Annotated in this window: 50 protein-coding genes (1 of these 50 running past the window's edge); 25 read left to right on the top strand and 25 right to left on the bottom strand. The window is 35.8% G+C overall.

The annotated features are described in order from the left end of the window. The 3 genes from fusA to rpsL all read right to left on the bottom strand — a co-directional run. Nucleotides 1–2,065 carry the 5' portion of an elongation factor G gene (gene fusA, locus ACZ1AQ_RS11405; RefSeq protein ID WP_489633028.1) on the bottom strand. 92 nt of this gene lie to the left of the window's left edge, so 2,065 of the gene's 2,157 nt are visible here — the first part of the coding sequence; its start codon is at nt 2,063–2,065; the stop codon falls past the left edge of the window. Nucleotides 2,066–2,076: 11 nt separating this feature from the next. Further along, nucleotides 2,077–2,553: a 30S ribosomal protein S7 gene (gene rpsG / locus ACZ1AQ_RS11400; protein ID WP_298294574.1), complete on the bottom strand. Its 477-nt coding sequence runs from the start codon at nt 2,551–2,553 to the stop codon at nt 2,077–2,079. Nucleotides 2,554–2,640: 87 nt separating this feature from the next. Then, entirely contained in the window at nt 2,641–3,024 is a 384-nt protein-coding gene (gene rpsL, locus ACZ1AQ_RS11395) for a 30S ribosomal protein S12 (protein ID WP_007136570.1), read from the bottom strand. A gap of 179 nt (nt 3,025–3,203) precedes the next feature. On the opposite strand from rpsL, the gene ACZ1AQ_RS11390 reads away from it, so the two are divergent. The 4 genes from ACZ1AQ_RS11390 to ACZ1AQ_RS11375 all read left to right on the top strand — a co-directional run bounded on the left by ACZ1AQ_RS11390 (nt 3,204) and on the right by ACZ1AQ_RS11375 (nt 10,817). Further along, nucleotides 3,204–4,910, top strand: coding sequence for a BamA/TamA family outer membrane protein (locus ACZ1AQ_RS11390; RefSeq protein WP_489633027.1), 1,707 nt, complete (start codon nt 3,204–3,206; stop codon nt 4,908–4,910). An 86-nt stretch (nt 4,911–4,996) separates the two neighbouring features. Further along, complete coding sequence (locus ACZ1AQ_RS11385; RefSeq protein ID WP_489633026.1) at nt 4,997–8,188, top strand: SusC/RagA family TonB-linked outer membrane protein; 3,192 nt, start codon at nt 4,997–4,999, stop codon at nt 8,186–8,188. 13 nt (nt 8,189–8,201) lie between these two features. Beyond that, entirely contained in the window at nt 8,202–9,851 is a 1,650-nt protein-coding gene (locus ACZ1AQ_RS11380; protein WP_489633025.1) for a SusD/RagB family nutrient-binding outer membrane lipoprotein, read from the top strand. Between the two features lie 12 nt (nt 9,852–9,863). Continuing rightward, nucleotides 9,864–10,817, top strand: a complete 954-nt coding sequence (locus ACZ1AQ_RS11375) for a hypothetical protein (RefSeq protein ID WP_489633024.1) — start codon at nt 9,864–9,866, stop codon at nt 10,815–10,817. 76 nt (nt 10,818–10,893) lie between these two features. Here ACZ1AQ_RS11375 and ACZ1AQ_RS11370 read toward each other — a convergent pair whose 3' ends face one another. After that, entirely contained in the window at nt 10,894–12,333 is a 1,440-nt protein-coding gene (locus ACZ1AQ_RS11370; protein ID WP_489633023.1) for a SusD/RagB family nutrient-binding outer membrane lipoprotein, read from the bottom strand. Between the two features lie 17 nt (nt 12,334–12,350). Beyond that, nucleotides 12,351–15,524 (bottom strand): SusC/RagA family TonB-linked outer membrane protein, encoded by a 3,174-nt coding sequence (locus tag ACZ1AQ_RS11365; RefSeq protein ID WP_489633022.1) that lies wholly within the window; start codon nt 15,522–15,524, stop codon nt 12,351–12,353. Between the two features lie 515 nt (nt 15,525–16,039). On the opposite strand from ACZ1AQ_RS11365, the gene rlmB reads away from it, so the two are divergent. Further along, a complete protein-coding gene (gene rlmB, locus ACZ1AQ_RS11360) occupies nt 16,040–16,774 on the top strand; it encodes a 23S rRNA (guanosine(2251)-2'-O)-methyltransferase RlmB (protein WP_489633021.1) in 735 nt (244 codons plus the stop codon). Between the two features lie 35 nt (nt 16,775–16,809). Here the strand turns inward: rlmB and ACZ1AQ_RS11355 are convergent, their stop codons facing one another. Next, complete coding sequence (locus ACZ1AQ_RS11355; RefSeq protein WP_489633020.1) at nt 16,810–17,607, bottom strand: rhomboid family intramembrane serine protease; 798 nt, start codon at nt 17,605–17,607, stop codon at nt 16,810–16,812. A gap of 263 nt (nt 17,608–17,870) precedes the next feature. Here ACZ1AQ_RS11355 and ACZ1AQ_RS11350 point away from each other — a divergent pair, with 263 nt between their 5' ends. Continuing rightward, nucleotides 17,871–19,148, top strand: a complete 1,278-nt coding sequence (locus ACZ1AQ_RS11350) for a replication-associated recombination protein A (protein ID WP_489633019.1) — start codon at nt 17,871–17,873, stop codon at nt 19,146–19,148. A 138-nt stretch (nt 19,149–19,286) separates the two neighbouring features. Here ACZ1AQ_RS11350 and ACZ1AQ_RS11345 read toward each other — a convergent pair whose 3' ends face one another. Genes ACZ1AQ_RS11345 through radC form a run of 5 tightly spaced genes read right to left on the bottom strand, consistent with a single transcriptional unit; the run spans nt 19,287 to nt 22,513 of the window. Beyond that, entirely contained in the window at nt 19,287–20,051 is a 765-nt protein-coding gene (locus ACZ1AQ_RS11345; protein WP_489633018.1) for a hypothetical protein, read from the bottom strand. 59 nt (nt 20,052–20,110) lie between these two features. Beyond that, nucleotides 20,111–20,800 (bottom strand): YjjG family noncanonical pyrimidine nucleotidase, encoded by a 690-nt coding sequence (locus ACZ1AQ_RS11340; protein ID WP_489633017.1) that lies wholly within the window; start codon nt 20,798–20,800, stop codon nt 20,111–20,113. Nucleotides 20,801–20,804: 4 nt separating this feature from the next. Continuing rightward, on the bottom strand, nt 20,805–21,263 hold the full coding sequence (locus ACZ1AQ_RS11335; protein ID WP_489633016.1) for an RES family NAD+ phosphorylase: 459 nt from the start codon (nt 21,261–21,263) through the stop codon (nt 20,805–20,807). Next, entirely contained in the window at nt 21,263–21,766 is a 504-nt protein-coding gene (locus ACZ1AQ_RS11330) for an Xre family toxin-antitoxin system antitoxin (protein ID WP_438066466.1), read from the bottom strand. The genes ACZ1AQ_RS11335 and ACZ1AQ_RS11330 overlap by 1 nt, the downstream gene beginning before the upstream one ends. Nucleotides 21,767–21,820: 54 nt before the next feature. Continuing rightward, on the bottom strand, nt 21,821–22,513 hold the full coding sequence (gene radC, locus ACZ1AQ_RS11325; protein ID WP_489633015.1) for a RadC family protein: 693 nt from the start codon (nt 22,511–22,513) through the stop codon (nt 21,821–21,823). A 70-nt stretch (nt 22,514–22,583) separates the two neighbouring features. On the opposite strand from radC, the gene ACZ1AQ_RS11320 reads away from it, so the two are divergent. Further along, entirely contained in the window at nt 22,584–23,189 is a 606-nt protein-coding gene (locus ACZ1AQ_RS11320) for a DUF1287 domain-containing protein (protein WP_489633014.1), read from the top strand. Between the two features lie 49 nt (nt 23,190–23,238). Here ACZ1AQ_RS11320 and ACZ1AQ_RS11315 read toward each other — a convergent pair whose 3' ends face one another. Both ACZ1AQ_RS11315 and ACZ1AQ_RS11310 read right to left on the bottom strand, forming a co-directional pair. Then, nucleotides 23,239–24,594 carry a UDP-N-acetylmuramate--L-alanine ligase gene (locus ACZ1AQ_RS11315; RefSeq protein ID WP_489633013.1) on the bottom strand — a complete coding sequence of 452 codons (1,356 nt, stop codon included), beginning with the start codon at nt 24,592–24,594 and terminating at the stop codon, nt 23,239–23,241. A gap of 45 nt (nt 24,595–24,639) precedes the next feature. After that, a complete protein-coding gene (locus ACZ1AQ_RS11310) occupies nt 24,640–25,329 on the bottom strand; it encodes a tetratricopeptide repeat protein (RefSeq protein WP_489633012.1) in 690 nt (229 codons plus the stop codon). A 235-nt stretch (nt 25,330–25,564) separates the two neighbouring features. On the opposite strand from ACZ1AQ_RS11310, the gene ACZ1AQ_RS11305 reads away from it, so the two are divergent. Continuing rightward, on the top strand, nt 25,565–26,380 hold the full coding sequence (locus ACZ1AQ_RS11305) for a UDP-2,3-diacylglucosamine diphosphatase (protein WP_489633011.1): 816 nt from the start codon (nt 25,565–25,567) through the stop codon (nt 26,378–26,380). An 8-nt stretch (nt 26,381–26,388) separates the two neighbouring features. Next, complete coding sequence (locus ACZ1AQ_RS11300; RefSeq protein WP_489633010.1) at nt 26,389–27,420, top strand: glycosyltransferase family protein; 1,032 nt, start codon at nt 26,389–26,391, stop codon at nt 27,418–27,420. Nucleotides 27,421–27,573: 153 nt separating this feature from the next. Here the strand turns inward: ACZ1AQ_RS11300 and ACZ1AQ_RS11295 are convergent, their stop codons facing one another. From ACZ1AQ_RS11295 to hpt, 5 genes are all read right to left on the bottom strand, one after another. After that, nucleotides 27,574–29,718 (bottom strand): S46 family peptidase, encoded by a 2,145-nt coding sequence (locus ACZ1AQ_RS11295; protein ID WP_489633009.1) that lies wholly within the window; start codon nt 29,716–29,718, stop codon nt 27,574–27,576. Between the two features lie 177 nt (nt 29,719–29,895). After that, nucleotides 29,896–30,897, bottom strand: coding sequence for a GTPase ObgE (gene obgE / locus ACZ1AQ_RS11290; protein ID WP_489633008.1), 1,002 nt, complete (start codon nt 30,895–30,897; stop codon nt 29,896–29,898). 171 nt (nt 30,898–31,068) lie between these two features. Beyond that, entirely contained in the window at nt 31,069–32,343 is a 1,275-nt protein-coding gene (locus ACZ1AQ_RS11285; RefSeq protein WP_489633007.1) for a hemolysin family protein, read from the bottom strand. A gap of 169 nt (nt 32,344–32,512) precedes the next feature. Then, the gene (locus ACZ1AQ_RS11280) at nt 32,513–33,085 is read right to left on the bottom strand and encodes an adenylate kinase (protein WP_489633006.1); all 573 of its coding nucleotides are present in this window, start codon (nt 33,083–33,085) and stop codon (nt 32,513–32,515) included. 69 nt (nt 33,086–33,154) lie between these two features. Further along, entirely contained in the window at nt 33,155–33,685 is a 531-nt protein-coding gene (hpt, locus tag ACZ1AQ_RS11275; protein WP_489633005.1) for a hypoxanthine phosphoribosyltransferase, read from the bottom strand. Between the two features lie 98 nt (nt 33,686–33,783). Between hpt and ACZ1AQ_RS11270 the strand changes: the two genes are divergently transcribed. The 8 genes from ACZ1AQ_RS11270 to ACZ1AQ_RS11235 all read left to right on the top strand — a co-directional run bounded on the left by ACZ1AQ_RS11270 (nt 33,784) and on the right by ACZ1AQ_RS11235 (nt 40,866). Further along, nucleotides 33,784–34,329, top strand: coding sequence for a hypothetical protein (locus ACZ1AQ_RS11270; protein ID WP_489633004.1), 546 nt, complete (start codon nt 33,784–33,786; stop codon nt 34,327–34,329). A 66-nt stretch (nt 34,330–34,395) separates the two neighbouring features. Further along, a complete protein-coding gene (locus tag ACZ1AQ_RS11265; RefSeq protein WP_489633003.1) occupies nt 34,396–34,659 on the top strand; it encodes a DUF6364 family protein in 264 nt (87 codons plus the stop codon). Then, a complete protein-coding gene (locus tag ACZ1AQ_RS11260; protein WP_489633002.1) occupies nt 34,656–35,069 on the top strand; it encodes a type II toxin-antitoxin system VapC family toxin in 414 nt (137 codons plus the stop codon). Before ACZ1AQ_RS11265 ends, ACZ1AQ_RS11260 begins: the two co-directional genes overlap by 4 nt. 5 nt (nt 35,070–35,074) lie before the next feature. After that, complete coding sequence (locus ACZ1AQ_RS11255; protein ID WP_489633001.1) at nt 35,075–36,229, top strand: 5-(carboxyamino)imidazole ribonucleotide synthase; 1,155 nt, start codon at nt 35,075–35,077, stop codon at nt 36,227–36,229. A 90-nt stretch (nt 36,230–36,319) separates the two neighbouring features. After that, entirely contained in the window at nt 36,320–37,615 is a 1,296-nt protein-coding gene (locus tag ACZ1AQ_RS11250) for an AAA family ATPase (protein WP_489633000.1), read from the top strand. 3 nt (nt 37,616–37,618) lie between these two features. Next, on the top strand, nt 37,619–38,194 hold the full coding sequence (locus ACZ1AQ_RS11245) for a hypothetical protein (protein ID WP_489632999.1): 576 nt from the start codon (nt 37,619–37,621) through the stop codon (nt 38,192–38,194). A 68-nt stretch (nt 38,195–38,262) separates the two neighbouring features. Further along, nucleotides 38,263–38,763 carry a 5-(carboxyamino)imidazole ribonucleotide mutase gene (gene purE / locus ACZ1AQ_RS11240; RefSeq protein WP_489632998.1) on the top strand — a complete coding sequence of 167 codons (501 nt, stop codon included), beginning with the start codon at nt 38,263–38,265 and terminating at the stop codon, nt 38,761–38,763. Nucleotides 38,764–38,838: 75 nt separating this feature from the next. Beyond that, nucleotides 38,839–40,866 carry a M3 family metallopeptidase gene (locus ACZ1AQ_RS11235; protein ID WP_489632997.1) on the top strand — a complete coding sequence of 676 codons (2,028 nt, stop codon included), beginning with the start codon at nt 38,839–38,841 and terminating at the stop codon, nt 40,864–40,866. Nucleotides 40,867–40,917: 51 nt separating this feature from the next. Here the strand turns inward: ACZ1AQ_RS11235 and ACZ1AQ_RS11230 are convergent, their stop codons facing one another. Next, a complete protein-coding gene (locus ACZ1AQ_RS11230) occupies nt 40,918–41,721 on the bottom strand; it encodes a UbiA prenyltransferase family protein (protein ID WP_489632996.1) in 804 nt (267 codons plus the stop codon). Nucleotides 41,722–41,956: 235 nt separating this feature from the next. Between ACZ1AQ_RS11230 and gcvP the strand changes: the two genes are divergently transcribed. The 6 genes from gcvP (at nt 41,957) to ACZ1AQ_RS11200 (ending at nt 49,624) form a co-directional block, all read left to right on the top strand. Then, nucleotides 41,957–44,806 carry an aminomethyl-transferring glycine dehydrogenase gene (gene gcvP / locus ACZ1AQ_RS11225; RefSeq protein WP_489632995.1) on the top strand — a complete coding sequence of 950 codons (2,850 nt, stop codon included), beginning with the start codon at nt 41,957–41,959 and terminating at the stop codon, nt 44,804–44,806. Nucleotides 44,807–45,079: 273 nt separating this feature from the next. Continuing rightward, a complete protein-coding gene (locus ACZ1AQ_RS11220) occupies nt 45,080–46,138 on the top strand; it encodes a 3-oxoacyl-ACP synthase III family protein (RefSeq protein WP_489632994.1) in 1,059 nt (352 codons plus the stop codon). Between the two features lie 474 nt (nt 46,139–46,612). Continuing rightward, on the top strand, nt 46,613–47,134 hold the full coding sequence (locus ACZ1AQ_RS11215) for a methyltransferase (protein ID WP_489632993.1): 522 nt from the start codon (nt 46,613–46,615) through the stop codon (nt 47,132–47,134). Nucleotides 47,135–47,220: 86 nt separating this feature from the next. Continuing rightward, on the top strand, nt 47,221–48,069 hold the full coding sequence (locus ACZ1AQ_RS11210; RefSeq protein WP_489632992.1) for a glycosyltransferase family 2 protein: 849 nt from the start codon (nt 47,221–47,223) through the stop codon (nt 48,067–48,069). Between the two features lie 47 nt (nt 48,070–48,116). Further along, nucleotides 48,117–48,866: an MlaE family ABC transporter permease gene (locus ACZ1AQ_RS11205; protein WP_489632991.1), complete on the top strand. Its 750-nt coding sequence runs from the start codon at nt 48,117–48,119 to the stop codon at nt 48,864–48,866. Then, complete coding sequence (locus ACZ1AQ_RS11200) at nt 48,863–49,624, top strand: ABC transporter ATP-binding protein (protein ID WP_489632990.1); 762 nt, start codon at nt 48,863–48,865, stop codon at nt 49,622–49,624. The genes ACZ1AQ_RS11205 and ACZ1AQ_RS11200 overlap by 4 nt, the downstream gene beginning before the upstream one ends. Nucleotides 49,625–49,700: 76 nt before the next feature. Here the strand turns inward: ACZ1AQ_RS11200 and ACZ1AQ_RS11195 are convergent, their stop codons facing one another. From ACZ1AQ_RS11195 to ACZ1AQ_RS11180, 4 genes are all read right to left on the bottom strand, one after another. Continuing rightward, nucleotides 49,701–50,759, bottom strand: coding sequence for a mannose-1-phosphate guanylyltransferase (locus ACZ1AQ_RS11195; RefSeq protein ID WP_489632989.1), 1,059 nt, complete (start codon nt 50,757–50,759; stop codon nt 49,701–49,703). A 47-nt stretch (nt 50,760–50,806) separates the two neighbouring features. Further along, nucleotides 50,807–51,406 (bottom strand): SprT-like domain-containing protein, encoded by a 600-nt coding sequence (locus ACZ1AQ_RS11190; RefSeq protein ID WP_489632988.1) that lies wholly within the window; start codon nt 51,404–51,406, stop codon nt 50,807–50,809. A 28-nt stretch (nt 51,407–51,434) separates the two neighbouring features. After that, complete coding sequence (locus ACZ1AQ_RS11185) at nt 51,435–52,112, bottom strand: SDR family NAD(P)-dependent oxidoreductase (RefSeq protein WP_489632987.1); 678 nt, start codon at nt 52,110–52,112, stop codon at nt 51,435–51,437. Nucleotides 52,113–52,276: 164 nt separating this feature from the next. Next, a complete protein-coding gene (locus ACZ1AQ_RS11180; protein ID WP_489632986.1) occupies nt 52,277–53,416 on the bottom strand; it encodes an acyl-CoA dehydrogenase family protein in 1,140 nt (379 codons plus the stop codon). A 484-nt stretch (nt 53,417–53,900) separates the two neighbouring features. Here ACZ1AQ_RS11180 and ACZ1AQ_RS11175 point away from each other — a divergent pair, with 484 nt between their 5' ends. Then, nucleotides 53,901–54,491 carry a chalcone isomerase family protein gene (locus ACZ1AQ_RS11175; RefSeq protein WP_489632985.1) on the top strand — a complete coding sequence of 197 codons (591 nt, stop codon included), beginning with the start codon at nt 53,901–53,903 and terminating at the stop codon, nt 54,489–54,491. Between the two features lie 89 nt (nt 54,492–54,580). Here the strand turns inward: ACZ1AQ_RS11175 and ACZ1AQ_RS11170 are convergent, their stop codons facing one another. Together ACZ1AQ_RS11170 and ACZ1AQ_RS11165 are read right to left on the bottom strand one after the other, a co-directional pair. Beyond that, the gene (locus tag ACZ1AQ_RS11170; RefSeq protein ID WP_489632984.1) at nt 54,581–55,414 is read right to left on the bottom strand and encodes an alpha/beta hydrolase; all 834 of its coding nucleotides are present in this window, start codon (nt 55,412–55,414) and stop codon (nt 54,581–54,583) included. A 50-nt stretch (nt 55,415–55,464) separates the two neighbouring features. After that, entirely contained in the window at nt 55,465–56,058 is a 594-nt protein-coding gene (locus ACZ1AQ_RS11165; protein WP_489632983.1) for a TetR/AcrR family transcriptional regulator, read from the bottom strand. A gap of 104 nt (nt 56,059–56,162) precedes the next feature. On the opposite strand from ACZ1AQ_RS11165, the gene ACZ1AQ_RS11160 reads away from it, so the two are divergent. Further along, nucleotides 56,163–57,389: a Glu/Leu/Phe/Val dehydrogenase dimerization domain-containing protein gene (locus tag ACZ1AQ_RS11160; protein ID WP_489632982.1), complete on the top strand. Its 1,227-nt coding sequence runs from the start codon at nt 56,163–56,165 to the stop codon at nt 57,387–57,389. The last annotated feature ends 282 nt before the right edge of the window (nt 57,390–57,671 follow it).

Below are 57,671 nucleotides of genomic sequence, written 5' to 3'. Positions count from 1 at the left end.
GACCAGAAGATAAAGTTCTTAAAGTTGTAACATACCCAAACATTTCTGACAATGGCACATCAGCCTTAATAGTTTTAGCACCATTTCTATCACCCATGTCATTTACCTGACCTCTACGACGGTTAATATCTCCTACGATATCTCCCATGTTTTCTTCTGGTGTAATAACCTCCATTTTCATGATTGGCTCAAGAATAATAGCTCCAGCTGCTTTCGCAACTTCTTTATACCCCATTCTAGCTGCTAATTCAAAAGAAAGCGCATCAGAATCCACTGGATGGAAAGATCCATCTAACAATGTAACTTTTAAACTATCAACCTGATAACCAGCTAACGGACCAGTTTTCATAGCTTCACGGAAACCTTTTTCAACAGCAGGAATGTATTCTTTAGGTACGTTTCCTCCTTTTACTTCATTCACAAATTGCAATCCTACAGGTACTTTACCATCCACTTCATCAGCAGGCTCAACTCTAAATACGATATCACCGAATTTACCACGACCTCCAGATTGTTTCTTGTAAACCTCTCTATGTTGAGCAGTTTTTGTAAATGCTTCTTTGTATTCCACTTGTGGCTCACCTTGATTTACCTCTACTTTGAACTCACGTTTCATACGATCAACCAAGATATCCAAGTGCAACTCACCCATACCAGAGATAATAGTTTGCCCTGAAGCCTCATCCGTCCTAACAGTAAATGTTGGATCTTCTTCAGCTAATTTCGCCAAAGCCATACCCATTTTATCTACGTCAGCCTTAGTTTTAGGCTCAATAGCAATACCAATTACTGGCGCAGGGAATTTCATTGATTCAAGAATAATTGGATGCTTCTCATCACACAATGTATCTCCAGTTTTGATATCTTTAAATCCAACAGCTGCTCCAATATCACCAGCCTCGATATATTCGATTGGGTTTTGTTTGTTGGCATGCATCTGGTAGATACGAGAAATTCTTTCTTTATTTCCAGAACGCGTATTCAACACATAAGAACCAGCATCTAATCTTCCTGAATAAGCACGGAAGAAAGCCAAACGACCTACGAATGGGTCAGTTGCAATTTTAAACGCTAAAGCAGCAAATGGCTCTTTCACATCTGGCTTACGCAAGATTTGAGTTTGATCTTCTTCTAACAATTCCGCATCATCAGGGTGAATACCTTTAATTCCCTCTTTATCCAATGGAGAAGGCAAGTATTTACATACCGCATCAAGCATAAATTGAACACCTTTGTTTTTGAAAGAAGAACCTGCAATCATTGGGATAATTGCCATATCCATAGTTGCAGCTCTTAAAGCTGTATTGATTTCCTCTTCAGTAATAGAGTTCTCATCCTCCATATACTTATCCAAAAGATTTTCATCATAAGTAGCAATTTCCTCGATTAGAATTGAACGATAGTGTTTCACTTCGTCAATCATATCTGCAGGAATATCAACAATATCAAAAGTCGCTCCTTGTGTAGCATCATGCCAAACAATAGCTTGATTTTTAACCAAGTCAACCACTCCTTTAAAATCATTTTCTTCACCAATTGGTAAAGTGATAGCCACCGCGTTTGATTTCAACATATCCTTTACTTGTTGACAAACTGCTAAGAAATTAGACCCTTGACGGTCCATTTTATTAACAAACCCCATACGAGGCACACGGTATTGATCAGCTAATCTCCAGTTAGTTTCAGATTGAGGCTCAACACCATCAACCGCACTAAATAAGAAAACCAATCCATCTAATACACGTAACGAACGATTTACCTCTACTGTAAAGTCAACGTGCCCAGGAGTATCGATAATATTGAAGTGATACGGTTTAGATTCTGGTAAAATTTTACCTTGTTCAGTTGGAAAATTCCATTCACAAGTTGTAGCCGCAGAAGTAATAGTAATACCTCTTTCTTGCTCTTGTGCCATCCAGTCCATTGTTGCAGCACCATCGTGCACTTCACCAATTTTGTGTGATTTTCCAGTATAGAATAATATACGCTCAGTTGTTGTTGTTTTACCAGCATCAATGTGAGCAGCAATTCCAATATTTCTTGTATATTTTAGATCTCTTGCCATTTCTCTATGAATTAAAATCTAAAGTGAGAGAAAGCTTTGTTAGCTTCTGCCATTTTGTGAGTATCCATTCTTTTCTTAACAGCCGCACCTTCTTCTTTAGCCGCAGCCAAACATTCAGAAGCTAACCTTTGAGCCATTGATTTTTCGTTTCTTCTTCTAGAATAAAGTATCAACCATTTCATAGCCATAGAAATTTTTCTATCAGGTCTAATTTGCATTGGAATTTGAAATGTAGCTCCACCTACTCTACGACTACGCACTTCTACGTGAGGCATAACGTTAGTTAAAGCATCTTTCCAAATTTCTAAAGCTGATTTTTCATCATTTTGCTTTTTAGTTTCAATGATATCAATTGCATCATAAAAAACTTTAAAAGCTGTTGATTTCTTACCATCCCACATTAAGTTGTTCACAAAACGCGTTACCAATTGATCGTTAAATCTTGGATCCGGTAAAAGTGGTCTTTTCTTTGCCGCTCTTTTTCTCATGTCTTTTTTTTAATTTTTTGTCATTAGCATAACTTTATTAACAGAATTAAAATTCCATTACAAAAATCACACATTTAACTTTTTAAATTACTTTTTTGCTTCTTTTGGGCGTTTAGCACCGTACTTAGATCTTCTTTGCGTTCTTCCAGCAACACCTGATGTATCAAGTGCACCACGAACGATGTGATATCTAACTCCTGGTAAATCTTTTACCCTTCCACCCCTAACTAATACTATCGAGTGCTCTTGTAAATTGTGTCCTTCACCTGGGATATAAGCATTCACTTCATTACCATTTGTCAAACGCACACGCGCAACTTTACGCATTGCAGAGTTTGGTTTTTTTGGTGTAGTAGTGTAAACACGCGTACAAACCCCTCTTCTTTGAGGACAAGAATCTAAAGCAACCGATTTACTCTTCTTAGTTATCTGAGTCCTTCCTGTTCTTACTAATTGTTGAATTGTTGGCATAATTAATACTAAAAATTTCTTATTATATTAAATTCCCGCTTTTTACGGGGTTGCAAATGTATAAAATATTTTTCACTATACAAACCTTAATTCATTAATTTTCAATATCCTTATTTTAGATTATGAATTCCATAAGATTACACAGATATTTGCGTTAGATTTATTTGAAACCAAACAACTTGAAACATATTCTAAACATACTCATAATTTTATCCACTTGCCAAATAAGCTTTGGACAAAAAATATTTTTAAAAATAAAAGGCTCAACAGAAGCCGAAAATAAAATTATTGACTCTTTACAATACCATCAAATCCACACAAACTTATCATCAATTGAAAAAGAAATCCTTTTAACTTCAAAAAAACTTGAAAAATTGGGTTATTTAGAAAACAGCTTAACTGAATTAGTAAAAAAAAACGATAGTACCTACAATGCATATTACGAATTAAAAAAACAAACAAAATACATTCATATATATATAGGTAAAAATTCACCCATAAAACAATTCACAGAAAAAACCGCTAACCAAGACACATTAATTTTAAAATACCCAGAAACCATAGACTTTTTAAACGCTACAACAATTAAACTTGAAAAACTAGGCTATCCAAAAGTCAGTGTTTATTTGGAGAACATAAAAGCACAAAACAACATACTTTTTGCAGATCTAAAAACAAAACTTGGTCTTCAAAGAAAAATTAACCAAATAATCATAAAACACAAAGAAGAGGAACAACAACAAAAAATATTCCCATCAAATCACTTAGCTCAAATCAATAAAAAATTCAGAAACAAAGTTTTCAACCAAAACTCTATTCATGAAATAAAATCCGAATTCGACAAATATTCATTTATCAAACAAACAAAGCAACCGGAATTATTATTAAGCAAAGATTCTACAATAATTTATGTATATCTTGAAAAAAGAAAATCCAACTCTTTCGATGGATACATTGGAATCAGCAACAATGACGAAAAAAAAACCATATTAAATGGATACTTAGACATTCAATTTCAAAATATTCTAAAAAAGGGAGAGGATTTTTTTATCTATTGGAAAAGCGACGGAAATGATCAAAAAACATTTCGCACCGGAATAACCTTAGACTATTTATTAAAAACACCAATAGGCATAAACGCACAACTCAACATATTCAAACAAGACAGCACTTTTCAAAACTCAAAAACACTTATCGACATTAATTACTTAATAGCACACAAAACAAAGATTCACTTCGGTATTGAGTCAACCATCTCCAGCGATATACAAAATAGCAACAACAACATCAGTGACTATAAAAATCGATTCATAACCGCAGGTCTTGTACATCAAAAAAAAGAGACAGAAAACCTATTATTTGAAGAAAAAACTAAATTAGACTTCCGAATAGGCATCGGAAACAGAAACACCTCAAACCTTACCAATATCACAAAACAAAAACAACAGTTTGTAAATCTAAACATTACACACAACATCATTATCAATCCCAAAAACAGCATCAATATTAGAAATCAAAATTTTTTCTTAAACAGCAACAACTACTTAACAAATGAATTGTATCGATTTGGAGGACTATATTCAATAAGAGGATTTGCAGAAAATAGTTTACAAGGAAATTACATGAGCGCAATACTAACTGAATATAGACTCCTTCTCAACGAATCATTATACATCCACTCAATACTTGATTATGCGATATTTAAGGACAAAAGCATTTTAAAAAGTAAAAATAATTTTAACAAAATAAATGGCTTAGGACTTGGCATAACAATACAAACAAAAAACGGACTTATTAAATTTTCCATAACAAATGGCATAAATAACTATAACGATATAAAATTATTTAACAGTATAGCAAACATATGTTATAATGTTAAATTTTAATGTTAGAGTTAAAAAAAACAAAAAAATATTAGGAATGTTAACAAATTATTATGAGTTTTGACGCACTAATTCAAAACAATTAAATAATGAAACTAAAGTTCAATGGACTCTTAGTACTTCTAATGGTACTAGTGACGCAATTAACATTTGCGCAAGAAAGATCTGTTTCAGGTATTGTTTCAGATAACGCAGGATTACCGATACCCGGTGTGAGTGTGCTAATCAAAGGATCAAAAACTGGAACCCAAACTGATTTTGATGGTAAATTTACCATTAAAGCAACCCCTAGCCAAATACTAATATTTAGTTATGTAGGGATGAAAAACGAAGAAGTAGTAGCCAAAACAACTACTTTAAACGTTAAAATGCAAAGCATTACTACAGAATTAGAGAGCGTTGTAGTAACTGCTCAAGGTATCAAAAGAGAAAAGAAAGCCCTAGGTTATGCAGTCAGCGAAATCAAATCAGCTGATATTGAACAAAGAGCTGAAGGAGATGTCGCTAGGGTTTTGAATGGAAAAGCTTCAGGAGTTGTAATTAACCAAACTAGTGGTATCTCTGGTTCTGGTACAAACATCAACATCCGTGGTTTAAACTCGATTTCTGGTAACACTCAGCCATTATTTATCGTAGACGGAGTTCCATTTGCAAGTGACACAAACGCTAACGGAAATTTCCAAGATGGAAACTCTGGTTCAAGCCGTTTCTTGGATTTAGATCCAAACAATATTGCCAACGTAAACATCCTTAAAGGATATGCTGCAACCACCCTATACGGTACAGCAGGTCGTAATGGAGTTATCCTTATCACAACAAAAGGTGGAGCAAACAGTAAAGGTTCGAAAAAGAATGAAATTACCGTGAATCAATCTTTATTTATGAATCAAATCGCTTCATTACCAGATTACCAAAACAAATTTGGTAATGGTTTTGACCAAGCTTACGGAAACTTCTTCTCTAACTGGGGTCCGGGATTTTACAAGGATGGTTTAGGCGGATATGGCGCTGCAGGATCAGGAATTCAAGCTGATGGCACTGTTGCACATCCCTACAACAGAGCAAATTTAGCTGCTGCGTTTCCAGAATATCAAGGAGTATTTATTCCTTATGCACCTGTAAAGAATAACGTAAAGGATTTCTTTAGAATTGGCGCTGTTGTTAACACAAGTATTAACATTGCAGGGCAATCAGAAGATGGAAATACATCTTATAATTTCAACTTCGGTAATTTGAGTGATGAAGGATTTACTCCAGGTAACGAATTAAAAAGAACATCTTTTAGTGTTGGAGGAAGATCTAAATTGAGTAACAAATTCACTATTAGTGGAACTATGAACTATTCTAGAACAGACTTCTTGACACCACCTGTAGCAAGAAGTAATGGATCTGGAGTGCAAGGAACAGGATTATCTATCTTCGCGGATATTTTCTACACTCCACGTAACGTAGATTTGCAAAATTGGCCTTATCAAAATCCTATCACAGGAGCCAACGTTAGTTACCGTCTTTCAAGTGATATCTTGAACCCATATTGGACCCTAAACAACTCATTTGTTAGACAAATGACAAACAGAACTTTTGGTACAACCTCCTTAAATTATGATTTAAATGATAACATCAAATTAAACTATAGAGTTGGTTTTGACTTTTACAACGAGCGTAATGAAAACGGAACTAATGTTGGAGCACCAAGAGGACCTGTACAAGGAAATTACAGAACATTTGACAACAACAATATGATTTGGGATCACAACTTCTTAGTAAGTGGTAGCTATCAATTAACTGACAAATTAGGACTAAACTTCCAAACGGGTGCAACTTCTAGAAGTGTAACTTATGATAGACAAGGAGTTAACAGTGTTGGACAACAAGTATTTAATGTTTTCAGACACTTCAATTTTGGCACTCAAAGCCCAATTCAATATACAGAAAAACAAAACATTGTAGGTCTTTATGGCCAAGCCGATTTAGAGTATGATAAGTATTTATATCTACAACTTTCTGCTAGAAAAGACTGGGTATCAAATACATTTGAAAACTCAATAACCTACCCTGCAGCTTCTCTGTCGTTCATACCAACTGAAGCATTTGAAGGACTTAAGAGCACCAATGGCCTTAATTACTTAAAATTGAGAGCAGGTTACGGTACTTCTGCTGGATTTGCATCTTCATATCCAGTTTCTAACAACATAGACGGTTCTGCAAGAGATTTCTCGGACATCTCGGGTGTAATTAATCCAGCACAACAAACGGCTTCAAGATTAGGAAACCCAAATTTAAAGCCTGAGCTACTTAGCGAATATGAATTTGGATTTGATTCTAAATTTTTAGACAATAGAGTGTCACTTAATGCTTCTTATTTCAGAAGACAAACTAAAAACTTAATCACTGAAACTCCTATAGACCCGAGCACAGGTTACCTATCAACATTTACTAACATTGGTAGATTAGAAGGTAACGGTATCGAAATTGATTTAGATGTTGATGTTATCCGTAACGATGGTAATGGTTTCAATTGGAATATCGGTGCCAATTTCTTCAAAGGAGAAATGATTGTTAAAGATTTGGGAGATCTAGAAAGAGTAACTATCGCTGGTTTCACTAACTTAGGTAACCAAGCCATTGAAGGAGAACAAATCGGTGTAATGGTTGGTTCAAGAGTAAAAAGAGATGCTAATGGCAATTTCGTAGTTAACAATGTTGGTGATTATGCAACTGAAGCTGGTCCATTTATAATTGGTAATCCAAACCCAGATTTCACATTAAACACCACTAATACAATAAGCTATAAAAACTTCAACCTAAACTTCTTGATTAGTTATGTAAGTGGTGGAGACATTTATTCTCAAACAACAGCTGCTTTGCTAGGTAGAGGTTTAACAACAGATACAGAAGATCGTTTACAAACGTTTATTTTACCTGGAGTAAAAGAAGACGGCACACCAAATGATATCCAAATTAATAACTCAACCTACTACTTTAACAACGTAGCCTTTGGCCCAGACGAATTAAGTGTTTATGACGGTTCAGTTATTCGTTTAAATGAAATATCTTTGGGGTATAACTTACCAAAGAAAGTTTTAGAAAAAACCCCTTTTGGAAGTATAAGCTTTACACTTTCAGGCTACAATTTATACTACAATGCATTTAATACTCCAGACGGTGTAAACTTTGATCCAAACGTATTGGGTACTGGTGTTGGGAATGGTAGAGGTTTTGACTTCTTGAACGGACCTAGTGGAAAAAGATATGGTTTTAGCATAAAAGCTACATTCTAAAAATTAAAAAAATATGAAAAAAATATTAAAATCAACAGGATTAATTATCGCAATGGTAAGTATGGTCACCTTCTCCTCTTGCGAGACTACAGACCTTGACCTTAGAGAAGATCCAAATGCTTTATCTGTAAACGCAGCAAACCCTGACTTACTATTAAACAAAATACAAACTCAGTTTGCTAGTACAATGCAAGGTTTTGGAACAGTAGGATCTGAAGTAAGCCGCTTAAAGTGGATGTTTGGTCGTAATTACCAAGATGATGCTTACAGCGCAAGTACCTTTAATGGTGATTGGGAAGATTCCTATCAAGTAATTTTGAAGAATATCCAAGTAATGACTCCACTTGCTGAAGCTAAAGGATTAAAAAAACACATCGGTATAGCTCAAGTAATAGAGGCATACACTATTGTTACATTAGTAGATTATTTTGGAGACATTCCTTATAGTGAAGCATTAAGCAGTACCAATTTAACTCCAAAATTGGATTCAGGTAAAGATGTTTATGCTTCAGCTTTAGTATTACTAGATAAGGCTATTGTAAACTTTAAAGCTACTGCTCCAGCAAGTCCAAAAGATTTTTATTACAATGGAAACTGGACTAAATGGGAAAAATTAGCAAACACTATAAAATTAAAAATTTACTTACAAACTAGATTAGTAGATGCAACGGCTATCAGTAAATTTAATGCAATAATTGCTTCTAACAATTTCATCGGAACTGGTGAAGATTTTGAATTTCAATGGGGTACAAGTAACGCAAATCCAGACTCAAGACACCCAGAATATGTAAACAATTACACCCCTTCAGGAGTAGAAGCTGGTTACCAAGCCAACTGGTTAATGCAAGAAATGAAAAATGGAAAGTCAGTTCGTGACCCACGTTTACGCTACTATTTCTATAGACAAGTTAGTACAGTTCCAGTAAGTGAACAAGATTTAAGATGTACTGTGGAACCAGCACCTAACCACTATGTTGCAGGGAATTATGTATACTGTAGAATTGATAATGATCAAGGTTATTGGGGAAGAGATCATGGAAATGATGAAGGAATCCCAAATGATAGAACAAAAAGAACAGCCTCTGGTTTATATCCAGCAGGTGGTCGTTTCGATGACAATACTTTTAGACCAATCAATAGTATAAGCCTTGGAGCTTTAGGAGGTGGTATTACACCAATCATTTTGGCTTCAACCGTTGATTTTTGGAGAGCTGAAGCTGCTTTATCACCTGGTGGTACAGGAGATGCAAAAGCGTTAATGTTGGCGGGTGTTACAAAATCTATTGCTAAAGTACAAAGCTTTATATCAAAAGATAAAACTGCTATCACTAGCTTTGTTCCAACCTCTGCTGATGTTCAAGCCTATATTGATGCTGTGGATGCAAGATATACAGCTGCAACTGACAAACTAGATGTAGTTATTACAGAGTTCTTTATTTCTCTTTATGGAAACGGAACCGATGCTTACAATGCTTACAGAAGAACTGGATTACCAAAAAAGATTCAACCTAATATTGAAGAAAAAGTTGATGGTTTCATTCGTTCATTCTTATACCCTGCTTCAGTAACAGGAACAAATCCAAACATTAAACAAAAAGCAAAAGTAACACAACGCGTTTTCTGGGACAATAATCCTGAAACAGGTTTCCCTTTTGGTAACTAAAAATAAATTATTATGAAAAAAATATTTAAATCATTAAGCGCAGTATTGCTCGCCGTTACTTTATTTTCTTGTAACGAAGGAGACAATCCTATTGACACTGTACTGAACGATGTAACAAGTGGTGCTGCTTTAAGAACTGCAAAAATTGGAAGCTCAAGCATTCCTTTAGGAGATGCTACTGGTAAATTTCAAGTAACTTTAGAAGTACAAGATGCAAAGAACGGTAACGATACAGACAAAATTGACGTATATGTATCTTTCAATGATAATTCTCCTGCAAATGGCTCCAACCCTAAACCAGAGGTTTTATTAAAGTCAATTCCTTCATCTGCGTTTGTTGCAGGTGCTAGAGAATTACCTTATGCAGATGTAACGGTTACAATCAGTGAACTACAAACCAGATTAGCCCTAACTGTAGCTCAATATACTGGTGGTGATCAGTTTGTAATCCGTTTAGCCCAAGTTTTAAAAGATGGACGAGTATTTACACGTGCTAATTCGAACTCAAACGTTGTGGGTGGTGCTTATTTCTCATCTCCTTTTCAATACAACGCTAATGTTGTTTGTCCAATTACCGAAAGTTTAGCTGGTACTCATACTTTTGTTTCTTCTAATATGAAAAGAGGACCATCAGGTTCTGCATGCGGTGGAAGTACAACTGGAACAGTTACTTTTGGTTCAACAGCGACACCAGGTGTTTACACAATTAGCGATATGTCCTTTGGACAATATGGTTACTGCTGGGGAGATCCTGCTGCAACTTCTTCAACTGCAAGAGTTACATGGTTTTGTGACAAACTAGTAGCCTCAGGCACTGATTTTTATGGTGAAACATACACTTTTACTATTAAATCTGCTGCAGGTAACAAGATTACCTTAGACTGGATAAACTCCTATGGTGATTCAGGAACTGCTGAAATTACAAGAGCAGGAGGAGCAAATTGGCCAGCAATCTTCGCCAAATAAAAAACTTAATATTTTTAAAAACCACTCCAAAATTTGGAGTGGTTTTTTTTATATCCATTGTCTAATAAAACATAAACTATCTAGTTCCTCCTGCCCACCAAACTTTTTCAGTGTAAACATAAGATCCGTCGCCAAATGCTTCTCTCACGTGTACATTGGCTGATACATCTGAAGCACCATAACTAAATCGTTGTGGAAACAAGTCAGGTCTAGCATTTACTAATGGTATCAAATCACCATCTCCCATGGCAGCTAAACGACGGGTGTCATTATAATCTTCAATTCCCTCGTTTTCATAGAAAGAAATGTGCTTTTCAACCATAATTTTTTTCAACAAATCTCTACCTGTTAATGTTCCTATAGATGCAATGTACGCATCTGCCTGAGCTTGAGTGAATGTAATTACTTGTTGTTTTTTGTAAGCCGCTGAAATTGCTTTATTCAAAGTAGCTTGTGCTTCAGCGTTTTTACCTAATCTAGCTTGAGCTTCTGCTTTTAAAAATAACAATTCATGATAGCCTAACACATAAATTGGGTTTTTCTCGCTCATGATTCCTGAAATTGAATATACCCCTTGTGCTTCAGCTGGTAAAGCCAAAGAGTTATCCATAGGATTAACTACTCCATTTTTCTTTGTAAAAAACACGGCAGTTCTAGCATCGGCTGGACCATTTGCTTGCATTAAGTCATAAAAACTTTTAGCTACACACAATCCACCTCTATCCATTTCAAAACGAGCATAAGGATTTGGAATTTCGCTATTAACCAATTTGAATTCTTCGCTAGCATTGGCAAAAGAAGCATCTACATAATCAATAACCGCTTGATAGTTTGGCTTTACTAATGACAAACGCATCGTATATCGAGCTAACAACCCTTTAGCGGCTTTTATCCATTTTGAAGAATTACCACCATATATTACATCTTGAGCACCTAAACTAGCATATGAGGTCGTTTTACCTAAATTTACCACAGCTTCATTTAATAATCTGAAAACCTCTTGATAAATTACTTCTTGCTTGTCTAACTTAGGCTGAAGATTTTGAATATTTAAAGCTTCGCTATGAGGCACATCACCAAACAAATCGGTTAGCAAAGCTAAATTGTAAGCATATAGAATCTGTGCTACACCTAAAGTTTGATAATTTCCTTGTTCTGCTCCACCTGCACTACATTTTTCAATGATAATTTTTAGAGCACGCAATTGTCTGTAACTTGTATTCCAAGAATTATTATAAGTAGACGATTTTTGTGGTTCTCCATCTCTGATTTGTGCTTTATAGGTTTGATTGTGATTTCCTGCATTCAACTCTGAGTATACCCCAGCATAAAAAGAGTTATCCGCTCCTGTTAGTTGAAATGCAGAAGCCACCATGACATCGGTAATGATTAACCTACTTGGAACATCCGTGGGTTCATTGGGATTAGAATTGATATCATCCATGATATCTTCTGAACAAGACTGAAACAAAAACAGTCCCATTAGAGTAAGCAAAGTGATTTTAATATTTTTCATCGGTTGATTTTTTTAAATTAAAAAGTAACATTTAAACCCACACCATAACTTTCGGCTTGAGGCAAGGACCATTGTTCAAATCCACCAGCCATATTGTTATTTCCTTGAGAAGCTTCGGGATCTAAATTGGGTAATTTAGACCACAATAAAATATTTCTTGCGAAAACTGACGCTCTCAAATCAATTTTTTCTTTAAAGATTTTAGGAAATTGGTAAGCAAATGTTACCTCTCTTAACTTTACAAAACTGGCATCAAAAACAGCACTTTCTGTAATATCAGATAATCTAGAATTCAATTGCTGAATTCCATTTACGCCAAGAGCAATATCGTTCGCAGTTCCATCTTCTTTAACACCAGGATAAATGTATCCAGCTTCTCTGTTTGCCGTTGAAGCATCTACCCCATAGTAGCGCATCAAACTATTGGAACCACTGTACATTTTTCCACCATTTTTCCAATCGAAAGTTGCCCCCAAAGACATTCTTTTATAAGAAACTTGAGTAGAACCTCCAAGTGTAAACTTAGGCATTACTTCCCCAATAGCTTTCTCTTCTCCAATCATTGGCAATCCATATTGGTCTACCATGATATTGTTGTTATCGTCTCTTTTGTAACTTGTTCCATAAATCACAGGAAACATATCGCCAACATTCGCTCTAATTTGAGGTGATACAAAACCACCTAAAAAGATACTTTCAACCCCTGGCGCTAATTCATCTACCACAGAAACTACTTTAGAGAAGTTGATGTTAAAATCCCAATTAAAATCTTCTGTTTTTACAGGATTTACATTCAACACAATTTCATGTGCATTGGTATGAATTTTTCCTCCATTGGTTACAAAAGAACTAGCTCCAACAGATCCAGCCAAAGGCACATTAAAAATCTGATCTTTTACATTTTGTCTAGAATAGGTATAATCGATACCAATTCTATTTTTAAAGAATCGCAAATCAAAACCAAACTCATAGGATTGGGTATTTTGAGGTTTCAAATTTGGATCATACACTATAGGATATGGAATAAAGGAACTTACTCCTCCAACTGGATATTGTACTGGTGGCGCACCCCAAAATCCTCCACCATAACTTGGTGTAGAATAATAATCCATAAAATAAGTACCAGCTTGTCCTACTTCAGCAAAAGACGATCTGATTTTTGCATATGATAACACTGGGCTGTTTTTCAAAGCTTCCAATTCAGTTAACACAAAACCTAATGAAACCGATGGATAAAGGAAATCTCTATTCCCTCTTGGCATCGTTGAAACATAGTCTTGACGAACTGTAGCCCCTAAATACAACATGTTTTTGTATGACAATTCACCATTACTGAAAAAACCAACAGTTCTATTTTGTCTTCTTCGCTCAACCGAAGTTACTTTTCTGGCATTAGCTATCGTTGGCCAACCACCAAAGTTAAATCCAGTACCTAAGTCATCATAGGTTTTTCTGTTTTCGTGGTTGAATTCATTTCCTACTAACACATTGAATTTAAAATCCTCATTGATATCTAAACTATAATTTGCGGTAAACAAAGAGTTCAACACATCGGTAGTAATACCATAAAGGTTAGCTCTACTTTGTGCACCTGTTAAATCATGTTTACTACCAAATTCAAAAATATCTCTATAGTTTGTTGTATACGAATCGATACCCATTTGATATCTGAATACTAACTTATGTTTGTCATCTAAACTAATTACTGGAGCATACTGTACGTGAGCATTTCCGAAAAAACGATTGGTTTTTTCGCTGTTTTCATTATGCTCAGCAGCCCAGTAAGGATTGTTAAAAGTATTTCTTCTATAAAACACTTGATCATAAGGGTTTGTAGCCGAAGCAAAACCATTCCCTTTCAAGTCATAACTTCTTGGTGCACCATACACCCCCACTAAAGTGGCATCATTTGCAGAAGTTGTCTTGTCGATAGCCGTTTGTACATAATTGAAAGAAAATCCAGATTTCCATTCATTATTCAAATTGGTCTCAACTACTGCTTTCATATTATAACGATTTAAACCTGTAGCTGGTAACATCCCTTCTTGGTTAGTGGCACCAATACCAAAAGAATAATTCGTTTTCTCGGTTGATTGGCTCACATTGAAAGTGTTGTTTACTGTAACTCCAGTTCTAAAATAATCGTCAATATTGTTATGTGCTTTTGGAGCTACCCATGGATCTAAGCCTGCTTTGGCTCTTTGAGGCACATAATACATCCCTGGTCTTAATACTCCCCCATTTAAAGCATTTGCCACATTCCCTCCATAGGTAGGATCATTTGGTAGTTCTGAGATCTTAGGTCCCCAACTGGTAGAAGCATATGGATTAAATACACCATTAGAACCTTGTGCATATTCATTTTGTGTACTTGGTTTTTTTGATACCAACTCAAAACTAATGTTATTAGAATAACTATATACTGGTTTCCCGTTTGTTGCTAATCCTTTCCCACTTTTGGTAGTGATAAGAATAACCCCGTTGGAAGCTCTAAGACCATACAATGCAGAAGCTGCTTGCCCTTTTAAGATAGAAATAGAAGCAATATCGTTAGGATCGATATCTACTGCTCTATTGGCAGAATCGGCACCAGTAACACTATTTCCTGTAGAATAATCCGCTTGTGACGCTACTGGCATTCCGTCAATTACATATAAAGGCGTGTTGTTACCTGTAAATGAACGCGCGCCACGAATTACAATTTGTGAAGAAGCTCCAGGAGCACCACTAGAAGGCGTAATTTGAACCCCTGCAATTTTACCTTGCAAAGCGCCAGAAAGATTACTATTCCCTCCTTTATTTAATTCTGCAGCTTTCAATTCTTGAACCGCATATCCAACTGCGCGACTACTCTTTTTAACCCCTAAAGCAGTTACCACAACGGTTTCTAATTCATTTGAATTTTCAACCATAGAAACATTTAATGAAGTTTTATCCCCAACAACAATAGTAACATCTTTCATTCCCATGTAAGAAAATACCAAAACATCTCCGGTTTTAGCTTTAATGGAAAAAAGGCCATCAAAATCCGTTTGAACCCCCAAAGTGGTCCCTTTGACAAGTACATTTACACCAGGTATAGGTCCTGAATTATCAGAAACTTTCCCTGTGACCAATTTTTCTTGTGCAAAACATAGTTGCAAAATAAACACTAATGAAAGTGTTGTTATCCATTTAAATTTAGATCTCATAATGATTATTTTGTATTAGTAAAAAAACAAACATGCCATTTATTATTCAAAATCACAAAATGAGAAATCATCAAAATATTTTATGAAAACGTTGTAAAAATCAGTGTTTTTTAAACGTTAAATGTTAACATAATGCTGATTATTCAATATTTTTTTATTTACAAAATACATATTGATTTTTAATCTAAAATTCAAAAAACATCTTCCAACAATTTTAACAAGGAAAAAATTAGAGCCCCTTTTAGTACAAAAGTTTAAATTTTAACTTTCTTTAAAGTTTTATAACGTTTTGTGAATACTATTAATACTACTAAAGAAAAAGGGAAACCTCAAAACGACACCATTAATTCTGAGCAAATTCTATTAAATTCTTTACATTAATCGTAACAAAAAACAGATTACAATTCGAAGACACAACACATCTTAACACTTTGGAAACCTACCTCATATTAACAAATGATAGAATACGAAAAAGGCATTGCAATAATTCAATATTAAAATACTAATTTTGCAAGATGGAAAAAGAACATCAAATATTTGGGATAAGAGCGATCATTGAAGCGATTCAAGCGGGAGCAACTGTAGATAAGGTTTATATTCAAAAAGAAGCTAGTGGAGAATTAATGAAAGACTTAATGAAAGTCATGAAAAGAGAAAACATTAATTTCTCCTATGTTCCTGTTGAGAAACTAAACCGTTTGACTCCAAATAATCATCAAGGTGCGGTGGCAACTATCTCTCCTATTTCCTTTTTTGATTTAGAATCTTTGATTGAAACGGTTCTTGAAAATGGAAAGAATCCGTTATTCTTAGTGTTGGATGGAATATCTGATGCTAGAAATTTTGGAGCGATTATCAGAACTGCTGAATGTACTGGAGTGAATGGTATTATTATTCAAAAATCAGGTTCGGCGCCTGTAAATGGAGATACAGTAAAAACTTCAGCAGGAGCGGTATTTAATATTCCGATTTGTAAAGTAGACCATATTAAAGATGCTATTTTCTTATTGCAAGCGAGCGGCATTAGCACGGTTGCGGCAACTGAGAAAACAGACCAAAGTTTGTACGATGTAACGCTTTCTGGACCTACTGCTATTGTAATGGGAGCCGAAGACCGAGGTATTAATCCATCGGTATTAAAAATCATTGACGAGAAAGCTAAATTGCCTATGTTTGGGACCATTGGTTCATTAAACGTTTCAGTTGCTTGTGGTGCTTTCCTATATGAAGCAGTAAGACAGAGAAGTTAGATATAGAATACAATTTGTGACAAAATAATCACGAATTACTCAATTTCAAAGGAATCAAGACTCTTGTTTTGGTTCCTTTTTTGTGTGGGTACACAATCGTAATGTATGGGTAAATTGGAAGTAAAATAAGCCATTATAGGATCTATCTCTTCCTCTACCTCTGGTTTTGGTGGGTTGACAAAGTTGCCATTTTCGTCAAAACGTTGCATAAATTTGTCTTGAGACGGGTCATAATCTGGGCGCTCCCAGTCGTATTTGTATATTTTTTGATACTCTTCGGCTTTGAAAACGATGGACAATAAAAATCCAGTAATAAAACCTGCTAAATGACCTTCCCAAGAAATGGTATTATCTACTTCGGGGAAAACATACCAAATCAAACCACCATAGACCAAAACGACGGCTAAAGAAAGTGCTACCAAACGATAATATTGCGTTTGAATTCCCTTAAAGAATATAAAACTCACTAAAACATAAATGAGTCCACTAGCACCAATATGATAATTAGGACGACCTATAACCCAAGTAATACCACCAGACAAAACTATTCCGAAACATAGAACTGCTAGCGTTTGTTTAGGATAAAAATAAGATAGGGCTATCAACAAAACGAGTAATGGCAGGGAATTATTATACAGATGCAACAAATCAGCATGAATGAAAGGACTAAAAAAGACACCTTGTAAACCCGAGAAAGTACGTGGATAAATCCCATTCTTATCAAAATCGAAATGGAAACGAATTTCTAGCCAATAGACCAACCATATCGTCAATAAAAAAAGTAGCGGTAATAGGACTACGCGATTACGAAATTGAAAATGGGTTTCTTCCATAGGATAAATGCTATGCAATTGGTCTCTCAAAAATACATCCAAAATAGCAGAAATGCTAAATTGTCATATCTAATGTGTCGTGGTGGGTTTAGCCCAGATGGGAATGGAAAGCCCGGAGTGCCGCGTTCTATTTTTTTCTTGGTAGAAAAGAGCGACCAAAGGAAGCTCCTTTTATGCCTAGAAAAAAAAGAGCGCGGCGCGAGGACTTGTAATGTACAGCTGGATTGGCTCCTGAAAACTATAAAAATGTTTATTTTTGTGGTATGGAAGCACCTTTAGCAGAACGCATTCGGCCACAAGCCTTGACGGATTATATAAGTCAAACCCATCTGGTGGGGCCCAACGGCTCATTGACGCAACAAATTAAGAACGGCATTATCCCTTCCCTACTTTTTTGGGGACCTCCTGGGACTGGCAAAACTACGCTGGCGCAGATTATTGCACAGGAATCTAAACGACCTTTTTATGAATTGAGCGCCATCAATTCGGGCGTGAAGGATATTCGCGATGTGATTGAAAAAGCCAAACAAAGTGGCGGTTTGTTTACGGCCAAAAATCCGATTTTGTTTATTGATGAGATTCATCGTTTTAGTAAATCGCAACAAGATTCGCTTTTGGCGGCGGTGGAAAAAGGGTGGATTACCTTGATTGGTGCTACAACTGAAAATCCGAGTTTCGAGGTGATTCCCGCGTTGTTATCGCGCTGTCAAGTGTATATTTTGAATGCTTTTACGAAACAGGATTTAGAAGCTCTGCTGGAAAGAGCAATGAAAGCGGACGCCATTTTGGCCAGCAAAAAAATTGAATTACAAGAAACCGAAGCTTTGCTGAGATTATCTGGAGGCGATGGTAGAAAACTGCTAAATATATTTGAATTGGTAGTCAATGCGTCGGCCTCGGAACCGATAATCATTACCAATGAGCGAGTTTTGGAATTGGTGCAACAAAACACGGTTTTGTATGACAAGACGGGAGAACAACATTATGACATTGTTTCCGCTTTTATAAAATCGATTCGAGGAAGTGACCCCAACGGGGCAGTATATTGGTTGGCCCGAATGATTGAAGGTGGCGAAGACGTCAAATTTATAGCCAGACGTATGTTGATTTTGGCAAGTGAAGACATTGGCAATGCTAATCCCACGGCATTTATTATGGCTAATAATACGTTTCAGGCGGTGGCCACGATTGGCTATCCTGAGAGCCGCATTATTTTGAGTCAGTGTGCGGTGTATTTGGCAACTTCCCCAAAAAGTAATGCCTCGTATATGGCCATTGGCACAGCACAACAAATCGTAAAACAAACAGGAGATTTGCCTGTACCCTTGCACTTAAGAAACGCACCAACAAAATTAATGAAGGAGTTGGGCTATGGCGAAGAATACAAATATTCGCACGATTACGCGAACAATTTCGCCGAACAAGAATTCCTTCCTGACGCACTGAGCAACACGCCTATTTATGTTCCCGGTAATAACTCGAGAGAAAATAGTATTCGAGAGTTTTTGAAAAATAGATGGAAAGATAAGTATGGATACTAATGAAGTTAGAAGTTAGAAGTTAGAGGTTAGAAATTAGAAGTTAGAAATTAGAAATTAGAAGTAAATAAAAACGAGAATGCTTTGATGAATCAAAGCATTCTCGTTTTTATTATATGTGTGGTTGGTCTTCTAAACTAACTAAAACTTAATCGCTATTTTTTCAGACATTAGTTGGTCATTTTGATAATACTCAAAAAACCACTCGTTGTCTTTTAAAAGTAAAGCACCTTGAACACCGTCTCTAACAGCCGTAAAATAATCGCTTTTTGAGGTTTTGTACAATTTCATAACAACTTTTGGAGTCGTATCTACTAATTGATAGCCATTGGCTGTAGGTTGCGCGTAATAGACTGTAGTATTGGCTACTACATTAGTTCCTACTACAGTACTAACAGGTGCACTAGCATTGGATACAACTGGGACTGGCACAGCAACAGGCTTTGGTGTTGAAACTAAATTTGTACTTGTTGAAACCACAGGTGTTGCTCCTGGGGTATACTTATAATGCATTGCATACAATGAATTGAAAGCTTCGTTTATTACTTCTGTATATGCCAATTGATAATCCTTTTCTTTGGTATAGGCTGTAGTTGATTTAAAAATTTCCTTTCCATTACAATCTTTCAACACAAAATACATCTTGGTAGCCAAAAAAGCTTTTACATTAATAACGTCAATATACAACAAACTGCATTTGTCGTAGGGATTAGGCTCTTCTGCATAAAAGGCTTCAAAACCTGCTTTATTCAAATTAAACTTCGTTAGCGTTGACAAACGATATTCATTCGTTTTTTTTTGAAAATCAAATTTCAAAGGAACTATAACTGCTCTAAAATCATTTAGTGATTGAGCGAATGAAAAACTTGTCAAAAGGGCGAAAAAGAATAAAAAACGTACTTTCATTATCATTATTTTTAAAGTAAAAAAACAGAGGAAAAAACCTCTTTCTAATTGGTTTAAAGTTACAAGAAATTCTTTAACTCTAGTAAATGTTTCACTTGTTTGATTTCGGGCGCTACAGGAACCTGATTTGGATTGAAAAATATAGCTGTTAAACCCGCGTTTATCGCCCCATTTACATCTGCATCGAGACAATCCCCAATCATTACACTCTGCTCCTTTTTGGTATTGGCCATCTCGAGTGCGTGCTCAAAAATAATAGGATTCGGTTTCTTAACCCCTGCCATTTCTGAATTGGTAATGGTTTTAAAATAAATTTCTAAATTAGAATTTCTAACTTTTTTATCTTGAACAGCAGCAAAACCGTTTGTAATAATATGCAAAGTGTATTTCTTATGCAAGTATTCTAAAATATCAATAGTTCCTTCGAATAGAAAGTTATTTTCAGGCAACAAATCAATATAGTCAATTGCCATTTGATGAATTGCTGCGTCAGAAATAGCATATCCTAAGGCATCAAATGACAATTTCAAACGGTCATAACGCAATTGATTATGCGTAATCTTATCTTGTTGATACAGTTTCCAACAGGCTTGGTTAAATGGGATATATTTTTCTATAAATAAGGTCGTATCCACATCAGGATGATTTTTTTTGAAAATAGCATCAAAAGCCATTTCAGAATTTTTGTCAAAATCCCAAAGAGTGTGATCTAAATCAAAAAAGACATCGGTTATATTTTTTAAAAGCATACTATTATTTGAATATTCGTTTATCAAAAGGAAAATCAACTTGCTCTATGATTTGAATTTGCTTAAAATCCTTATGAAACGGATTGATTAAGAAATTGAAATCTCCTTTGACCACTGCTGAAGGTACTTTGAGTATCGCAAAATCATTTTGTTGAATAAAGCGATCTCCAATTACAGCCGTATGAAAAGAGGAAGGAAACACATTCCAATCTGATTGTAAATCAGCCATTTTGACTTCGCTAATTTCGATAGTGTCAGGAATAGAAATGGTTAGCATTACAAAATCGCTTGGCAAAGTAGCTAATGACAAATGTACTACCACTTCTGCCATAGCAAGTGCTCTACTTTCTGCTGTGTAAATGATTTCTGTGCCTTTAGAGTTCCATCTCGCACCACAGATTGAAGCACCTTTACCTGACAACTCTATGGGATACTTCTTTCGGGCTAGTCGAAAAACTTCCATTACACAAAAATACCTTGGTCGATTTTTACCATCTCTTGCAAGACCATTTCTTTACCGTAAGAATCTCGCAATAACTCAATTGGTTTTAGATTACCTAAAGCATATGAAGGAAGCGTTAACCAGCTGTAAAATTGTTCTTCTGAATCAAAAATGGTTCTGCCAACGGTGGTGACTTCGGCCAGTTCTAATATTTTTTCGGATTGCAAAGGTTTAAAAACAAAACTATCCTTGGCACGACTGCGCTGTAAAGATTTTGTAGATATTCCTAAGAAAAGCGCCCAATCTTCTTCATTAAAAGGCGTTTGTTCTTGAATCAATTTAAAAAATTCATAGGGAATCCCTTCGCGAATGGCGTGAACAATTAGCATTTTATTCTTTAAAAAATCAGCATACGTCAATTTTTTATTCAACACTTTGTAGCCACTACTTTGCTCTAATTTAGAAACAAAAGAACGCACCATTGCATTGATAGCTGTTTGAGAATTTAGTTTAATAGCTTCCATAAAAAAGACATTTGTCTGCAAATATAAGACAAATGTCCGTATTAAATACGTTAATTATAAAATTCCTTCATCAGCAAAGCTAAAATAACTATGCTCAGTGACAATTATATGGTCTAAGACAGGAATATGCAACTGTAGTCCAGCATTTTTAATTTTTTTAGTTACCTGAATATCGGCTTCGCTGGCTTGCAATTTTCCTGATGGATGATTATGTGATAAAATTATTGCTACTGCATTTTGTTCTAATGCTATTTTAAATACTAATCGCACATCAACAACAGTTCCTGTAATTCCTCCTTTGCTGAGTTGTGCTTTAAAAATAATCTTATTCGCATTATTAAGATATACCACCCAAAACTCTTCGTGAGCTAACTCTCCTATTATTGGATACATTTCTTGATACATCACTTTACTCGAAGTTACTTTTACCAATTCGAGAGGGTTTTCTTCCTTTCTTCTACGACCTAATTCTAAAGCAGCGGCAATTGTAATGGCTTTGGCTTCGCCTATCCCTTTAAATTCCATCAACTGAGCCAAAGATTGTTTTCCTAAAGAAGACAAATTATTATTGACGCTAGCTAAAATACGTTTACTCAGCGCCACTGCCGATTCATTTCTGCTTCCTGAACCTATCAAGATGGCGACTAATTCGGCATCGCTTAAGGCACTTTTACCTTTGAGCATCATTTTTTCGCGAGGCTTGTCATCTTCTGACCAATGGGTAATAGGAAAATTAGTTGCTTCCAAATGCTAAATAATTAAAATTGAACACTATACTAGTTTTGAAAAAACATCGTTTTATAATAAAAGTAAAAAAATGAAAGCAATTTATTTAATTTTCCTACTAAATTATTTTTCGACTACTACTACAAATCCAGCTTTTACATCAAATACAAGAGCCTTCTCCATACAACTTTCGGAAGCTGCGCTAGCAATTATAAATCCAAATGTCAAATATGACCCAACTTATTGCTCCATAAAATATCCAAATGGGGATGTTCCCAAAAACAAAGGCGTTTGTACCGATGTAGTAATAAGAGCCTACAGAAAACTCAATATTGATTTACAAAAAGAAGTACACGAGGATATGAAGGCAAATTTTTCAAAATATCCCAATCTCAAAAAATGGGGAATGAAGAAAACCGATACCAACATTGACCACAGAAGGGTTCCAAATTTGGAAGTTTTCTTTGAAAGAAAAGGCAAAAAACTATTAGTATCCGATAGCGCTAAGGATTACAAAACCGGAGACATTGTCACTTGGATGATTAACGGAAAACTTCCTCACATAGGAATTGTAACTCATAAGAAATCAAGTGATGGTTTACGCCCCTTACTTGTTCATAATGTAGGATATGGACAAGTGTTAGAAGACTGCTTATTCAAATACAAGATAGTAGGACATTTTCAATACGAGAAATAAAAAAAGGTGCCAAAAACTGACACCTTATCATTATTTTATCAATTCGAAATTACAACATCAAATTTTTAACTTCATCAAAATTCAACCCTCCATAATTTCCAGAACTCATTAGCAATAGTGCAGAATTCTCTAAATTTTGATTAAACAAAAAAGTCTTGAATTCGGCTGGATTAGTATAAATGATTAAGTCTTCTCTGTTGAAAGCTTTAGCTATTTGTTCATACGTCACTTCTTCGAGTTGTTTAATTTTTACGGCATCCGGAGAATAGAAAACCACGGCAACATCAGCATATTCCAGTGCTCCTTCATATTCTTTTAAGAATTCGGCATTCAAACTGCTGTAAGTGTGCAATTCCAAACAAGCTACCAAAGTACGCTCAGGATATTGTTCTTTTACGGCTTTTGTAGTGGCAGCCACTTTACTTGGTGAATGCGCAAAATCTTTGTAAGCCACTTTCCCTTTACCTTCGGCAATTTTCTCCAATCGTTTCGAAGCTCCTTTAAAACTAGCAATCGCTTCATAAAAATCAGCTTCATCTACACCCATATTTTGACAAATCCATTTGGCACCCGCAAGATTATTCAAATTATGTGCTCCAAAAACTTCAATTGGCATAGGTCCTTCTGGCGTTTCTAAAAGCGTTACTCCATCTTTTACTTCATAGCTCGGAGTAGTATACGCCATTTTACGAATCGGATTCGTAGCTTCTTCGGCCACTCTTTTCACTTCTGCATCTTCTGCATTATACACTAAAATTCCGCCATTGGTGATTTTGCCAATAAAAATCTCGAATTGATTGACATAATTTTCATAGGTCGGAAACACATTGATATGGTCCCAAGCAATTCCAGAAATTAAAGCAATGTTCGGTTGATACAAGTGAAATTTAGGCCTTCTGTCAATTGGTGAAGACAAATACTCATCCCCTTCCAAAACCATAAAATCATTTTCTTCTGTAAGATGCACCATAGTATCAAACCCTTCCAATTGGGCACCCACCATATAATCTACTGCTATGTTATGATAGTGCATCACGTGCAAAATCATTGAGGTAATGGTAGTTTTTCCGTGTGAACCTCCAATTACAACACGGGTTTTGTTTTTGGATTGTTCGTATAAAAACTCAGGATAAGAGTAGATTTTCAATCCTAATTCTTGCGCTTTTAACAATTCTGGATTATCAGCTTTTGCGTGCATTCCTAGAATTACTGCTTCAATATCAGCAGTGATTTTTTCGGGAAACCAACCCAACTCAGCAGGCAAAATTCCCTTTTTCTCCAAGCGAGATTTTGAAGGTTCGAAAATAGCATCGTCGCTACCCGTTACTTTATATCCTTTGTTGTGAAGAGCCAAGGCCAAATTGTGCATTGCACTTCCGCCAATAGCTATAAAATGAGTTTTCATAGTAGATTCCAGATTTATAGGTTCTAAATTTCAAACGAAATTTGATTAATTTTTTTCAAATTGCCCTTTTAGTTCTTGCGCTTTCTTCGGGTTGTTTAATTTTTTCAAATATAATTGATATAATTTTTGAAAAGTGACTTTTGAATTGCCAATTTCGTGCGCTTTTTTATATTGAATTTCAGCAGCCGAATAGCGGTCAAAATACTCCTCAATATGCCCACGAGACAAATAACCATCTACTGGAGAAATTTTCAATAACTCATTAGAATACTGTATCGCTTTGGCTTGACTACCACCAACTATTCCGGGCAATTGCAAATTGAGTTCAATGAGTGCCCATCTCGCCTCAATGTGTTTAGGCTCTAGGGTTATGGCTTTTTCAAAAGAGGAACGAATGTCGCCAATCATCCCTAAAGCTTTGAATTTATTCACTTCTTTAGCTTTCATCCCCATAACGCCACCACATTTGTAATGATAGTCGGCTTCATTGGGTTTTATTTTTTTTAATTTATTGTAATAGCCTAGCGCTTTGTCCCATTGCTTTTGTTTTCCTGCGATATCGCCAAGATATTCTAACGCTTTCAAATCATTTGGATTTGTTTTCAATACCGACTCAAACAAAGGAGCTGCTTGTACATACTTTCCGGCTTCAAATAACTTTTCGGCTGTTTCGAAATTAGATTGTGAAACCATAAAAAGAGGAAATAGAATAAAAAACAGTACTGATTTTTTCATTCTTCAAAAATAAATAAATTTTAGAGTAAACAGACGCATAATTTACATTCAAGATAAACTAAGACGAAATAAATAATACAAAGAAAAAATTAAAATCACATTCCCCTAACACTACCATCTTATTTTCGTAAAAACTTTATATGAAATCGATAACAACCAAAAGTTTGCCTAAGCAAACACCGAAGAGAAGCAAGTCGATAACATATGTGTCCTTTAAAAAATATAATTCACACATATGAAAAGTAAACGAAAAATTCCTCTAGTCGTAATTAGTGATGTGCATTTGGGCACGTATGGTTGCCAAGCCAAAGAATTACTACAATACCTCAAATCCATTCAACCACAAATTTTAATTCTCAATGGCGATATTATCGATATGTGGAATTTCAGCAAAAGTTACTTTCCTGTGGCGCATATGAATGTTTTGAGACAAATCATAAAACTCTCCAATTTAGGAACAAGAGTCATCTACATCACCGGAAATCACGATGAAGCTCTTCGTAAATATTCCGATTTTGTTCTAGGAAATTTTGAGTTGGTCGATAAATTAGTTTTAGAAATCGATGGTAAAAAAACCTGGTTCTTTCACGGCGATGTGTTTGATTCCTCCACAAGAGGCTATGCCAAAATCCTTGCTAAATTGGGTGGCAAAGGTTATGATTTGTTGATTCTAATCAATAGTTGCATCAATTGGTTTCGCGAATTGTTCGGTAAAGAAAAAAGAAGCTACTCCAAAACCATCAAAGACAGTGTAAAAAAGGCCGTCGCTTTTATCAGCAATTTTGAAACCACAGCCGCCGAAATCGCCATAGAAAAAGGCTACAGCTTCGTGGTTTGTGGCCATATCCATAAACCTCAAATGAAAACCATCGAAAATGAGCACGGACAAGTCACTTATCTCAACAGTGGTGATTGGGTAGAAAATCTAACCGCTTTGGAATACAAAAAAGGAAAATGGAGCATCTACCAATACCTTAAAGAACATTACAAAGATGCCGATACTTCCGAAGAAAAAACAAAGAACGACATTGTGGTCAAAATCTTATCCTAATCTGTAAAATGAAAATATTCTACGCCATCCAAGCCACGGGAAACGGACACATTAGCAGAGCCATTCAACTCTACCCTTATCTGCAAAAGTATGGCGAAGTAGATTTCCTTTTAAGCGGCACTTACGCTTCTTTAAATCCAAGCATTCCTATCAAATACCGAAGCAACGGATTGAGCCTTCATTACAGTCAATGTGGCGGATTAGACTATTGGAATATTGCCAAAAAAGTAAAGCCCAACCAAATCTACAAAGATGCCCGTTCGCTACCACTAGACCAATACGATGTCATCATCAATGATTTTGATTCCATCACTTCATTTGCTTGTAAACTACAAAAAAAACATTCCGTGTCTTTTGGTCATCAAGCCAGTTTCACTTCAAAACTAACCCCTCGCCCCGAAAGAAAAGATGCCATTGGTGAATTAATTTTCAGACATTACGCACCCGCTCCTCAAAATATTGGATTGCATTTTGAGCGTTACGATGATTTCATTTTGCCACCCATCATCAAAGACGAAATCTTACACGCAGAGCCTAAAAATGGCGGACACATTACCGTTTATCTACCTTCTTTTCAAAAAGAGTGTTTAGAAAAAGCCTTCAATAAATTACCCAACGAGCACTTTCACTGGTTTTTGAGCGACGTAAAAACAAAGCATAGAGTCAAAAACATCACTTATTATCCAGTAGACCAAGCGCTGTTCAACAAAAGTGTAATCAAATGCCAAGGCATCATCACTGGCGGCGGATTTGAAACGCCTTCCGAGGCATTGTACCTTCGCAAAAAAATCCTTTCCATCCCCATTCGAAAACATTACGAGCAAGAATGCAACGCTGCCGCTCTAAAAAAAATGGGTATTCCCGTTATTTACGAAGTCGGTCGAGATTTCGATTTGATTATAGAAAATTGGCTCACCTTGCCTATGAATTACCCAAAAATCGAGGCCAATGTCATTCCACACACTTTAGACTTCTTGTTTGACACCTATTTCCAAAAACAAAACCGCCTTGAAATGAATCAAGACGGTCTTATCTATTAAAGTTTTTAGAAGCAGAAAAAATAGGCGTTCTGGTTGTCATCGTCCCGCTATCCGTTACAATCTTTGGTGTCGAACACCGCCACCAAAGGATTTTCACTGCTATCGGGGCTAAAGAGCCACAACATTCTTTCTTGCCTTCAATTTGATTTTGAACTATTTTACGATAGTCATTTCATCAATAATATTTTGAGCTCCAGCATATTTGTCAATAATCCAAAGCACAAAACGAATATCTAAATTGATGGTTCTTTGTAGTTTTTTATCAAAAATAACATCACCAGCCATAGCTTCAATGTTACCGTCAAAAGCAACACCAATCAACTCTCCTTTTCCGTTCAATACTGGTGAACCTGAGTTTCCACCTGTAATATCGGTATCAGTTAAGAAGTTTACTGGCATATATCCCGCTTTATCCGCATATTGACCAAAATCTTTAGCTTTATTCAACTCCAATAAGCGAGCAGGCAAATCAAACTCAGCGTCACCCGCTTTGTATTTGTTCACCATTCCAGTCATCGTTGTGTAATTGTTAATTTTGGCATCGTTACGTTTGTCAGCAGGCAAAGCACGAACTTTTCCGTAAGTCAAACGCAAAGTAGAATTCGCATCTGGATACTGAATCGTATTCAATTTTGATTCTCTCAAACCTTCCACCAATTTGCGGAAAGCGATAGCAAAATCATCATCAGCTTTGGATTGTTCTGGAGATTTCGCTCTGATTTTGGTCATCAAATCATTAGAAATAACATACAAAGGGTCGTTAGTAATAGTTTCAACTTTAGGCTCTTTCAAAAACGCAAGCACTGCATCTTTTGAAGTAAAAATACTAGAAGTCACCGCTTTGTGTACATCATTGGTAAAATCACCATTATTTGCCGCTTTCATTTCAGCTACTTTTGGTGCCAAACCATATTCAGCCGCTTTAGCAGCATACAAATTCAATTGTGCGGTCAATACTTCTTTTTCAAGAGGGGCGTACAAACTTCCGTAAGCGCCATCAATTGCTGAAGTTAGTCTTGGCAACATTTCAGCTCTTTTTGCTTCGTTTTCTTTAGCATAAGCGATTAAACCATTTCCTAAACTAGCAGGTAAAGTTCCGTAAGTCGCAGTACGCAATAATTGTGTCAAATAGTTATCGTGACGCGCTTTTAAGTTGGTTTGCGCATAGTAGTTATTGATTGTAGCAATAACGTCTCCGTATTTCGCTTTGTTCTCCGCTTTGTTAGCCCAAGCATTAAATTTAGCTTCTTCTTTCGTTTTGGTTTGAGCCGTTTTAGCTTTGGTCAAAGCATCAATCATTCCTTGACGGTTTTTCCAGTAGTTTGCTGTAGACGCATATTTAGAAGCATATTGCAAATTTACCGTAGCATCTTTAGTCATAAACTTTTTCATATTGTCCATTCCAGTTTTGGCACCTTCTACCCAAGCAGGATAAGCATACTTCACGTTTTGCTCAATTCCATTAGCTGGCATCCATCTGTTGGTACGACCAGGATACCCTAAAATCATAGCATAATCGTTCTCTTGCACTCCTTTTAAGCTTATTGGCAAATAATGTTTTGGTTGCAATGGCACATTCTCTGGAGAATACTCTGCTGGATTTCCGTCTTTATCAGCATACACTCTAAACATAGAAAAATCCGCAGTGTGACGTGGCCATTCCCAGTTGTCGGTGTCTCCACCAAATTTCCCTAAACTCTCTGTTGGAGTTCCTACCAAACGAACGTCTTTGTAATCTTGGTACACAAAATAGTAGTATTCATTTCCTTGAAAAAACGGACGAACCGAAACAGTATACTTTCCGCCTTCATTGTTCTCTTTTTCAATCAAAGCAATCTCTTGTTGAATCGCTTTGTTGCGCTCAGCTTCTGTCATTTTATCATTTACTTTAGACAAAATACGTTTAGAAACATCATCCATACGCACAAAGAAACGAACGAACAACGACTTTGGTTTTAGTTCTTGACTTTTGTCTTTTGCCCAAAAACCATTTTTCAAATAGTTATTTTGTTCTGATGACAATTCTGCAATCGCGTCATAGCCACAGTGGTGATTGGTCAAAACTAGACCTTGTTTTGAAACAATTTCGGCAGTACATCCGCCATTGAATTGTACAATCGCATCTTTCAAACTGTGGTGGTTGATACTGTAAATTTCCTCGGCTGTCAATTGCAAGCCCATTTTTTCCATATCTCTATGGTTTAATCTTTCGATAAACATCAAGAACCACATTCCTTCATCTGCTTTTACAGGAAAAGCCATAAGGCATAAGGTCAAGAATAAGACAATCTTTTTCATATAGGTACATATTTTTTTTAGCATTGCGAATATAAGTCATTTTCGCATTTTAAACGACTATTCGCATTCAAAATCACATTTTACATTCTCTTTATTAACTTAATTTTATGAATTTTATAAAACAAAAAAAAAGGTGCTCTTTTTCAAGAACACCTTTTATATTAAAATGAAAAGAAACTATTCGTTCAACATTTTCCATAATTTATCTTTCAATTCGGTCAACCCTTGTTGAGCAACCGATGAAATGAACATATAAGGAACATCTTTGAACTTAACATCTAATTCTGCTTTTAGTTCTGCTTTTAATTCTTCGTCTAGCATATCAATTTTTGAAATAACCAACAAACGTTCTTTGTCTAGCATTTCTGGATTGTATTTGGTCAATTCGTTAACCAAAATATCGTATTCCGATTTGATATCTGGCGTATCTACTGGAACTAAGAACAACAGCGTAGAATTTCTCTCGATGTGACGCAAGAAATAATGTCCTAACCCTTTCCCTTCGGCTGCACCTTCAATAATTCCCGGAATGTCAGCAATTACAAACGATTGAAAATCGCGATAGGCTACAATTCCTAAATTAGGTTTTAAAGTAGTAAAAGGATAATCGGCAATTTTAGGTTTCGCAGAAGTCAACACCGATAGCAAAGTTGATTTTCCTGCATTTGGGAAACCTACTAAACCAACATCAGCCAAAACTTTCAGCTCCAGAATTACATCCATTTCAACTCCAGGTAAACCTGGTTGCGCATATCTTGGAGTTTGGTTGGTCGAACTACGGAAATGCCAGTTACCTAATCCACCTTTTCCGCCGCGGCATAAAACTTGTTTTTCTCCGTCTTCTGTGATTTCAAATAATGTTTCGCCAGTTTCTTTGTCCTTTACAACGGTTCCTAATGGCACCTCGATAAATTTATCTTCTCCATCGGCACCCGTACTTCTGTCGCCACCACCATCTCCTCCGTGACCCGCTTTGATGTGACGGGCAAATTTTAGATGAAATAAAGTCCAAAGTCCTTTATTACCTACTAGATAAATGTGTCCTCCTCGACCTCCATCTCCACCATCTGGCCCACCGTATTGTATAAATTTCTCTCTGTGCAAATGCGTAGATCCTTTCCCACCTTTACCCGATGAAACAAATATTTTTACGTAATCTACAAAATTTCCTTCTGTCATAATTTCTTTTACTTTTCAAAAAATCTAAAAAAAAATACCTGACAGCCACTGGCTGTCCTCCTTTTAATTTCAAATCTTCTGTCATTTTTTCTTGTATAAAAGTCTAAAAGTCTAAAGGTTTAAATTTGTTCTGAGAACCAACAACATTAAACATTTAAACCCTAAACCAAATTAACCATTTAAGGCTTTCACCATTACTTTATCTATCTTAACCCCATCCATATCAATGACTTCTAGCTCAAACTTTTGCCAAATCAATTTTTCTCCTTGTTTTGGAATATGCGACAACTCGGTCATTATTAAACCACTCACCGTGGTTACCTCATAATCGTTGATTAATTCATCAAGCTCGAAAAAAGTTAAGAAATCGTGTAATGAATAATGCCCATCAACCAACCAAGAACCATCTTCTCTTTCTATTAGCTGAAAATCATCTTTGTAGAACTCAGCAGCATCTCCTACCAAGGCTTCAAGTATATCATTCAAAGTAATAACACCCTGAAAAACGCCGTATTCATCGGATACAAAAGCGTAGTGAATTCCTGTTTTCTTAAAATCTTCAAGTGCAGTATAAGCCGTGGTTTGCTCCATAATAAATGGCGCTTCGGTCATAATATCGGCCAAATTGAAATTCTCATTTTCAAAATTGGCAAAGATATTTTTGAGGTTGACTACACCAACAATATCATCAAAATTTTCTTTGTAGACAGGATAAATAGAATGCAATTCTTTCAACATCAATTGTCGCACTTGTTCCTTGTTTGCGTCAAAAGGCAAGAAAACAACTGATTTTCTGTGCGTCATTAAAGAATTGACTTTCCGGTCACCAATATGAAAAACGCGCTCTACGATATCTTGTTCTATTTCTTGTACTTCGCCTCCTTCGGTTCCTTCTTTGATAATGGCTTTGATTTCTTCCTCGGTTACTTTGCCGTCTGCTGTAGGTTTGATTTGCAAAATATCTAAAATAGCATCTGTAGAAGAGGTAAGCAACCATATAAACGGAGCCGTGATTATCGAAATAAATTTCATTGGCATCGCTACAGTCTTCGCGATAGACTCTGGGTGGTTGAGACCAATTCGTTTGGGCAACAATTCCCCTAGTACTAAAGAGAAAAAGGTAAGAACAACAACCACAATCCCAACTGCAATGGAATGGGCATAGGGTTGAAAAACTTCATAGCTTTGTATAAAAAGCTCAACGTCTTTGGTGATTTTATCTCCAGAATAAATACCTGTCAAAATACCAATTAGGGTGATTCCTATTTGTACGGTTGACAAAAACTTATTGGGAGAATTGGCTAAATCTAATGCCGTTTTTGCACTTTTATTTCCTTTTTTTGCAGCTGTTTCTAATCTATTTTTCCTTGCTGAAATCAATGCGATTTCTGACATAGAGAAAACGCCATTTAAGAGTATTAGAAAAAAGATAATCAGTAATTCCAATTTTATGTTTGTTAGTTAAACTTCTTTTTAGCCCAGATGGAAGAGAAAAGCCCGGACTCTTGTGGTTTAGTTTTTGTTAGTAGCGCTAAGCGACTGAAAGAAGCTTGGGCGATGCTTTACAAAAACAAACCACAAGAGGAGGACTTGTAACGTACAGCTGGAATTGCTCCTACAAATTATCGATAACTTGTGTAAGTCTTTCGGTAATTTCTTGAATGCTTCCTATACCATCTACAGCGTGAAATTTGCTTTGCGCCTTATAATAATCCATTAAAGGAGCTGTTTTTTCATTGTATTCTTGGTAACGGTTTCTGATTTTTTCTTCGTCTTGGTCGTCTACTCTACCGCTTGTTTTTCCTCTTTCAAGCAAACGTGCCACTAGTACTTCGTCATCAGCTTCTAGCGCAATAGTAGCAGTTACCTGGCTACCGATAGTTGGCAAAAAGGCATCTAATGCTTCGGCTTGAGAAATGGTTCTTGGGTATCCGTCGAACAAAATTCCTTTGGCATCCAAATTTTTGTTTACCTCGTCAATTAGCATTTTAGTGGTTAATTCATCTGGGACTAAATCTCCTGCATCCATATAAACACGAGCTTGTTTTCCTAACTCGGTATCATTTTTCAGGTTATAACGAAATACATCTCCTGTAGAAATGTGAACTAATTGGTATTTTTCTTTTAGGAATTCTGCTTGAGTTCCTTTTCCTGCACCTGGTTTCCCAAATAAAACAATGTTAATCATTTTTGTAATTTTAAAAGTGGCAACCTTACATGTAAAGATTACCTTTTAATTAGTTATAGTTAATTTTAGTTATTCGCTTAGTTGATATACTTCAGATAAGTTTCTTCCCAATCCATCATAATCTAGTCCGTAGCCAACGATGAATTTGTTTGGAATTCGGATGCCGATATAATCAATTTTAATATCTTGCTTGTAGGCTTCAGGCTTAAAGAAAAGAGTGGCAATTTTGAAATGCTTTACATTTTGACTTTTGAACAATTCTTTTAATTCTACCAAAGTATTTCCGGTGTCTACAATATCTTCGAGAATCACAACTGACCTACCTGAAAGGTCTTGATTCAAACCTATTAATTGTTTTACATTCTCTGTAGAAGAAGTTCCTTCATAAGAAGCCATCTTAATAAAAGTGATTTCACAAGGTTTTTTGTATTTTTTCATAAAATCTGAAACCACCATAAATGATCCATTCAAAACTCCAACAAAAACAGGAGTCTCATCGGCAAAATCGTCTTGAATTTGAGCGGCTAATTTGGTAATAGCAAAATCAATTTCGTTAGCAGAAATAAACGGAACAAATTGTTTATCGTGAAGTTGTATCATTATTTTTAGGTTTAAAATAATGCGCAAAGATACAGAATTCGGATTTGACATTTAACAATTGATTTTAAATTTGTATTTTTAAATTAAAACCATCCAAAATGAGCACTGAACTGTTGTCCCATCTAGATTATGTAAGTGGTTATCGAGATAAAAGAGTGCTGGCGGCACAATTTGTTTTGAACCATCCCGCTCATTTTGAAGAATTGCTACATCTTTGCTTTGCTACTGAAGATGAAAAGTCATACAAAGCATGTTGGGTTTTGGAACAAGTGGCTTATAGTCAACTAGAATGGCTGCAATCTCATTTGGATTTTTTTTGTTCGCATTTAAATCAACTCAACAATGAAAGTGCGATTCGTCCGGTTGCCAAAGTAATGCAGTTATTGGTTGAAAATCATTTTAAAAAGAAGACCATACAACTCACCCCAAAACATCTTGAACTAATAACGGAATGCTGCTTTGATTGGTTGATTTCTGATACTAAAGTAGCGGCCAAATGCTACAGTATCCGCACACTATTCGTTCTAGGAAAATCGAATGATTGGATTTATCCTGAGTTACAAATTATCATCGAAAAAGACTATCCCAATCAATCCGCAGCCTATAAAGCCGTTTCAAAGGAGATATTAAAGAAAATAAAGTAGCGTTTTTCTATTTTCGAAAATAAACGAAATGAAAATTATCCGTACATTTGCAAAAACTATACGTATATGAACACTAAACTCACATTATCGTTAGAAAAAGATGTCATAGAAAAAGCTAAAATCTATGCCAAAGGTACTGGTAGAAGTTTGTCAGAAATGGTAGAAAACTATTTTAAAAGTTTGGTTTCTACATCAAATAATTCACAAGAAAACAAAGACGACGAGATAGATCCAAGTTTAAAAAAATTCGTTGGTATTATTGAATTACCTAAAGATTTTGATGTAAAAAAAGCTAGGGACGAGCATTACAAAGAGAAATACGGTATATGAGAAATATTTTTATCGACATCAATATATTAGTTGATATTTTTGCTAATAGAGAACCATTTGTTCATAAATCGTTATCAATCTATAATCTAGCTATTAAAAGAAAAATAAAATTATATTCCTCTTCAAATACTATAACAACATTACATTATATCTTAAAAAAATCAATTTCTGAGGAAAAAACAAGATTGGCATTAGAGCACGTTGTTGAACACGTATTGATTATTCCGGTGGATATCAATATCATCAAAAAAAGCTTAAAATCAAATCACAAAGATTTCGAAGACGCCATTCAAATCACTTCAGCACAATCTATTAACACCATAGAATGCATTGTAACAAGAGATTTAAAAGACTATAAAAATGCAGAAATGAAAGTGCTTACTCCTGATGAATTTTTAAACACACTATAAAACAAATGAATTTTTTTTCTTCTGATTTTAAACTAGGCATATTAGGTGGCGGACAATTAGGCAAGATGCTATTGTTTGACACTCGAAAATTTGACATCCAAACTTACGTACTCGATCCTAGCGACGAAGCCCCTTGCAAAATCGCTTGCAACCAATTCTTTCAAGGCGATTTGATGGATTTTGAAACCGTGTACAACTTTGGAAAACAAGTCGATGTTCTGACTTTCGAAATCGAATTGGTAAATCTAGAAGCCATAGAAAAACTAGAAAACGAAGGCAAAAAAGTATATCCTTCGCCAAAAACCTTGCGTTTGATTCAAAACAAAGGCGTGCAAAAAGATTTTTACACAAAACATAATATTCCAACCGCTCCCTATACTCGATTTGAAAATCTTGATGCTTTACAATTAGCTGTTACATCGAGCGCAGTTGGATTGCCTTTTGTATGGAAATGTACTGAATTTGGTTACGACGGAAACGGCGTAAAAGTGGTTCGAAAAGCTTCGGATTTGGATTTGTTACCCAATGTAGAATGTATAGCCGAAACGATGATTCCGTTCAAAAATGAATTGGCCGTTATCGTTTGCCGCAATCCATCGGGCGAAATCAAAACCTATCCTGTGGTCGAAATGGAATTCCATCCCGAAGCCAATCAAGTAGAATATGTAATCTGTCCTGCTAGAATCGATGAAAAAGTAGCCGAAAAAGCTAGAGCTATTGCGCTAAATGTTTCGCAACAATTCAACCACGTAGGACTTTTGGCGGTTGAAATGTTTCAAACCGAAGACGACGACATATTGGTAAATGAAGTGGCGCCTCGTCCGCACAATTCAGGTCATTACAGCATTGAAGCGAGTTATACCTCACAATTTGAAAACCATTTACGTGCCATTTTGGATTTACCTTTAGGCAATACCGATAGTAAAGTGGCTGGAATTATGGTCAATTTGGTAGGTGCCGAAGGTCATTCTGGAAACGTGGTTTACGAAAACATCGAAACGATTTTAGGTTGGAATGGAGTTACCCCACATATTTATGGTAAAAAGCAAACCCGTCCTTTTAGAAAAATGGGACACGTGACCATTGCCAATGAAAATATGGCCGAAGCAAGAAGAATTGCGGAGGAGGTAAAGAATACGATAAGAGTGATTAGTACTTAGTAAATAGTATCTATTGATTAGTAATTAGTCCTTAGTTACGTTGCTCCTTTACCTATGATTTTTTAAATTAGCTTTGTAAAAATTCAATATATGAAAATTTCAAAATTACATATCAATCAGTTTAGACATCTAGAAAATCTGGATTTTGATTTTACGTATCAAAGTGGTGATCGTAAAGGTCAACCCTTGGATAAAATATGTTTTATTGGACAAAGTGCTACTGGAAAAACAGGTTTGTTGGAATTAATTTATGAACAGATTAATTGTGCTTTACACTTAAATCTATTAAATGGAAACACTTCTTCTCCATCTATATTTAGTCACTATCTACCAACATTGAATGGCGAAATTGAATTACACTTTGATAAAAATAAATTTAATAGAAAAGCAGAAGAATTCAAATATAACGGCATAAATTATATTTTCAAAAACAAAGACGGATATGGCTCTACATTAATAGTTCCTGAACTCAAAAAAGATGTATTTTACTTTAAAGCCAATTTAATTTCAGATAAGAATATTGATATTTTTACAAAAAACCCAATTGACTTATTTGAAAAATATCGAGAAAAGATTCAACTCGTTGACACAACTTTTGTCGGTCAAGAAGATTTTAATTCCTCTTTTGATGAAAATGTTGAGCCTGAAATGTGGCTTTTCTTGTTACAAGAAATTTTACTCTATCGTAAAAATTTTACTCAAAAAATGTCTGATTTTGTTCACAAAAAACCAATTACAGACATTTCTACAATCCAATTAGAATTTGATAAATGGCAAAAAGAAAACCCTAACAAAATTGAAGAATTTGCAAAAGAATTCAATCCTCTTTTGGAAAAATTAAATTTGGAAGTTGATTTGGTTAACACCGAATATTCTATCCCAATAAAAAACAAAAAAACAGAAGAAATTATCCCAATCCAAAATACTAGTAATGGAACTAAAGGACTACTATTGTCGTTTTTACCATTATTCAAACTTGACACCAAAGATTCTATCATCTTAATTGATGAGCCTGAACGTTCCTTATATCCTGATATGCAAATGGAACTAATGGATCATTATCAGAGACTGGCACCCGACGCACAATTTATCGTAGCCACACATTCTCCATTTATTACTGCCTCTTTTGAAGCCGAAGAACGTTTTATACTCTATTTTGACGAAGAAGGAAAAGTAGCGGTTCGCAGAGGTACATCGCCAATTGGAGATGACCCGAATGATATACTCTATAATGATTTTGGCATCAATTACATCAACAAGTTTGGACAGGCAAAATACAATGAATATTTAGATTTGAAGCAAAAAATACACTTTGAGAAAGATGAAAAAATCAAAAAAGAATATGCTGAAAAACTAGAAAAAATTGGAGACGAGTATAATTTTTAAGGTATGAGAAGAATAATTAAAAACTCCAATTCTGAGGTTATTCTGAATGATATAAAATACAAAAAAGGAGATAATTCTATATTAGGAAAGATTTTATTAAAAGAACAAAAAAACTTTTGTGCTTACACCGAAGAATACATTGGAATTAACGACGCAGTAGATATTGAACATTTTAACCCAAATTTAAAATATTCAAATATCGATTCATATGAAAATTGGTATATGGTTAAACATAAACCAAATAATCTTAAAAGAAGTACTTGGATTGAACCTATCCTATATCCTTTTGATGAGCATTTTGAATCAAGATTAATTTATTCTGACGGTTATTTTCTTCACAATCCTGAAGATATTGAGGCCAAAAATCTAATTGATCTTTTGAATTTGAACGATGAAATTTTTGTAAAAAACAGGAAGAGATTCATTAATAGAAGAAAAGAGAGAATATCAGAAAAACAAATTTCAGTTTACGAGTATTTCACTGAAAAAATTGAAAATGAAATAGAATCCCTGAAATACTTAAGAGCCATTCAAGAAGAATTCAATATTGACATTTGGAATATGATTCCAGAATTATAATAAATAACAACTCAAACCCTACTCACCCCTAGTAGGAATTCCCCGCCAAGGCGGGTTAGGGGGTTTATATGAAAGTAGCCGTAATAATGGGCAGTATATCCGATATGCCTGTAATGCAAGACGCCATCGATATCCTTAACGGATTTGATATAGCAGTAGAAGTCGATATTGTTTCGGCGCACAGAACACCTGAGAAATTATTTGATTTTAGCCAAAATGCCCATAAGCGAGGTATTTCGGTGATTATTGCTGGAGCGGGAGGCGCTGCACACTTACCAGGAATGGTAGCCTCGATGTCGCCATTACCAGTGATTGGTGTTCCCGTAAAATCAAGCAATTCTATTGATGGTTGGGATTCTGTATTGTCGATTTTGCAAATGCCAGGTGGCGTACCTGTTGCCACTGTGGCCTTAAACGGTGCTAAAAACGCTGGAATTTTGGCCGCCCAAATCATTGGTAGTGCTGATAAATGCGTTTTAGATAAAATCGTCCTTTATAAAGAAGGATTGAAAGATGCCGTAAACAAAGCGGCTGAGGGATTAGCCCACCAACCCCCAAAGGGGGAGTAAAATCCGAAAAAAACACACAAAAATTATTAACTCAATACCCTACAATGCCCCCTTTGGGGGTTAGGGGGCTTATCTATGGAAATTTTAACCTCTACCTTCAAAACGAAATACAATACTGCACCCTTTTCTCAGATAAAATTGGAGGATTATAAACCTGCGTTTATCGAGAATATCGCTGCAGCAAAAGCGGAAATTGACGCCATCATCAACAATCCAGCAGCTCCGACTTTCGAAAACACTATCGAGGCCTTGGATTTTTCAGGAAATTCTTTGGACCGTTTATCGTCTATTTTTTTTAATTTGAATTCGGCAGAAACTTGCGATGAGATGCAAAAAATCGCCCAAGAAGTTTCGCCTTTGTTGACCGAATTCAGCAACGATATCACCTTAAACGAGGCCTTATTCCAAAGAATAAAATCGGTTTACGAGCAAAAAGACAGCTTGAATTTATCGCCAGAACAAGCGACATTATTGGATAAAAAATTCAAAAGTTTTTCTCGAAATGGTGCCTTGCTTTCGGAAGAAGACAAACTAAAATTGCGCGAAATCGATACGGAATTGGCTAAACTCAAATTGACTTTCAGTGAAAATGTTTTAGCCGAAACCAACAACTACCAATTGCATTTGACTAATGAAGCCGATTTAAAAGGTTTACCAGAAGGTGCTATTGAAGCAGCGAGTGCATTGGCCAAAAACAAGGATTTGGAGGGTTGGATTTTCACTTTGGATTTCCCAAGTTACCTTCCGTTTGTGACCTATGCCGACAATCGCGAATTGCGCAAAGAAATCACCATCGCTGCTGGTAAAAAAGCCTTTCAAAATAACGAATTCGACAATCAAGAAATTGCCTTGAAAATTGCCAAGTTACGCTTCGAAAGAGCAAATTTATTAGGCTATGAAACGCATTCTCATTTTGTTTTGGAAGAAAGAATGGCGCAACATCCCGAGAAAGTCAAATCGTTTTTGAATGATTTACTGACCAAAGCCAAACCCGCTGCCGAAAAAGAATTTGCTGAATTATCGGCTTTCGCCAAAGAATTAGATGGCATAGAACAATTAGAAAAATGGGATGGCGCTTATTATGCTGAAAAATTGAAGCAAAAATTATTCAATTTGGATGACGAAAAACTGAAACCTTATTTTCAATTAGAAAATGTTTTGAACGGCGCTTTTACTATTGCCAATAAATTATTTGGATTGACCTTCACGGAAATTTTCGACATCGATAAATACCACGAAGAAGTTTCCACATATGAAGTAAAAGATGAATTTGGCGAACTCGTGGCTATTTTCTACGCCGATTTTTTCCCAAGAAAAGGCAAACGAAACGGTGCTTGGATGACTTCTTTCAAATCGCAATACATTAAAGACGGCATAAACGAAAGACCTCACATTTCTAATGTTTGTAATTTCACCAAACCCACCGCCACCAAACCTTCCTTGCTAACGTTTAATGAAGTAACGACTTTATTTCACGAATTTGGTCACGGATTACACGGTATGTTGGCTAATACTATTTATCCAAGCTTGTCAGGAACCTCAGTATACTGGGATTTTGTAGAATTACCAAGTCAGGTGATCGAAAACTGGTGTTACGAACCTGAAGCGCTGGCTTTATTTGCCAAACATTATGAAACTGGCGAAATTATTCCACAAGAATATGTAAATAAAATAAAAGAAAGTGCCAGTTTTCAAGAAGGAATGGCTACGCTACGCCAATTGAGTTTTGGAATTTTAGATATGGCCTTTCATAGTAACAATCCAAGCGCGATTACTGACATCAAAGCTTTTGAAAAAACGGCTTTTGAAGGCACTTCCCTATATCCTGATGTTACCGAAAACTGTATGTCGGTTTCTTTCTCCCATATTTTCGCAGGAGGCTATTCGTCTGGCTATTACAGTTACAAATGGGCCGAAGTACTCGATGCCGATGCATTTGCCTATTTTCAAGAAAAAGGCATTTTCAATAAAGAAGTGGCGACAAAATTCAAAGACCACGTCCTTTCAAAAGGCGGCACCGAATTGCCAATGGAACTCTACAAACGCTTTAGAGGGCAAGAGCCAAAGGCAGATGCTTTATTAAAGAGAGCAGGATTGATTTAATCAATTTCAGCATTCAATTACATAACCGAAGCATTACCGCTTCGGTTTTTTTTAGAGCAATAAACGAAGTGCCAACCACCAAAAAATTGGTATCGCCTCCACCCAAAACAAGGTGTAATATTTAAACCGATATTCATTGGCAAAAGCCAAAAAAAGAGCAGTAACTAGGATAAAAAAAAGAGAAAGTAAACTAAAGTTCCCATTCAAACAATCCAAAGCTAAAAAAAGAACCAACAAGCCAAAACCAAGGCTCTTAGTTCGGTCCACTCCTATTTGCTGTGGTACGGTCTGTAATAAGGGATCATCGTTTTTTAAATCGACGATTTCAAAAATTAGGATGAGTACAAATACCAAAATAAACCGCTGCAAACCATAAACAAAGACCATAACATCCAATGAAAAATCTGCTTCTAAAGCAGGCAAAAAAACAGTAGCCAGAGTCCAACACAAAGACACAATATAAATTTTAATCCCTTTCCAATTTCTGGCATTGCTTCGATTAGGAAAAAAAGGTAAAGCATACAATAAGGTGAGTGCTACAATAAAAAAACCTCCTAATTGCGTCTGAAATCGCAACTGAAAGCAATAGTAGAGTAATCCCAAAAAAACAACCGCGCTAAACCAACCAATTACTTTTAATTCCTTCCGAATACCATTTTTTCTCCTTCTGATTAAAGACTCATACTTAATAAAATTGTAGGCGAAAATTGTCCCAAAAAACACAAATAGCGACAAAGAAAAAGGGGAAGAAAAAAATAACTGTTGTTGAGTAATACAAAACAAAGCCAAACAAGACAAGCCCACGTGTACGCTGCTATTGATGTAAAAACGAAATAAATGTCTGAAAATCTTCATTAAACAAAATTAATCAATTGTAAACAAATCATTGATTTAGTTGAAAAATCAATAAAAATTACCCAACAAAATACGTCTTGAATTATTAATAATACTTATTTTTGCACCACAAAAAAACAACACCTACTATTTTAATTCAAAAAAAGTCTGATGATTGTATAATCAAAAGTAATCCAAAACATTACACTACAGACCAATTTGTTTTAGAATATAAAAAAAACACTATTTAGTACAAATGAGAACAGATGCTTTTGCTTTAAGACACATTGGTCCAAGAGAGAATGACCTTCAACACATGTTGAAAACCATTGGAGTTGATTCTATTGAACGACTCGTTTATGAAACCCTTCCAGATGACATTCGTCTAAAAGCACCACTGCAATTGGATCCCGCAATGACAGAATATGAATTTGCGAAGCACATTCAAGAATTAGGTAATAAAAATAAAGTTTTCCAATCTTATATTGGTTTAGGATATCACCAAGCGATTGTTCCTGCTGTAATTCAAAGAAATATTTTTGAAAACCCAGGATGGTACACGGCTTACACGCCTTACCAAGCCGAGATCGCACAAGGTCGTTTAGAGGCGATTTTGAATTTCCAAACTATGGTGATTGAACTTACCGGAATGGAAATTGCCAATGCCTCACTTCTTGACGAAGGTACAGCAGCGGCTGAAGCTATGGCTTTGCTTTTTGATGTAAGAACCCGCGAACAAAAGAAAAACAATACCAACAAATTCTTCGTTTCTGAAGAAATTTTACCACAGACGTTATCGGTTTTGCAAACACGTTCTACACCAATCGGAATCGAATTGGTAGTTGGCAACCACGAAACTTTCGAATTCTCGGAAGAGTTTTTTGGAGCAATGTTACAATATCCTGGTAAATTCGGTCAAGTATATGACTATTCACAATTTATCTCAAAAGCTGCAGCTCACGAAATAAAAGTAGCAGTAGCGGCTGATATTTTAAGCTTAACCAAATTGACTCCTCCAGGCGAAATGGGAGCAGCTGTAGTAATTGGAACTACACAACGTTTCGGAATTCCATTAGGATATGGTGGACCCCACGCTGCGTATTTCGCAACAAAAGAAGAATACAAACGTTCTATGCCAGGACGAATTATTGGTGTTACTATTGATGCGAACGGAAATAGAGCCTTGAGAATGGCTTTAGGAACTCGTGAACAACATATCAAACGTGAAAAAGCGACTTCAAATATCTGTACTGCACAAGTACTATTGTCTGTAATGGCCGGTATGTATGCTGTGTATCACGGACCTAAAGGCTTGAGATATATCGCCAATAAAGTACACGCCGTGGCAGCAACAACTGCTAACGAATTGACTAAATTAGGCTACGAGCAAACCAACAGCGCTTTCTTCGACACCATTGTAGTGAAAGCTGACGCTCAAAAAATTAAACCTTTAGCAGAGCAAAACCAAATTAACTTTTTCTACATCGACGAAGCAACAGTTTCTATTGCATTCAACGAAACCACAAGCATCGAAGACGTAGCCAAAATTGTTAACATTTTCGCTGCCGCAAAAGAAACTCAAGCTCCAGAAATTACTGAATTAACAGCAACCAACCACTTCCCTGAAGAATTAAATAGAACGTCTTCGTTTTTACAACACGATGTTTTCAATAAATACCATTCTGAATCAGCAATGATGCGTTACATCAAAATGCTTGAGCGTAAAGATTTATCATTGAACCACTCGATGATTTCTTTAGGTTCTTGCACCATGAAATTGAACGCAGCTTCAGAAATGTTACCGTTGAGCAACCCACAATGGAACAACATTCATCCTTTTGCTCCACTAGATCAAGCACAAGGTTACCAAGAAATGTTGCGCAAATTAGAACAACAATTAAATGTAATCACAGGATTTGCTGGTACTACTTTACAACCTAACTCAGGTGCTCAAGGAGAATATGCAGGATTGATGGTGATTCGTGCGTACCACCAATCTCGTGGAGATCACCACAGAAATGTAGCGCTTATACCTTCCTCCGCACACGGTACAAATCCAGCATCAGCTGCTATGGCAGGAATGAAAATCGTGGTAACCAAAACTTTGGAAAACGGAAATATCGATGTGGAAGATTTACGCCAAAAAGCCATTGAGTATAAAGATGAATTGTCTTGTTTGATGGTAACCTATCCTTCTACACATGGTGTTTATGAAAGTGCAATTTGCGAAATCACCAAAATCATTCATGATAATGGTGGTCAAGTATACATGGACGGAGCGAATATGAACGCTCAAGTAGGTTTAACCAACCCAGCTACTATTGGCGCGGATGTTTGCCACTTGAACTTACACAAAACCTTCGCTATTCCTCACGGTGGTGGTGGACCAGGTGTTGGACCAATTTGTGTAGCTCCTCAACTAGTTCCATTTTTACCAACAAACCCAGTAATTCCAACTGGAGGAGAACATGCCATTACCGCTATTTCTGCTGCTCCATGGGGATCTGCTTTAGTTTGTTTGATTTCTTATGGATACATTTCTATGTTAGGTGCTGAGGGATTAAAATCAGCAACGGAACACGCTATTTTAAATGCCAACTACATCAAAGAAAAATTGAACGGTCACTATGACACTTTATATTCTGGTGAAATGGGTCGTGCCGCTCACGAAATGATTTTGGAATGTCGTCCTTTCAAACAAAAAGGAATCGAAGTAACGGATATCGCTAAACGTTTGATGGATTATGGTTTCCACGCACCAACAGTTTCTTTCCCAGTGGCAGGAACCTTAATGATCGAACCAACCGAAAGTGAAAACTTAGAAGAATTGGATCGTTTCTGTGACGCTATGATTTCCATCCGAAAAGAAATCGAAGCCGCAACTATCGAGGACAGCAACAACGTTTTGAAAAACGCGCCTCATACATTAGCGATGCTAACTGCTGAAACTTGGGATTTCCCATACAGCAGAGAACAAGCTGCTTTCCCATTAGAGTATATTGCCGAAAACAAATTCTGGCCTACTGTGCGCAGAGCTGATGATGCTTATGGCGACAGAAACCTAGTTTGTAGCTGTGCTCCTATTGAAGCGTATATGGAAAGTTAAAAACTAATAATTTTTCAACTATAAAGCCCGACATAATTTTATTTGTCGGGCTTTTCTTTTTTTAAATAAAAAAGTACTTAAAATCAAAAAAAAACTGAAACTACCGATTTCAATCGATTGAGATTTTCCAAAAAACACAGAATTCATTAAAAAATAAACAATAATTCAACAAAAAAAATGTTATTTGATAATTATATGCATGCATAGTAAATTTTATTGCTCGAATTATTTTTTAATGCTTAATTTAGCTAAGATTATACCAAAAATACCCTGATGAAAATACAAATAACCGGAATTGGAAGCTACATTCCAGCCCTAAAAATTCACAACACCGACTTTGACAAACATGTCTTTTTAAACGAAGACGGATCCGCTTTTGCTTATCCAAATGATGTAGTGATTAGCAAATTCAAAGGAATTACAGGAATCGAAGAACGTCGTTATGCAGAGGATCATTTGAACTCATCAGACTTAGCCTTTTTTGCTTCAGAAAAAGCTATTGAAGACGCAAAAATTGATCCCGAAACCATTGACTACATTATCTATGCCCACAACTTTGGCGATGTCAATTACGGCACAATTCAAGCGGACACGCTACCAAGTCTAGCGACAAGAGTAAAAAACAAATTGCAAATTAAGAATCCAAAATGTGTGGCTTACGACATACTTTTTGGTTGCCCTGGATGGATTGAAGGCGTATTGCAAGCCAATGCCTTTATCACTTCTGGAATGGCAAAACGTTGTTTAGTTATTGGAGCCGAAACCCTATCAAGAGTAGTAGATGCTCACGATAGAGACTCTATGATTTATGCAGATGGTGCTGGAGCAGCGATTATCGAAGGCTCAGATTCAGAAACAGGTATGCTCTCTTACGAAAGCGGTACTTTTGCCATAGACGAAGCCAATTATCTGTTTTTCGGAAAGTCATACAACCAAGACTTGAATCCCAACACGCGCTATATCAAAATGTATGGCCGAAAAATATACGAATTTGCACTAAGCAAGGTTCCTGCTGCAATGAAAAGTTGTTTGGACAAAAGCGGTATCGAAATCAATCAAATCAAAAAAATATTGATTCATCAAGCCAATGAAAAAATGGACGAAGCTATCATTCACCGTTTTTACAAACTCTATGGACAAACTCCTCCTAAAGACATTATGCCAATGAGCATCAACGAACTAGGAAACAGTAGTGTTGCCACCGTCCCAACTTTATACGACTTATTGACGAAAGGCCAAATCAAAAACCACGAAATCCACAAAGGAGACGTCATAATGTTTGCCTCAGTTGGTGCCGGAATGAATGTCAATGCCTTTGTATATCGCTACTAGTAGTACTTAGTAACTAGTCCTAAGCCCCTAGCTCAAATTGTGCTAATCACTAATCACTATGGACTAATCACTATTTTTCAGGAGCCAATCCAGCTATACACTACAAGTCCTCGCCCTGGAGTTTATTTTTACAAGGCGCCTCAAGAGCTTCTTTTAGTCGCTTTGATGCACCAGCAAAAATTAAACCCCAGTGCTGTGGGCTTTTCGTTTCTATCTGGGCTAAACAACGCAGGACATTCATTTAAAAAAAGCAGCCACGAATACACAAATCACTTGAACAATTTCTTGAAATAGATTGTAAATTTCATAATACGATAGTATGAATTTGTGAAATCAAAACGCCTTAAAATTTGTGCTGCATTAGTGTAATTTGTGGCAAAATAGTTAAAAGATAACACCCTATTTACAATGCCTTCAAAACACATATAATTTGTATATTTGCGCCTTGTTTCCAAAAGGTCAACACCCATTACTATGTACGAAAAAACATTTCCCAATAAACGATTCAAGCATACTTTAGAATTTTTACAAAAACACATTTCAACTTCTGAAACCATTTTTGATTTAGGCGTTCCCAACCCTTTCTCAAAAATCATGGAAGAAAATGGATATACTGTAAAGAACACCACTGGCGAAGATTTAGACAACAATCAAAACGCCTTACAATCTGAAGACTATACGGTTTTTACTGCCTTCGAAATCTTTGAACATTTATTGAATCCTTATACTGTTTTACAAAATGTAAAATGCGACAAATTATTGATTTCAATCCCTCTTCGTTTATGGTTTTCACCCGCTTATCGCAGCAAAACTGATATGTGGGACAGACATTACCACGAATTTGAAGATTGGCAATTGGACTGGTTGCTAGAAAAAACAGGCTGGAAAATTATCGCAAGAGAAAAATTCACACATCCCGTAAAAAAAATAGGCTTCCGTCCGCTATTGCGTTTTTTCACACCAAGATATTATATTGTTTATGCTGAACGAGCCTAAAAACAAATCACAAAAATGAAATTCCAATTTCCAATTTGGACTCATCCAATCATTAGGAATTTGGAATTTTAAAATTTAGGAATTTTATGAAATACTACATCGTCATACCGTCCTATAACGAAGAAGCTTTAATTGGTTTGACATTGCAATCACTGATTTCGCAAACGGTTTTGCCTTCAAAAATTGTGGTGGTCAATGACAATTCAACAGATAGAACTGCCGAAGTTGTATTGGAATTTGCTAAAAACAATCCATACATAAGTTTGGTCAATAAATCATCAGAAAACATACATCTACCGGGAAGTAAAGTCATTCAAGCTTTTGAAAAAGGATTCGAAACCTTGGACGATAACTATGATTTAATTGTTAAGATTGATGCTGATTTAATATTTCCTCCCAATTATTTCGAAACCATTATTAAACATTTCAAATCCGATGACCGCATTGGAATGGTGGGTGGTTTTTGCTACATCGAAAAAAATGGGGAGTGGATATTAGAAAATTTAACTGACAAAGACCATATTCGTGGTGCGCTAAAGGCCTACAGAAAAGAAACTTTCAAACAAATTGGCGGGCTAAAACCAGCTATGGGCTGGGATACTGTAGACGAATTGTTATGCAAGTTCTACAATTGGAAAGTAGTCACCGACGAAAGTTTGCATGTAAAACACCTTAAACCAACTGGCGCAAGCTACAACAAAGCCGCTCGATACAAACAAGGCGAAGCTTTTTACAGTTTGGGTTATGGGTTTATCATCACAGCTATTTCATCATTAAAATTGGCCATGCGAAAAGGAAAACCCCTTTTATTTATTGACTACATAATGGGTTTTTGGAAAGCGAAATCATCTGGAAAACCATTATTTGTAACACCCGAGCAAGCTAAATTTTTTAGAAACTACCGCTGGAAAAAAATGAAAGAAAAACTGTTTTAACCAGCAGTTGAAAACTAATCACTATTTTTGGTACTATTTTACAACCTATGATGCTACTTCGCTACATATCACAAATCGGAAAATATTTCCTGATGCTCAAAGAAATCTTCATCAAACAAACCAAATGGTCTGTAATGAAGAACCTTATTTTTAAAGAAATCGACGATCTCATCATCAACTCTATGGGAATTGTTTGTTTCATTTCATTTTTCGTTGGTGGCGTAGTTTCTATTCAAACTGCATTAAACCTAACCAATCCGTTAATCCCAACTTATTTAATTGGTTTTGCTACAAGACAATCCGTGATTTTAGAGTTTGCTCCTACTTTCATTTCCATAATTATGGCGGGAAAAATGGGCTCATTCATCACTTCTAGTATTGGAACTATGCGTGTAACAGAACAAATAGATGCCTTGGAAGTTATGGGGGTTAACTCGCTAAACTATTTGGTATTTCCTAAAATAATCGCCTTGTTATTGTATCCATTCTTAATTGGCATTAGTATGTTTTTAGGTGTTTTTGGCGGATGGATGGCTGCTGTTTACGGAGGTTTTACCTCAAGCGAATCGTTTATCACTGGAGTGCAGCTGGATTTCATTCCTTTTCATATTACATACGCATTTATAAAAACCATCATTTTTGCGATGCTTTTGGCTACTATCCCTTCTTTTCATGGGTATTATATGAAAGGCGGAGCTCTCGAAGTTGGTAAAGCGAGTACAGTCTCCTTTGTATGGACATCTGTATGTATCATCACTTCAAACTATATTTTAACTCAATTATTACTTGGCTCATGATAGAAATCAAAAACATAGAAAAATCATTTGGCGACAGTAAAGTTTTAAAGGGAGTATCTTGTCTTTTTGAAGCGGGTAAAACCAACCTAATCATTGGTCAGAGTGGTTCTGGAAAAACCGTTTTATTAAAAAGTTTGTTAGGCATTCATTATCCCGAGAAAGGAACTATTTCTTTTGATGGTAGAATTTACTCCGAATTATTGCCTGAAGAAAAGAGGGAATTACGAACAGAAATCGGAATGGTTTTTCAAGGTAGTGCTTTGTTCGACTCTATGACTGTTGCTGAGAACGTAGCCTTCCCTTTACAAATGTTTACACACAATACTCCTTCAGAAACGAAAGACCGTGTAGATTTTGTTTTAAAAAGAGTTAACTTGATTGATGCGCATAAAAAACTACCTTCGGAAATTTCTGGTGGTATGCAAAAAAGGGTCGCTATTGCTCGTGCTATAGTAAATAACCCTAAATATTTATTTTGTGACGAACCCAACTCAGGCTTAGACCCCTATACTTCTACAGTGATTGATAATTTGATCAAAGAAATTACTGAGGAATACAACATTACTACCGTTGTTAATACCCATGACATGAACTCTGTAATGGAAATTGGAGAAAACATCCTTTTCCTAAAAAACGGTGTCAAAGAATGGCAAGGCACAAAAGAAGAAGTTTTCAAAACCGACAACGAAGCAATTGTGGACTTTGTTTACTCTTCGAACTTATTCAAAAAGGTAAGAGAAGCTTATTTAAAAGGATAAAAAAAGGCTTGTTTCAATTTTGAAACAAGCCTTTTTTAATTTAGCAATCCATCTAATTGTTGCTAACAGCAATCTGTTACTCTTTCAATTTATTAGCAATCAATTTTATATCTTGTTCTTTGCTTTTTGGATAAATCAACAACACATCTTCTTTATCTACAATAATAAAATCGTGTAATCCATCTACAACAACTAGTTTTTTTGCCGCAGTACGAATGATATTATTAGAAGCATTTTCTAAAATCACTGTTGCATTCACTACCGCATTGTCTTGTTTATCTTTAGGCAGTTTATCATACAATGATCCCCAAGTTCCTAGGTCATTCCAATCAAAAGTTGCAGGCAAAACATATGTGTTTTTAGCTTTTTCCATTATGGCGTAATCAATAGAAATATTTTCAGCCAATGGATAATATTCTTTTATAAAATCATTCTCCGTTGGAGTATTATAACTGCTATATCCATTCATAAAATGCGCCAACATATTTGGTTGAAAGGTTTCGAAAGCTTTTAGAATGGCATTAATACTCCAAATAAATATACCTGCATTCCATAAAAAGTGACGACTTTGAATAAACTTTCTAGCCGTAGCATAATCTGGCTTTTCGCGAAACTGTACTACTTTTTTAATAGGCCTACTATCCAATTTATCATATTCGATATAACCATAACCCGTATTAGGAAAAGTAGGCAAAATCCCCAAAGTCATTAGTGTCTCTTCTCTTTCGCATAAATCAAAAGAAAGCTGCAAATTGGCTACAAATTGCACTTCATCTTCAATCCAATGGTCGCTAGGAGCAACAACAACAACAGCATTAGGATTCATTTTTTTGATTTTTAGCGAAGCAAATAAAATACAAGGAGCTGTATTTCGCATAGCAGGTTCTAAAACAATTTGTTCTTGACTCACCATAGGCAATTGCTCAAGTACAATAGCATTGTATACTTCATTGGTGAGAATCAGGATATTTTCTTTTGGAATTAACTGCGACAATCGACTAAATGTCTTTTGAATCAAGGTCTCTCCAGTTCCTAACATATCGTGAAATTGTTTTGGAAACTCTGTAGTACTTACTGGCCAAAAACGAGAGCCTACTCCTCCAGCCATCAAGATGGCATAATAATTTTTATTCATGGTATTTTATGTCTTTTAGCACATTAGCAAAAGCTAAATATACTTAATTAATGAGGCAAAAGTTCTACTTCAGCATTGGGATTAAACAAATACATCCGATTGGAACTCAACTCTACACATTCGTATCTTTTTGTTCTTAGGGCTCCTTTTTTGAAAATTTTTCCATTATGAATTCTAAAAATACTTCCATAAGGGATTTCAAAGATATAGTTTTTATCGTTTTGTTGGTCAAACTGTTTTAGCGCCAAAGCTAAAGTAGCGTCTGTATCACTGCTCGCTGCAGGATTCTTAAAGTGTCGGGCTAATAATGGCAATAGATGATTGGGGAAAATTTCGGGTCTAATAAACGGAACCATCAAACGCTGAAAAGTATATTTCCATTCTGCTCCATGGGGTTTGATGTTGCGTCCAAATTTTTCAAAAGCCACCAAATGAGCAATCTCATGAATTAACGTAATCAAGAAACGATATTTATTGAGACTAGCGTTTACGGTGATTTCGTGCTTTCCACTCATTCCCTTACGATAATCTCCGTGGCGAGTGACACGCTCATTCACAATCTTTAAATGCACTTGATTCGCAACAATCAGTTCGAAAACTGGCTTTACGGCGTGTTCTGGTAAATATTTTAAAAGGGTATCGCTCATATTAGTTCCCCCTTTGGGGGCCAGGGGGCTAAGGATTACTTGTCGTGACTTGCAATACTTTTCCGTTGTAGTATTTATTTCCGGTAAGCGTGAAGTCGAAAATGTATTGAGCCATTTCAGCAGCCGAAAGTGGGGCTTGATACCCAGGAAAAGCTTCTTCAAGCATTTCGGTTTGTACGGCACCCAACGCTAATACGTTGAAAGCAATGCCTTGCTCTTTATATTCTTCAGCCAATAATTCTGATAAAGTAATTACTGCTCCTTTGCTTGAACTGTAAGCCGCTAAACCTGCAAATTTTAAACTACCCTGAACGCCTCCCATAGAACTAATCGTTACTACGTGGCTTCCTTTTTGCAGATAAGGCAAAACGATTCGCGTAAGATTTGCTACTCCAAAAACATTGACTCTATAAATGGCTTCAAAATCAGCTTGAGTGATGGTCGCAAAAGGCTTATTCAACAAAGCGCCAGCGTTATGTATAATGGCATCCACATTTTTCCAGCTGCTATCCAAAAAATCTGTTACTTGATACAAATCCTCTTCGGTCGATAAATCGACTGACAAACAAGTGATGTTTGCATTTTCGATTAGCGCTTGAGGTGTTTTTCTTGAAATGGCCAACACTTGATAACCCGCATTGGCGAAATGCAAAGCTAATTCATATCCAATACCTCGTGAAGTTCCTGTGATGATAATCTTTTTCATAAGGCAAAAATAAGCAAATGGTCTTATAAACAAACACAGGTTGCTTTAGATTGTTCAACTTCTCATTCGTAAAAAAACGAAAAAACCATTAAAGAAGTAAGATTTGGTAAATTAGGAACTTACCGTCTTAGTTCTTTAATGGTTTAAAATAGTATAGTCTCTGTTTACGAAACCAAACCTCTCGAAATCACAATTCGTTGAATTTCGGAAGTTCCTTCATAAATTTGAGTAATTTTAGAATCACGCATCATACGCTCTACGTGGTATTCTGCCACATATCCGTTTCCACCGTGAATTTGAACTGCTTCGTTCGCTACTTCTAATGCAATTTCTGAGGCATACAATTTTGCCATAGCTCCAGAATGTGCAATATCTTGTCCAGCATCTTTTTCACAAGCTGCTTTCATTACTAACAATTTGGCAGCTGTAATTTTCACGTACATATCCGCCAATTTGAAGGCAATGGCTTGGTGTTTGAAAATCTCTTTTCCGAATGCCTTACGCTCTTGCGAATATTTCAAGGCCAATTCATAAGCTCCAGTAGCAATGCCTAACGCTTGAGAAGCAATTCCGATTCTACCACCGTTCAACACGTTCATAGCAAATGCAAATCCGAAACCATCAGCACCAATTCTGTTTTCTTTAGGAACTTTTACATCAGTAAATAATAAGGAGTGTGTATCACTACCTCGAATTCCCATTTTCTTTTCTTTTGGCCCAATTTCAAAACCAGCCCAACCTTTTTCTACGATAAAAGCATTGATTCCTTTGTGTCCTTTTTCGATATCGGTTTGAGCAATTACTAAGTAAGTAGATGCTGTTCCTCCGTTGGTAATCCAGTTTTTGGTTCCATTTAATAAATAATGGTCTCCCATATCTATAGCGGTCGTCTTTTGAGAAGTTGCATCCGAACCAGCTTCAGGCTCTGACAAACAAAAAGCACCGATAACATCTCCTTTTGCAAGAGGAACCAAATACTTCATTTTTTGCTCCTCGCTGCAATACTTCTCTAATCCCGCACAAACTAATGAATTGTTTACAGACATAATTACTGCTGCAGAAGCATCTACTTTGGCAATCTCTGTCATAGCCAATACATAAGAAATGCTATCCAATCCTGCGCCACCATATTTTGGGTCTACCATCATTCCCAAAAATCCAAGTTCTCCCATTTTTTTTACTTGCTCAGTTGGGAACTTAGAATGTTCGTCTCTTTCTATTACTCCAGGCAGCAATTCCGTTTGAGCAAAATCTCTTGCCGCCTGCTGAATCATTAAATGCTCTTCAGTAAGATTAAAATCCATGTTGTATTTAGTTTGTTTAGTAAGTATTGAAATTTTGAATCCAAAAGTAGAATTTAAATATCAAAAATTCAAACGATTTCGTGAATTTAGCTTTTGTCTAAAACATTTGACAATTATTTCTAAGAAACACTAAAAAATCATTTCCAATTTTGAATTTTCAACTTTGATTTATCTAAATAAAAGCTTCAAAAAAAACAGAAAATCATTCGTTACTAGACGTTTATAAAAGCAGAAAAAGTTAAAATCTAGAAAAAAAACATCTGGAATTGAAAAAATAGTCGTTTTTCCCATTCTTTAAACATCAATCATTTAACACAAAACTCAATAAATCTGTCTTGTTTTAAAACAAAGCATAGCTCTAAAAATAAATTGAACTTAAAATCATTAACAAATACACAATACTTTTTTCAACACAAAAAAACAGTATTGAAAAACCTTGCCTTTGATATAAATTTGCACTCTATTTTTTAATTAAGAATAATTTATGAGAAAATCAATTACATTAACAGTAGTTTTATTTTTAACTCTTTCATTTTCAAACGTATTCTCACAAGAAAAATTTTCCCTTAATGGTGTAACTGTTCCAAGAACCATCGATTTTGAAAATCAAAAATTACAATTAAACGGATTTGGAACTCGAACTAAATTTTGGACAGAGGTTTACGTACAAGCATTATACTTAACTGTTTTGTCTGAAGATGCCAAAGACATTTTAGACAGCGATACTAATATGGGCATTCGTTTGCAAATCACTTCTTCTTTAGTGAGTTCACAAAAATTATCGAAATCTCTTCACAAAGGAATCATAAAATCTATCGGTGAAGAAAATTTACCAAAATTTAAAACGCAACTGGATTTATTAGAAAAACTATTAAATCGAGAAGCTACTGTCGAAAATGACGCTTTCAATTTGATTTATTCTTCTACTGAAAAATCAATTTTAGTTTACAAAAACAACCAACTAGAAGGAAGGATTCCTGGTTTTGATTTCAAAAAAGCCTTTTTCGGAATTTGGTTGTCGGACAATCCTGTAGATGCTGAACTTAAAGACGCACTCTTAGGAAAAGTAAAATAAAAGCATCGTAAATCCCCCTTTTTTGCCCCCAAAAAAGGATATGCCGTTCCTGATATTGTATCAAGAGCGGCACTTTTTATTTAAGTACACTAGTTAACAAAATTGACTACCAACTGAATCACTTCCTTACTTTTCAAATCGTGACCCAAGCCCTCGGTTAAGACCAGTTGGCTGTTTTTCCAGTGTTTGTTTAATCGAATAGAATAATGATGATGCGTCGCTTCATCTCCTTTGTCGTGTATGATTAAAGCTGGAATGGTAAGATGCTCCGCAAATTTTGCAGTAGAAAAATAGCTAGGTAATTGCCCCAATTGCAACTCAAACCCCTTGATTATTATCTCCAAAGCTTTTGAACTCAAACCTAGCGTTTTTTTGTAAAAGTCAAAAAAATCAGAGGCCTCACCAGGAGCGCCCATTATGATTGCTTTTTCTATATTGTGAGACTTGTAATGATTTAAATAATAGGTTGTAGCAAATCCGCCAATGGAATGACTCACAATAGCAGTAACATCAGGATTCCTTTGCAAAAACATATCGATGACTTGCGCATATAAAACAACGTGTATCATTTTACCAGAAGACAATCCGTGGGCAGGAGCATCTAGCGCATAAACGGTAAAGTCTTGGTGCACCAACTGCTCCACATATTTTTTCCATCTAAACGAATGGCTTGCCCAACCGTGTACAAATAGTATTTTTTTGGAACCATTCCCCCACTTATAGGTTTGGATATTATAGTTTTCATACTCAATGACCTCAGAAATACCTTTTTGCAAAAATTGCATTTGGTGTGGCTTCACTTTATGAGCAAAGGGGTTACAAAAAAGTGCAAAACCTTTTCGTTGTAGCATTTTTGGGTGAACATAGGCTAAAATATTAAAGTAAAATCCTATATTTTTTTGAATCACTTTCTTAAATTTCATCTTATTTTGTGTTTTTTGATACCAATCGGTATCGTTTTGTGTAAATTTTTTTATAATAATACATCGGCCACAATCCAATTTTTTAGATGCTTCACTACAGCCTCAATGTCGCTATTTGAATCTTGTAACTTGCTCATCATTATCGCGCCTTCTAGCGAAGAAATCATAACAATGGCTACTAATTTTTCATTCACAATAGCATTGACCTCTTTATGTGTTTTACCATTGATAACAATCGTTTCTATTGAATTTCTAAATACGGTTAAAGCTTGTAACGCTTTGTCTTTTAATACCATTGTGGTATCATCAACTTCAGTTGACACATTCAGTAAAGGACAACCACCACTAAAAAAAGGATTATTAATATAGTCTTGAAAAAGCTCCAAAACACAAAACAACTTATCTCTTGTATTGTTTTCTGCTTTGATTCTTTTTTGCAATGTATTGAAAATCGAATGCATCATATTTTGAAACGCTTCAATTTCCAATTGCTCTTTATTTTCAAAATGGCGATAAATAGCACCTTTCGTCAATCCAGTGGCATTGGTAATGTCACTCAACGAAGTAGCCCGATACCCTTTTGTATTAAAAAGAGTAATTGCTTCTTGTAGCACCTTGCTTTTTGTAATTTCTGACGACTTCATACGCAAAGATACCGATTGGTATCAAATAATTCGAAAAATGTCAAAATTTTTTTTTCGTATGTCGAAAAAAGTAAATTTGCTTAACAAAATAACACCCATTTTTAATGAAAGATTTATTAAAGAAATTCGAAAATAAACAGCCTGAAATCATCTTCAATTGGAAAGATTCTGAAACCGAGGCCGAAGGATGGACCGTAATCAATTCGTTGCGTGGTGGGGCTGCCGGTGGCGGAACAAGAATGCGCAAAGGATTAGATATGAACGAGGTTTTGTCTTTAGCCAAAACGATGGAAGTAAAATTCTCTGTTTCAGGACCAGCAATCGGTGGTGCCAAATCAGGTATCAACTTTGACCCTAACGACCCAAGAAAAAAAGGCGTTTTGCAACGTTGGTACAAAGCGGTTTCTCCTTTATTAAAAAGTTATTATGGAACCGGTGGCGATTTGAATGTAGACGAAATCCACGAAGTTATCCCAATGACCGAAGAATGTGGGGTTTGGCATCCGCAAGAAGGCGTTTTTAATGGACACTTCAAACCTACAGAAGCTGACAAAATCAATCGCATCGGGCAATTGCGCCAAGGTGTAATCAAAGTAATCGAAAACCCAAAATTCTCTCCCGATGTAACCAAGAAATACACCGTTGCCGATATGATTACCGGTTATGGAGTGGCTCAAGCTGTTGGTCATTATTACAGCATTTACGGTGGCGATATCAAAGGTAAAAAAGCGATTGTTCAAGGTTTTGGAAACGTAGGTTCGGCTGCCGCTTTTTATTTGGCTGAAATGGGTGCTAAAATCGTCGGGATCATTGATAGAGACGGAGGATTAATCAACGAAAATGGTTTTTCATTCGAAGAAATCAGAACTTTATTCCTAAACAAAGACGGCAACAAATTGGTTTCTGAAAATATGATTCCATTTGAGGAAATCAACGAAAAAATATGGACTATTGGGGCACAAATTTTCACGCCTTGTGCTGCCTCTCGTTTGGTAACTCAATCTCAAATCGATAGTTTAATTGCAAACGGATTGGAAGTAATTTCTTGTGGCGCGAACGTTCCTTTTGCCGATAAAGAAATCTTCTTTGGTCCAATTATGGAAGATGTAGACCACAAAGTAAGCTTGATTCCTGACTTTATTTCCAACTGTGGAATGGCTAGAGTTTTCGCCTATTTCATGGAGAAAAAAGTACAAATGACCGACGAAGCTATCTTTCAAGACACGTCCGAAACCATCAAAAATGCTATCGTGAAAGCACACGCTTTAAGTGCTGCAAAAAACAACATTAGCGCGACGGCTTTCGAAATCGCTTTGAAACAATTGGTATAAAATCAACATACAAATTTCCCAAAGGTGCGGCTCATCAACCGCACCTTTTTTTATACTATCTAATTGAATTTTTAGGAGCAGCAACAAAAGGCTTTCTGGGCAGCATCGTCCCGCTGTCCGTTATATCTTTGCCTTTTTAAAGAAAAAAGGCAAAGGATGCCACTGCCATCCTTTAGATTTGCTAAATAAATTTAGAGTACTTTTAATCAACAACCAAACTGACAAAGTGAACCTTATCTTCCATCAAAGTTAGCTACTTATGCCCCGATTAGGACTTTGTCA

This window comes from Flavobacterium sp. UM26 (assembly GCF_057922445.1).
Note: the sequence above shows the minus strand (reverse complement) of the source record. Positions and strands in the feature narration are given on the sequence as shown.

What these genes read in the sequence shown, in the direction of transcription:
- rpsG (WP_298294574.1), bottom strand. Translation starts at nt 2,553, where the DNA reads ATGAGAAAAAGAGCGGCAAAGAAAAGACCACTTTTACCGGATCCAAGA.
- rpsL (WP_007136570.1), bottom strand. Translation starts at nt 3,024, where the DNA reads ATGCCAACAATTCAACAATTAGTAAGAACAGGAAGGACTCAGATAACT.
- ACZ1AQ_RS11385 (WP_489633026.1), top strand. Translation starts at nt 4,997, where the DNA reads ATGAAACTAAAGTTCAATGGACTCTTAGTACTTCTAATGGTACTAGTG.
- ACZ1AQ_RS11380 (WP_489633025.1), top strand. Translation starts at nt 8,202, where the DNA reads ATGAAAAAAATATTAAAATCAACAGGATTAATTATCGCAATGGTAAGT.
- ACZ1AQ_RS11375 (WP_489633024.1), top strand. Translation starts at nt 9,864, where the DNA reads ATGAAAAAAATATTTAAATCATTAAGCGCAGTATTGCTCGCCGTTACT.
- ACZ1AQ_RS11370 (WP_489633023.1), bottom strand. Translation starts at nt 12,333, where the DNA reads ATGAAAAATATTAAAATCACTTTGCTTACTCTAATGGGACTGTTTTTG.
- ACZ1AQ_RS11365 (WP_489633022.1), bottom strand. Translation starts at nt 15,524, where the DNA reads ATGAGATCTAAATTTAAATGGATAACAACACTTTCATTAGTGTTTATT.
- rlmB (WP_489633021.1), top strand. Translation starts at nt 16,040, where the DNA reads ATGGAAAAAGAACATCAAATATTTGGGATAAGAGCGATCATTGAAGCG.
- ACZ1AQ_RS11355 (WP_489633020.1), bottom strand. Translation starts at nt 17,607, where the DNA reads ATGGAAGAAACCCATTTTCAATTTCGTAATCGCGTAGTCCTATTACCG.
- ACZ1AQ_RS11350 (WP_489633019.1), top strand. Translation starts at nt 17,871, where the DNA reads ATGGAAGCACCTTTAGCAGAACGCATTCGGCCACAAGCCTTGACGGAT.
- ACZ1AQ_RS11345 (WP_489633018.1), bottom strand. Translation starts at nt 20,051, where the DNA reads ATGAAAGTACGTTTTTTATTCTTTTTCGCCCTTTTGACAAGTTTTTCA.
- ACZ1AQ_RS11340 (WP_489633017.1), bottom strand. Translation starts at nt 20,800, where the DNA reads ATGCTTTTAAAAAATATAACCGATGTCTTTTTTGATTTAGATCACACT.
- ACZ1AQ_RS11335 (WP_489633016.1), bottom strand. Translation starts at nt 21,263, where the DNA reads ATGGAAGTTTTTCGACTAGCCCGAAAGAAGTATCCCATAGAGTTGTCA.
- ACZ1AQ_RS11330 (WP_438066466.1), bottom strand. Translation starts at nt 21,766, where the DNA reads ATGGAAGCTATTAAACTAAATTCTCAAACAGCTATCAATGCAATGGTG.
- ACZ1AQ_RS11320 (WP_489633014.1), top strand. Translation starts at nt 22,584, where the DNA reads ATGAAAGCAATTTATTTAATTTTCCTACTAAATTATTTTTCGACTACT.
- ACZ1AQ_RS11315 (WP_489633013.1), bottom strand. Translation starts at nt 24,594, where the DNA reads ATGAAAACTCATTTTATAGCTATTGGCGGAAGTGCAATGCACAATTTG.
- ACZ1AQ_RS11310 (WP_489633012.1), bottom strand. Translation starts at nt 25,329, where the DNA reads ATGAAAAAATCAGTACTGTTTTTTATTCTATTTCCTCTTTTTATGGTT.
- ACZ1AQ_RS11305 (WP_489633011.1), top strand. Translation starts at nt 25,565, where the DNA reads ATGAAAAGTAAACGAAAAATTCCTCTAGTCGTAATTAGTGATGTGCAT.
- ACZ1AQ_RS11300 (WP_489633010.1), top strand. Translation starts at nt 26,389, where the DNA reads ATGAAAATATTCTACGCCATCCAAGCCACGGGAAACGGACACATTAGC.
- ACZ1AQ_RS11295 (WP_489633009.1), bottom strand. Translation starts at nt 29,718, where the DNA reads ATGAAAAAGATTGTCTTATTCTTGACCTTATGCCTTATGGCTTTTCCT.
- obgE (WP_489633008.1), bottom strand. Translation starts at nt 30,897, where the DNA reads ATGACAGAAGGAAATTTTGTAGATTACGTAAAAATATTTGTTTCATCG.
- ACZ1AQ_RS11280 (WP_489633006.1), bottom strand. Translation starts at nt 33,085, where the DNA reads ATGATTAACATTGTTTTATTTGGGAAACCAGGTGCAGGAAAAGGAACT.
- hpt (WP_489633005.1), bottom strand. Translation starts at nt 33,685, where the DNA reads ATGATACAACTTCACGATAAACAATTTGTTCCGTTTATTTCTGCTAAC.
- ACZ1AQ_RS11270 (WP_489633004.1), top strand. Translation starts at nt 33,784, where the DNA reads ATGAGCACTGAACTGTTGTCCCATCTAGATTATGTAAGTGGTTATCGA.
- ACZ1AQ_RS11265 (WP_489633003.1), top strand. Translation starts at nt 34,396, where the DNA reads ATGAACACTAAACTCACATTATCGTTAGAAAAAGATGTCATAGAAAAA.
- ACZ1AQ_RS11260 (WP_489633002.1), top strand. Translation starts at nt 34,656, where the DNA reads ATGAGAAATATTTTTATCGACATCAATATATTAGTTGATATTTTTGCT.
- ACZ1AQ_RS11255 (WP_489633001.1), top strand. Translation starts at nt 35,075, where the DNA reads ATGAATTTTTTTTCTTCTGATTTTAAACTAGGCATATTAGGTGGCGGA.
- ACZ1AQ_RS11250 (WP_489633000.1), top strand. Translation starts at nt 36,320, where the DNA reads ATGAAAATTTCAAAATTACATATCAATCAGTTTAGACATCTAGAAAAT.
- ACZ1AQ_RS11245 (WP_489632999.1), top strand. Translation starts at nt 37,619, where the DNA reads ATGAGAAGAATAATTAAAAACTCCAATTCTGAGGTTATTCTGAATGAT.
- purE (WP_489632998.1), top strand. Translation starts at nt 38,263, where the DNA reads ATGAAAGTAGCCGTAATAATGGGCAGTATATCCGATATGCCTGTAATG.
- ACZ1AQ_RS11235 (WP_489632997.1), top strand. Translation starts at nt 38,839, where the DNA reads ATGGAAATTTTAACCTCTACCTTCAAAACGAAATACAATACTGCACCC.
- ACZ1AQ_RS11230 (WP_489632996.1), bottom strand. Translation starts at nt 41,721, where the DNA reads ATGAAGATTTTCAGACATTTATTTCGTTTTTACATCAATAGCAGCGTA.
- gcvP (WP_489632995.1), top strand. Translation starts at nt 41,957, where the DNA reads ATGAGAACAGATGCTTTTGCTTTAAGACACATTGGTCCAAGAGAGAAT.
- ACZ1AQ_RS11220 (WP_489632994.1), top strand. Translation starts at nt 45,080, where the DNA reads ATGAAAATACAAATAACCGGAATTGGAAGCTACATTCCAGCCCTAAAA.
- ACZ1AQ_RS11215 (WP_489632993.1), top strand. Translation starts at nt 46,613, where the DNA reads ATGTACGAAAAAACATTTCCCAATAAACGATTCAAGCATACTTTAGAA.
- ACZ1AQ_RS11210 (WP_489632992.1), top strand. Translation starts at nt 47,221, where the DNA reads ATGAAATACTACATCGTCATACCGTCCTATAACGAAGAAGCTTTAATT.
- ACZ1AQ_RS11205 (WP_489632991.1), top strand. Translation starts at nt 48,117, where the DNA reads ATGATGCTACTTCGCTACATATCACAAATCGGAAAATATTTCCTGATG.
- ACZ1AQ_RS11200 (WP_489632990.1), top strand. Translation starts at nt 48,863, where the DNA reads ATGATAGAAATCAAAAACATAGAAAAATCATTTGGCGACAGTAAAGTT.
- ACZ1AQ_RS11195 (WP_489632989.1), bottom strand. Translation starts at nt 50,759, where the DNA reads ATGAATAAAAATTATTATGCCATCTTGATGGCTGGAGGAGTAGGCTCT.
- ACZ1AQ_RS11190 (WP_489632988.1), bottom strand. Translation starts at nt 51,406, where the DNA reads ATGAGCGATACCCTTTTAAAATATTTACCAGAACACGCCGTAAAGCCA.
- ACZ1AQ_RS11185 (WP_489632987.1), bottom strand. Translation starts at nt 52,112, where the DNA reads ATGAAAAAGATTATCATCACAGGAACTTCACGAGGTATTGGATATGAA.
- ACZ1AQ_RS11180 (WP_489632986.1), bottom strand. Translation starts at nt 53,416, where the DNA reads ATGGATTTTAATCTTACTGAAGAGCATTTAATGATTCAGCAGGCGGCA.
- ACZ1AQ_RS11175 (WP_489632985.1), top strand. Translation starts at nt 53,901, where the DNA reads ATGAGAAAATCAATTACATTAACAGTAGTTTTATTTTTAACTCTTTCA.
- ACZ1AQ_RS11170 (WP_489632984.1), bottom strand. Translation starts at nt 55,414, where the DNA reads ATGAAATTTAAGAAAGTGATTCAAAAAAATATAGGATTTTACTTTAAT.
- ACZ1AQ_RS11165 (WP_489632983.1), bottom strand. Translation starts at nt 56,058, where the DNA reads ATGAAGTCGTCAGAAATTACAAAAAGCAAGGTGCTACAAGAAGCAATT.
- ACZ1AQ_RS11160 (WP_489632982.1), top strand. Translation starts at nt 56,163, where the DNA reads ATGAAAGATTTATTAAAGAAATTCGAAAATAAACAGCCTGAAATCATC.